General features: G+C 64.7%; 44 protein-coding genes (1 of these 44 running past the window's edge). 24 read left to right on the top strand and 20 right to left on the bottom strand.

Annotated elements, in window-relative coordinates; all coding sequences use genetic code 11:
- Window positions 1-1,767, top strand: partial view of an acyl-CoA dehydrogenase C-terminal domain-containing protein gene (locus J5M58_RS17565; protein WP_207878901.1) — the 3' portion only. 3 nt of this gene lie to the left of the window's left edge; only the last 1,767 of its 1,770 coding nucleotides appear in the window; its start codon lies beyond the left edge, outside the window; it ends in the stop codon at window positions 1,765-1,767.
- Between the two features lie 288 nt (window positions 1,768-2,055).
- The gene (locus tag J5M58_RS17560) at window positions 2,056-3,063 is read left to right on the top strand and encodes a FecR family protein (protein ID WP_207878899.1); all 1,008 of its coding nucleotides are present in this window, start codon (window positions 2,056-2,058) and stop codon (window positions 3,061-3,063) included.
- A 13-nt stretch (window positions 3,064-3,076) separates the two neighbouring features.
- Here J5M58_RS17560 and J5M58_RS17555 read toward each other — a convergent pair whose 3' ends face one another.
- Complete coding sequence (locus J5M58_RS17555) at window positions 3,077-4,396, bottom strand: Na+/H+ antiporter family protein (RefSeq protein WP_207878897.1); 1,320 nt, start codon at window positions 4,394-4,396, stop codon at window positions 3,077-3,079.
- 197 nt (window positions 4,397-4,593) lie between these two features.
- On the opposite strand from J5M58_RS17555, the gene J5M58_RS17550 reads away from it, so the two are divergent.
- Window positions 4,594-6,738: a methyl-accepting chemotaxis protein gene (locus J5M58_RS17550; RefSeq protein WP_207878896.1), complete on the top strand. Its 2,145-nt coding sequence runs from the start codon at window positions 4,594-4,596 to the stop codon at window positions 6,736-6,738.
- A 31-nt stretch (window positions 6,739-6,769) separates the two neighbouring features.
- On the opposite strand, the gene J5M58_RS17545 is transcribed toward J5M58_RS17550, so the two are convergent.
- Window positions 6,770-8,662, bottom strand: a complete 1,893-nt coding sequence (locus J5M58_RS17545) for a S8 family serine peptidase (RefSeq protein WP_243432391.1) — start codon at window positions 8,660-8,662, stop codon at window positions 6,770-6,772.
- Between the two features lie 176 nt (window positions 8,663-8,838).
- Here J5M58_RS17545 and J5M58_RS17540 point away from each other — a divergent pair, with 176 nt between their 5' ends.
- The 6 genes from J5M58_RS17540 (at window position 8,839) to J5M58_RS17515 (ending at window position 14,586) form a co-directional block, all read left to right on the top strand.
- Entirely contained in the window at window positions 8,839-9,855 is a 1,017-nt protein-coding gene (locus J5M58_RS17540) for an ABC transporter substrate-binding protein (RefSeq protein WP_207878893.1), read from the top strand.
- Entirely contained in the window at window positions 9,852-10,700 is an 849-nt protein-coding gene (locus J5M58_RS17535; RefSeq protein ID WP_112252558.1) for a proline/glycine betaine ABC transporter permease, read from the top strand. The genes J5M58_RS17540 and J5M58_RS17535 overlap by 4 nt, the downstream gene beginning before the upstream one ends.
- 133 nt (window positions 10,701-10,833) lie before the next feature.
- Window positions 10,834-11,697, top strand: coding sequence for a LysR family transcriptional regulator (locus J5M58_RS17530; RefSeq protein WP_112252559.1), 864 nt, complete (start codon window positions 10,834-10,836; stop codon window positions 11,695-11,697).
- A gap of 251 nt (window positions 11,698-11,948) precedes the next feature.
- Entirely contained in the window at window positions 11,949-12,866 is a 918-nt protein-coding gene (locus tag J5M58_RS17525) for an AEC family transporter (RefSeq protein ID WP_112252560.1), read from the top strand.
- A 36-nt stretch (window positions 12,867-12,902) separates the two neighbouring features.
- Window positions 12,903-13,514, top strand: a complete 612-nt coding sequence (locus J5M58_RS17520) for a cell wall hydrolase (RefSeq protein ID WP_133971978.1) — start codon at window positions 12,903-12,905, stop codon at window positions 13,512-13,514.
- 220 nt (window positions 13,515-13,734) lie between these two features.
- Window positions 13,735-14,586 carry a CAP domain-containing protein gene (locus J5M58_RS17515; protein ID WP_112252562.1) on the top strand — a complete coding sequence of 284 codons (852 nt, stop codon included), beginning with the start codon at window positions 13,735-13,737 and terminating at the stop codon, window positions 14,584-14,586.
- 150 nt (window positions 14,587-14,736) lie between these two features.
- Here the strand turns inward: J5M58_RS17515 and J5M58_RS17510 are convergent, their stop codons facing one another.
- Window positions 14,737-15,711 carry a GlxA family transcriptional regulator gene (locus J5M58_RS17510; RefSeq protein WP_207878891.1) on the bottom strand — a complete coding sequence of 325 codons (975 nt, stop codon included), beginning with the start codon at window positions 15,709-15,711 and terminating at the stop codon, window positions 14,737-14,739.
- A 105-nt stretch (window positions 15,712-15,816) separates the two neighbouring features.
- Here J5M58_RS17510 and J5M58_RS17505 point away from each other — a divergent pair, with 105 nt between their 5' ends.
- Window positions 15,817-16,428 carry a LysE family transporter gene (locus J5M58_RS17505; RefSeq protein WP_207878889.1) on the top strand — a complete coding sequence of 204 codons (612 nt, stop codon included), beginning with the start codon at window positions 15,817-15,819 and terminating at the stop codon, window positions 16,426-16,428.
- Window positions 16,429-16,598: 170 nt separating this feature from the next.
- Here J5M58_RS17505 and J5M58_RS17500 read toward each other — a convergent pair whose 3' ends face one another.
- Window positions 16,599-17,798: an MFS transporter gene (locus J5M58_RS17500; protein ID WP_112252565.1), complete on the bottom strand. Its 1,200-nt coding sequence runs from the start codon at window positions 17,796-17,798 to the stop codon at window positions 16,599-16,601.
- A gap of 105 nt (window positions 17,799-17,903) precedes the next feature.
- Window positions 17,904-18,809 (bottom strand): LysR family transcriptional regulator, encoded by a 906-nt coding sequence (locus tag J5M58_RS17495; protein ID WP_112252566.1) that lies wholly within the window; start codon window positions 18,807-18,809, stop codon window positions 17,904-17,906.
- Between the two features lie 117 nt (window positions 18,810-18,926).
- Here J5M58_RS17495 and J5M58_RS17490 point away from each other — a divergent pair, with 117 nt between their 5' ends.
- The 3 genes from J5M58_RS17490 (at window position 18,927) to J5M58_RS17480 (ending at window position 23,298) form a co-directional block, all read left to right on the top strand.
- Window positions 18,927-19,277, top strand: a complete 351-nt coding sequence (locus J5M58_RS17490) for a cupin (RefSeq protein ID WP_112252567.1) — start codon at window positions 18,927-18,929, stop codon at window positions 19,275-19,277.
- Window positions 19,278-19,483: 206 nt separating this feature from the next.
- On the top strand, window positions 19,484-21,901 hold the full coding sequence (locus tag J5M58_RS17485) for a glucose/quinate/shikimate family membrane-bound PQQ-dependent dehydrogenase (protein WP_207878887.1): 2,418 nt from the start codon (window positions 19,484-19,486) through the stop codon (window positions 21,899-21,901).
- 128 nt (window positions 21,902-22,029) lie between these two features.
- Window positions 22,030-23,298 (top strand): carbohydrate porin, encoded by a 1,269-nt coding sequence (locus J5M58_RS17480; protein WP_112252569.1) that lies wholly within the window; start codon window positions 22,030-22,032, stop codon window positions 23,296-23,298.
- Between the two features lie 119 nt (window positions 23,299-23,417).
- Here the strand turns inward: J5M58_RS17480 and argE are convergent, their stop codons facing one another.
- The gene (gene argE / locus J5M58_RS17475; protein WP_207878886.1) at window positions 23,418-24,578 is read right to left on the bottom strand and encodes an acetylornithine deacetylase; all 1,161 of its coding nucleotides are present in this window, start codon (window positions 24,576-24,578) and stop codon (window positions 23,418-23,420) included.
- The gene (locus J5M58_RS17470) at window positions 24,571-25,248 is read right to left on the bottom strand and encodes a DUF1028 domain-containing protein (protein ID WP_207878884.1); all 678 of its coding nucleotides are present in this window, start codon (window positions 25,246-25,248) and stop codon (window positions 24,571-24,573) included. The genes argE and J5M58_RS17470 overlap by 8 nt, the downstream gene beginning before the upstream one ends.
- 302 nt (window positions 25,249-25,550) lie before the next feature.
- On the opposite strand from J5M58_RS17470, the gene J5M58_RS17465 reads away from it, so the two are divergent.
- Complete coding sequence (locus tag J5M58_RS17465; protein ID WP_112252572.1) at window positions 25,551-26,870, top strand: NAD(P)/FAD-dependent oxidoreductase; 1,320 nt, start codon at window positions 25,551-25,553, stop codon at window positions 26,868-26,870.
- Window positions 26,870-27,286, top strand: coding sequence for a RidA family protein (locus J5M58_RS17460; RefSeq protein WP_025338851.1), 417 nt, complete (start codon window positions 26,870-26,872; stop codon window positions 27,284-27,286). Before J5M58_RS17465 ends, J5M58_RS17460 begins: the two co-directional genes overlap by 1 nt.
- 171 nt (window positions 27,287-27,457) lie before the next feature.
- On the opposite strand, the gene J5M58_RS17455 is transcribed toward J5M58_RS17460, so the two are convergent.
- From J5M58_RS17455 to pgm, 4 genes are all read right to left on the bottom strand, one after another.
- On the bottom strand, window positions 27,458-29,863 hold the full coding sequence (locus tag J5M58_RS17455) for a TonB-dependent receptor (RefSeq protein WP_207878882.1): 2,406 nt from the start codon (window positions 29,861-29,863) through the stop codon (window positions 27,458-27,460).
- A 66-nt stretch (window positions 29,864-29,929) separates the two neighbouring features.
- The gene (locus J5M58_RS17450) at window positions 29,930-30,874 is read right to left on the bottom strand and encodes a FecR domain-containing protein (RefSeq protein ID WP_112252575.1); all 945 of its coding nucleotides are present in this window, start codon (window positions 30,872-30,874) and stop codon (window positions 29,930-29,932) included.
- Window positions 30,874-31,383, bottom strand: a complete 510-nt coding sequence (locus tag J5M58_RS17445; protein WP_112252576.1) for a sigma-70 family RNA polymerase sigma factor — start codon at window positions 31,381-31,383, stop codon at window positions 30,874-30,876. Before J5M58_RS17445 ends, J5M58_RS17450 begins: the two co-directional genes overlap by 1 nt.
- Window positions 31,384-31,461: 78 nt before the next feature.
- Window positions 31,462-33,099, bottom strand: coding sequence for a phosphoglucomutase (alpha-D-glucose-1,6-bisphosphate-dependent) (pgm, locus tag J5M58_RS17440; RefSeq protein ID WP_013972972.1), 1,638 nt, complete (start codon window positions 33,097-33,099; stop codon window positions 31,462-31,464).
- Between the two features lie 322 nt (window positions 33,100-33,421).
- Between pgm and J5M58_RS17435 the strand changes: the two genes are divergently transcribed.
- From J5M58_RS17435 to J5M58_RS17425, 3 genes are all read left to right on the top strand, one after another.
- Window positions 33,422-34,069 (top strand): DUF1345 domain-containing protein, encoded by a 648-nt coding sequence (locus tag J5M58_RS17435; protein WP_013972973.1) that lies wholly within the window; start codon window positions 33,422-33,424, stop codon window positions 34,067-34,069.
- Window positions 34,070-34,190: 121 nt separating this feature from the next.
- Entirely contained in the window at window positions 34,191-35,048 is an 858-nt protein-coding gene (locus tag J5M58_RS17430) for an RHS repeat-associated core domain-containing protein (RefSeq protein ID WP_243432390.1), read from the top strand.
- A 307-nt stretch (window positions 35,049-35,355) separates the two neighbouring features.
- Window positions 35,356-35,616 carry a DUF1652 domain-containing protein gene (locus J5M58_RS17425; RefSeq protein ID WP_013972974.1) on the top strand — a complete coding sequence of 87 codons (261 nt, stop codon included), beginning with the start codon at window positions 35,356-35,358 and terminating at the stop codon, window positions 35,614-35,616.
- On the opposite strand, the gene J5M58_RS17420 is transcribed toward J5M58_RS17425, so the two are convergent.
- The 9 genes from J5M58_RS17420 to J5M58_RS17380 all read right to left on the bottom strand — a co-directional run bounded on the left by J5M58_RS17420 (window position 35,613) and on the right by J5M58_RS17380 (window position 52,077).
- On the bottom strand, window positions 35,613-37,703 hold the full coding sequence (locus J5M58_RS17420; RefSeq protein ID WP_207878880.1) for a bifunctional diguanylate cyclase/phosphodiesterase: 2,091 nt from the start codon (window positions 37,701-37,703) through the stop codon (window positions 35,613-35,615). The genes J5M58_RS17425 and J5M58_RS17420 overlap by 4 nt on opposite strands.
- A gap of 275 nt (window positions 37,704-37,978) precedes the next feature.
- Window positions 37,979-39,466 carry an efflux transporter outer membrane subunit gene (locus tag J5M58_RS17415; RefSeq protein ID WP_207878878.1) on the bottom strand — a complete coding sequence of 496 codons (1,488 nt, stop codon included), beginning with the start codon at window positions 39,464-39,466 and terminating at the stop codon, window positions 37,979-37,981.
- Window positions 39,463-42,570, bottom strand: a complete 3,108-nt coding sequence (locus J5M58_RS17410) for an efflux RND transporter permease subunit (protein ID WP_207878876.1) — start codon at window positions 42,568-42,570, stop codon at window positions 39,463-39,465. Before J5M58_RS17410 ends, J5M58_RS17415 begins: the two co-directional genes overlap by 4 nt.
- On the bottom strand, window positions 42,567-45,665 hold the full coding sequence (locus J5M58_RS17405) for an MdtB/MuxB family multidrug efflux RND transporter permease subunit (RefSeq protein ID WP_207878874.1): 3,099 nt from the start codon (window positions 45,663-45,665) through the stop codon (window positions 42,567-42,569). Before J5M58_RS17405 ends, J5M58_RS17410 begins: the two co-directional genes overlap by 4 nt.
- Window positions 45,662-46,984 carry an MdtA/MuxA family multidrug efflux RND transporter periplasmic adaptor subunit gene (locus J5M58_RS17400; RefSeq protein WP_207878872.1) on the bottom strand — a complete coding sequence of 441 codons (1,323 nt, stop codon included), beginning with the start codon at window positions 46,982-46,984 and terminating at the stop codon, window positions 45,662-45,664. Before J5M58_RS17400 ends, J5M58_RS17405 begins: the two co-directional genes overlap by 4 nt.
- A 342-nt stretch (window positions 46,985-47,326) precedes the next feature.
- On the bottom strand, window positions 47,327-47,827 hold the full coding sequence (gene tpx / locus J5M58_RS17395) for a thiol peroxidase (protein WP_133971931.1): 501 nt from the start codon (window positions 47,825-47,827) through the stop codon (window positions 47,327-47,329).
- Between the two features lie 165 nt (window positions 47,828-47,992).
- Window positions 47,993-49,273, bottom strand: coding sequence for a serine/threonine transporter (locus J5M58_RS17390; protein WP_112252585.1), 1,281 nt, complete (start codon window positions 49,271-49,273; stop codon window positions 47,993-47,995).
- A 348-nt stretch (window positions 49,274-49,621) separates the two neighbouring features.
- On the bottom strand, window positions 49,622-50,818 hold the full coding sequence (locus J5M58_RS17385) for an amino acid aminotransferase (protein ID WP_112252586.1): 1,197 nt from the start codon (window positions 50,816-50,818) through the stop codon (window positions 49,622-49,624).
- Window positions 50,819-51,051: 233 nt separating this feature from the next.
- On the bottom strand, window positions 51,052-52,077 hold the full coding sequence (locus J5M58_RS17380; protein WP_207878870.1) for an Ldh family oxidoreductase: 1,026 nt from the start codon (window positions 52,075-52,077) through the stop codon (window positions 51,052-51,054).
- 143 nt (window positions 52,078-52,220) lie between these two features.
- Here J5M58_RS17380 and J5M58_RS17375 point away from each other — a divergent pair, with 143 nt between their 5' ends.
- From J5M58_RS17375 to J5M58_RS17350, 6 genes are all read left to right on the top strand, one after another.
- Complete coding sequence (locus J5M58_RS17375) at window positions 52,221-53,093, top strand: MurR/RpiR family transcriptional regulator (protein ID WP_112252588.1); 873 nt, start codon at window positions 52,221-52,223, stop codon at window positions 53,091-53,093.
- Between the two features lie 22 nt (window positions 53,094-53,115).
- Entirely contained in the window at window positions 53,116-53,868 is a 753-nt protein-coding gene (locus tag J5M58_RS17370) for a transporter substrate-binding domain-containing protein (RefSeq protein ID WP_207878868.1), read from the top strand.
- A gap of 171 nt (window positions 53,869-54,039) precedes the next feature.
- Window positions 54,040-54,759 carry an ABC transporter permease gene (locus J5M58_RS17365; protein ID WP_004376260.1) on the top strand — a complete coding sequence of 240 codons (720 nt, stop codon included), beginning with the start codon at window positions 54,040-54,042 and terminating at the stop codon, window positions 54,757-54,759.
- Window positions 54,756-55,466 (top strand): ABC transporter permease, encoded by a 711-nt coding sequence (locus J5M58_RS17360; protein WP_025338833.1) that lies wholly within the window; start codon window positions 54,756-54,758, stop codon window positions 55,464-55,466. The genes J5M58_RS17365 and J5M58_RS17360 overlap by 4 nt, the downstream gene beginning before the upstream one ends.
- A 16-nt stretch (window positions 55,467-55,482) precedes the next feature.
- Window positions 55,483-56,727, top strand: a complete 1,245-nt coding sequence (locus J5M58_RS17355) for an FAD-binding oxidoreductase (protein ID WP_112252590.1) — start codon at window positions 55,483-55,485, stop codon at window positions 56,725-56,727.
- Window positions 56,728-56,749: 22 nt separating this feature from the next.
- On the top strand, window positions 56,750-57,532 hold the full coding sequence (locus tag J5M58_RS17350) for an amino acid ABC transporter ATP-binding protein (RefSeq protein ID WP_112252591.1): 783 nt from the start codon (window positions 56,750-56,752) through the stop codon (window positions 57,530-57,532).
- Window positions 57,533-57,671: the final 139 nt, after the last annotated feature.

The following is a 57,671-nucleotide window of genomic DNA, read 5'->3' as shown; positions in this document are numbered from 1 at the left end:
ACCACCTACACAGCCCCCCTGCGCGACATGCGCTTCGTCCTGCATGATGTGTTCGACGCCCCGGCCCTGTGGGCCCGCCTGCCTGCCCTGGCCGAGCGCATCGACGCCGATACCGCCGATGCCATCCTCGAAGAAGCAGCCAAGGTCACCAGCCAGCTGATTGCCCCGCTCAGCCGCAACGGCGACGAGCAAGGCGTGCGCTTTGCCGCAGGCGAAGTCACCACCCCTGACGGCTTCCGCGAGGCCTGGCACACCTACCGCGAAGGCGGTTGGGTCGGCCTGGGCGGCAACCCCGAACATGGCGGCATGGGCATGCCGAAGATGCTCGGTGTGCTGTTCGAAGAAATGCTCTACGCCGCCGACTGCAGCTTCAGCCTGTATTCGGCATTGAGCGCCGGCAGCTGCCTGGCCATCGATGCCCATGCCAGCGAAACGCTCAAGGCCACCTACCTGCCGCCCCTGTACGAAGGCCGCTGGGCCGGCACCATGTGCCTCACCGAACCCCATGCCGGCACCGACCTGGGGCTGATCCGCAGCCGCGCCGAGCCCCAGGCCGACGGCAGCTATCGCATCAGCGGCAGCAAGATCTTCATCACCGGCGGCGAACAGGACCTGACCGAAAACATCGTCCACCTGGTGCTGGCCAAGCTGCCGGATGCGCCAGCGGGCGCCAAGGGCATCTCGCTGTTTCTGGTGCCCAAGTACCTGGTCGAGGCAGATGGGCGCCTGGGAGCGCGCAATGCCGCCCATTGCGGCTCGATCGAACACAAGATGGGCATCAAGGCCTCGGCCACCTGCGTGATGAACTTCGATGGTGCCGTCGGCTACCTGGTAGGCGAGCCGAACAAGGGCCTGGCGGCGATGTTCACCATGATGAACTACGAGCGCCTGTCCATCGGCATCCAGGGCATCGGTTGTGCCGAGGCGTCCTACCAGAGCGCCGCCCGCTACGCCAACGAACGCCTGCAAAGCCGCGCCGCCAGCGGCCCACAGGCACAGGACAAGGCTGCCGACCCGATCATCCACCACGGCGATGTGCGGCGCATGCTGCTGACCATGCGTACCCTCACCGAAGGTGGCCGGGCGTTTGCCGCCTACGTCGGCCAGCAACTGGACCTTGCACGCTACGCCGAAGACGCCGCCGAGCGCGAGCATGCGCAGCGCCTGGTGGCGCTGCTGACGCCGGTGGCCAAGGCGTTCTTCACCGACAACGGCCTGGAAAGCTGCGTGCTTGGCCAGCAGGTGTATGGCGGCCATGGCTACATTCGCGAATGGGGCCAGGAGCAGCGGGTGCGCGACGTGCGCATCGCGCAGATCTACGAAGGCACCAACGGCATCCAGGCCCTCGACCTGCTCGGGCGCAAGGTACTGGCCGACGGTGGCCAGGCGCTGACCAGCTTTGCCGCCGAGGTGCGGGCCTTCAGCGTGGATGCGCCGCTGCACCGTGAAGCCCTGCAAGCGAGCCTGGCGCGGCTGGAGGCCACCAGCGCCTGGCTGCAGGCGCGAGCCGGCGAAGATGCCAACCTGGTCAGCGCGGTGGCGGTGGAATACCTGCAGCTGTTCGGGCTGACGGCGTATGCCTACATGTGGGCGCGGATGGCGGCGGTGGCGTTGGCCAAGCGTGACAAGGATGCGGCGTTTCATGGGGCCAAGCTTGCGTGTGCGGAGTTCTTCTTCCAGCGGGTGTTGCCGCGGGGGTTGGGGCTGGAGGCCAGTATCCGGGCGGGTAGTGGCAGCCTTTTTGGTTTGGAGGCGGCGCAGTTCTGATGAGCCGCTGGGGGCGCTATGCGCCCCTTTCGCGACACAAGGCCGCTCCCACAGGTATCGCACCGCCCCATCGGGCAGCGCTGTACCTGTGGGAGCGGCCTTGTGTCGCGATGGGCTGCAAGGCAGCCCCAACGATTTCAGCCTGAATTTACCTGCGCGAAGGGTTCTCAAACGCCAGGAAACCAGCATCAATCCGACGAAAACCGGCACAACTGATAGTCATTCGCCATTACCTCGGTTCTCGGGAGCCCTCCAGCAAGGGTAGAATGCGCAAAACCCGGAGCCGCAATGAACCACGACCGCCTCAATCCCAGCCCAGACGATGCCATCACCGACGCCGCCGCGAACTGGTGCATGCGCCTGCACGCCGAAGATTGCACGGTGGCCGAGCGCGAGGCGTTCGCCCGCTGGCTGGCGGCCGACCCGCGGCACGCCGAGGAATACCGGGCAATGCTGGAAATCTGGCAAACCGCCGACCTGCTGCCGCGCAATGCCACTGTCATCGACTTCAACCCGCCCGTGCAAAAGGCTGCGCGCCCGGGCAACTGGCGGCCGCTGGCATCCGCCGCCGCGATCGCCCTGGCGGTGCTGCCGCTGGCCGGTTGGGTGGGCTGGGAACAAGGCTGGCTGCCCAATCACTACCAGCACTTCGAAGCCAACGAGCACATGCAGACCGTGCAGCTGAGCGATGGCAGCACGGTGCAGCTCAACCTCAACACCGAGCTCACCTACCTCAACTACAAGGACCAGCGCCAGGTCTTGCTCAAGCGTGGCGAGGCGTTCTTCAAGGTACAGCACGACAGCAGCCACCCGTTCATCGTGCATGCCGGTCGTGGCCAGACCCGCGTCACCGGCACCCAGTTCAACGTGTGGAAGTACCAGGACCAGGTCAAGGTCACCCTGGTGGAAGGTTCGGTACTGGTATCCAGCGACGGCAGCGCCAGCGGCTACCGCCTGGGCCCGGGGATGCAGGCCAGCTACCACAAGGGCGACTTCGAGCCGCAACTGGAGCAGAGCGACGACTACGGCAACAGCCTGGCCTGGCGCGACGGCAAGCTGGTGCTCGACAACCTGAGCCTGGAAGAGGCCCTGCCGGTGATCAACCGCTACCTCGACGCACCGCTGCTGCTGGCCGACGCCAGCACCGGCCGCATCCGCATCAGCGGCATCTACAACACCCGCGAGGTGGGGCGCCTGGTCAACAACCTGCCCAAGGTGCTGCCGGTCTACCTGACCCGCAGCAAGGACGGCAGCACCGTCCTCAACCGCATCTCGCCGCCGCCCGACAAGGGCTGACGCCCTCCCCGTCTTACAGCGTCATCGCCGCCAACCAGCCGAACGCCAGCAGTGGCAGGTTGTAGTGGATGAAGGTAGGCACCACGGTGTCCCAGATATGGTGGTGCTGGCCATCCACGTTCAACCCCGAGGTTGGGCCCAGGGTCGAGTCCGAGGCAGGCGAGCCCGCATCACCCAGGGCACCGGCGGTACCGACGATGCACACCGTGGCCAGCGGGTCGAAGCCCAGCTGCACGCACAGCGGCACGAAGATCGCGGCCAGGATCGGCACGGTGGAGAACGACGAGCCGATGCCCATGGTCACCAGCAGGCCCACCAGCAACATCAGCAAGGCACCAATGCCCTTGCTGTGGTCGATCCACTGTGCCGAGGTTTCCACCAGGCTCTGCACTTCGCCGGTGGCCTTCATCACATCGGCGAAGCCTGAGGCGGCAATCATGATGAAGCCGATCATGGCCATCATCTTCATGCCTTCGGTGAACAGGTCGTCAGTGTCCTTCCAGCGCACGATGCCCGACAGCGAGAAGATCAGGAAGCCGACCATGGCGCCGATGATCATCGAGTCCAGCCACAACTGGACGATGAACGCCGAGGCAATCGCCAGCCCGGCCACCAGCAGGGTCAGCGGGTTGTACTGCACGCTCACCTGCTCCACCTGCTCGATGCGTGCCAGGTCGTAGTCACGCTTCTTGCGGTAGCTGATGAATACTGCCAGCAACAGGCCAGCCAGCATGCCGGCGGCTGGGATGGCCATGGCGTGGGTGACATTCACGCCACTTACGTCGACACCCGCGCGGGCAACGTTGGCCAGCAGGATTTCGTTGAGGAAGATGTTGCCAAAGCCCACCGGCAGGAACATGTACGGGGTGATCAGGCCGAAGGTGATCACACAGGCGATCAGCCGGCGGTCGATGCGCAGGCGGGTCAGCACGTACAGCAGCGGCGGCACCAGCAAGGGGATGAAGGCAATGTGGATAGGCAGGATGTTCTGCGACGACACCGCCACCACCAGCATCAGGCCCACCAGCAGCCATTTGACCTTGCCGCCATTGGCATGGCCCTGGCGGTCGATCATGGCCAGGGCGCGGTCGGCCAGGGCATGGGCCAGGCCGGACTTGGCGATGGCCACGGCAAAGGCGCCCAGCAGTGCATAGGACAGGGCTACCGTGGCCCCGCCGCCGAGGCCGCCGTTGAAGGCCTTGAGCGTACCCTCGATACCCAGGCCACCCACCAGCCCACCGGCCAGGGCCCCGATGATCAGGGCGATGACCACGTGCACGCGGGACAGGCTGAGTATCAGCATGATGCCGACCGCGGCGATCACTGCATTCATGGTTGGCTTACCTCATTGCGACAGAAAAAAAGCGCGCACTGTGCAGCAGTGGGCGGCGGATGTCAAAAACGCCATGTTGCGGCGCATTACCAATGCCTGGTGCGGCCCGGCGGTTAAATTGAACGTTTGAATAAAGAAAAGCCCGCGATGGCCGACACAATCGTCAGCCACACTCTTATTACAAGGGATCCGCCCCCATGCCTTTGCGCCAACTTTCCATCCAGTGGAAGATCACCCTGCTCGCCGGTCTCTGCCTGGCCGGCATCGTCACCCTGCTCGTCGGCCTGTCGCTGTACCGCATGGACCACAGCTCGGACCTGGTCAAGGCCAGCAGCATGCAGATGCTGACCGAGTCGGCGCAGTCGCGCATAGAGTCGCAGGGCGAGGTGCAGGCGCTGAACATCCGCCGCCAGTTCATGGACGCCTACCAGTACGGCGCCGGTTTCGCCCGCCAGGTGCTGTTCCTGCGCGAGCAGGCGGAAAAGCGCTTTCTCGATGCCTTCGACCTGCGCGAGGATATGACCCGCCAGGTGCGCGCCGCCCTGCAGGCCAACCCTGAGCTGCTCGGCCTGTCGCTGGTATTCGAGCCCAACGCACTGGACAACAAGGACAGCCTGTTCGCCGGCAAGGCGGAACTGGGCAGCAACGAAACCGGGCGCTTCGCCCTGTACTGGTCGCAACCGCGTGTCGGCCAGCTGACGGCCATGGCCCTGCCCGAGCATGACATGGCCAACACCGAGATCGGCCCAAGCGGCCAGCCAGCCAACACCTGGTGGGTGTGCCCACGCACGTCCGGCAAAGTGTGCGTGGTGGAACCCTACTTCTACGACATCGATGGCCAGCAGGTGCTGATGACCAGCATCGTCTTCCCGCTGGCGGTAGACGGCAAGGTGATCGCCACCCTGTCCATCGACATCAACCTCAACAGCCTGCAGGCCCTGAGCCAGGAGGCCAGCCGCGGCCTGTACGAAGGCCGCACCACGGTCGGCATCCTCAGCCCGGTCGGCCTGCTGGCCGGCTACAGCGCCGACGCCAGCAAGCTGGCCCAGCGCTTCGACCAGGTCGACACCGCCAAGGGCGCCGAACTGGTGCGCAAGCTGGCCGACGGCAAGATGACCATCGTCCATGACCAGCAGCGCCTGAAGGTGCTGGCCGCATTCCGGCCGATTCCGGATGCCCAGCCTTGGGGCGTGCTGCTGGATGTGCCGGAAAACGCCCTGACCGGCCCGGCCGAAGCGCTTAAACAGGAACTGGACGCGCTGAACACCAGCGGCACCCTTCTGGAACTTGGCCTGGGCCTGGCGGCGGCGATTGCCGGCCTGCTGATGGTGTGGCTGATGGCCCGCGGCGTTACCCGGCCGATCCTCGGCGTGGCAAGCATGCTCAAGGACATCGCCAGCGGCGAAGGTGACCTGACCCGCCGCCTGACTTACCAGAAGCAGGACGAACTGGGTGAACTGGCCGGCTGGTTCAACCGCTTCCTCGACAAGCTGCAGCCGACCATCGCCGAGGTCAAACGCTCGGTGCAAGCCGCCCGTGGCACCGCCGACCAGTCTTCGGCAATTGCCACCCAGACCAGCGCCGGCATGGAGCAGCAGTACCGCCAGGTCGACCAGGTGGCCACTGCCTCCCACGAGATGAGTGCCACCGCCCAGGACGTCGCCCGCAGCGCCGCCCAGGCCGCGCAGGCCGCCCGCGACGCCGACCAGGCCACCCGCGAAGGCCTGGCAGTGATCGACCGCACCACCCACAGCATCGATGCCCTGGCCGCCGACATGAGCAACGCCATGGCCGAAGTCGAGGGCCTGGCGCAGAACAGCGAGAAGATCGGTTCGGTACTGGAGGTGATCCGTTCGATCGCCGAACAGACCAACCTGCTGGCGCTCAACGCCGCCATCGAGGCGGCCCGCGCCGGTGAAGCCGGCCGGGGCTTTGCCGTGGTCGCGGACGAGGTGCGCAACCTGGCCCAGCGTACCCAGGAATCGGTGGAAGAAACCCGCCAGGTGATCGAGGCTTTGCAGAACGGTACTCGCGAAGTGGTCGGGGCCATGGACAACAGCCACCGCCAGGCCCAGGGCGGCGTGCAGCAGGTTGGCCAGGCCGTCACCGCGCTGCAGCGCATCGGCCAGGCCGTGACGGTGATCACCGACATGAACCTGCAGATCGCCTCGGCCGCCGAGGAGCAGAGCGCGGTGGCCGAGGAAATCAACAGCAACGTGGCGACCATCCGCGACGTCACCGAGTCGCTGTCCGGGCAGGCCAACGAGTCGGCACGGGTCAGCCAGTCACTGAACAGTCTGGCCAACCAGCAGCAGGCGCTGATGGACCAGTTCCGCGTGTGACTGGATCAGGGCCGGCCCTGCCGGCCCTGGCTCAGGCCTCGAACCTGCCCCCGCCGAGAATGCGGTCCAGCAGCACCAACGCGCCATGCACATTGGGCCTGGCGCCCATCGGCAACACGTCGGTGCCGGGCAACGTGGCATCGTGATACCCGGACGCCATGACCAACTGGTGCATCTGGTTGCCATTGAGGTAGATGTGGTGGTGCTCCATGGCATAGGACTGGATCAGGCTCAGTGTGCCGCACACCATCGGCGTCGCACTGGACGTGCCGCCGTAGTTGTCTGTGTAGTCCCGATCATCGCCGGACAGGTCCTGCAAGCTGCCATAGGAAAGCGTGACTACGCTGTCACCCCAGGCATTGAGCATGCGGTAAGGGTAATGGTGGTTGGAGTAGGCGTGGGGCTTGCCGTCATACGAGTGGCTGGCGCCCACCAGAATGGTACCTGAATCGCCATGGTCATCGAAGTAACGCCAATTGGCCAGGTCTACGCCTTGCCCCGCCTGGGTACCTCGTTCCGCAAGGGTCTTGCTGCTGCCATTGGCTGCGGCATTGACCACCACCGCACCGCGCTGACTCAGCTGAAGCATGACGGTCCACCAGGCCTTGTCGTGCAAGGACGGCAGCTTCGTGCTCAACACATCGATATTTGCAGTCTGGCGATTGATGCCGACAATATCCCCAGGCTCCACATTGCGCAGCAGATCCTTGAGCGCCTGGAAATTGCCCTGGGCGTCTTGCGCGCGGTTGTTGTACAGGTACAGCTCGCTGTCATGGCTGATTCCGGTAACCCCCATGCCGTTGCGCGCGGCCAGAATCACCCCTGCCGAAGCCGTGCCATGGCTGGGGTCATGGTTGGGCTCAAGCGAGATGACTTGCAGGGCGGGGTTGCCGCGCAGGTCTTCATGCTGCGGGTACAACCCACCATCGCTGAAGTGGATACGCGCCCCCTTGCCCGTCACCTTGTTGGCCCAGGCCTTGCGCACATTCAGGCCCTTCCACCGGGGGCCGGGTTCGTCGAGGTAGTTCTGGCGTGATTCGAAGTCGGGCGTGGGCTGAGCATTCTCATAAGCCCTGTTGCCTGCCACCACTGCAGTACCTGTCAGCAAGGTTGCCAGCACCCCCGCCAGCACGAACGCGACAGGGTGTGGTTCCGAAGGTGGCGGCGACATCTGCATGGATACGACATAGTCCAGCGCGGCCAACGACTTGAGCAATGCCAGATAGGTGTCATTGAGCATGCCGGCAGGCTGGTCGAGGTAATAGTGCTGACGTAGTGCCAGGAGCCTGTCATCGTCCACTTCATGCTCGTCCAGCACCGGCCTGAGCGCGATCACCGACTTCAGGTTCGGCCAATAGCGAACCAGCGTCGAGCCCGAGCCTGGCTCCAGGTCGTCAAGGAAGTGCTCATACCCACCGCTAGCGAACTCGATGACCAGTGTCGGGTACGAGGTACCTGGCGCCAACGTGGGAAGCGTTTGCTGAGCGTGATCAGCCACGTCCGCGGGGCCTGCCGCCCGCTTGCGACGCTTGGCGGCAGAAGGCAACGGGACCTTGTCGAGCACGCTGCGGTTGATCTCCTCGACCGCGATATCGAGTACCAGCGGCGGCATGTCGATGACACCGGCCGGCCCGACAGGCCGGTTCATCGCCCGGGCATGTTCATCTCGCAGCACCACCCTTGGCCGGATGGTGTAGATCCCCGCCTCCTCCTCGGCGAACAAAGTGGCTGGGCAGCCGTGGTCACTCGTTTTGCCGGTGTGTGCCTGGGAATAGGCCGAAACCCCTCGGAACGACACCGGGCCATCCGGGCCGGCCCGCTCCAGTTCGTAGCGAATGCGGTTGACCTTGTGCAGGTCTGTGCCAATGCAACGAACATGCAGCTTTCCATCGAATCGGAAGTTGCGGTAATAAATAAAATTCAAGTCCAGCGTCATCAGGAATGCCTCGCAGAATGTGCTTGCCAAACGGCACTGCGCACCTTTGCAAACCGCTGCTCCCACTCGCAGCAGGAGCCCGTTCCATGCTGCTGTCGGCAACGCCTGGGAGGGGTCGTCTACACTTGCCCGCACCTACCCCACGGCAATCGACGAAGGCCCCGATGAAGAAAATTCCAACGCTACTGGCCGGTCTGCTGCTGGCGGTGGGCATGGCCAGCACCGATAGCGCCGCTTCGGCGGAACGGACCACGCCCATTCACTTTGGCGCCATCGGCTGGGAAAGCGGCGCCCTCACCACCGAGATCCTGCGGCTGATCGTGGAGCGCGGGTATGGCTACCCCACCGACACCCTGCCCGGCAGCACCGTCAGCATGGAAGTGGCGCTGGCGCGCAACGACCTGCAAGTAATTGCCGAGGAATGGGCCGGGCGCAGCCCTGCCTGGGTCAAGGCAGAAGCCGCCGGGCAGGTGTTCGCGTTGGGCGATACGGTCAAGAATGCCGAAGAAGGCTGGTGGGTGCCGGCCTACGTGATCGAGGGCGATGCGGCACGCAAGCTGAAACCCGTGGCGCCGGAATTGCGCAACGTCGAGGACCTCAAGCGTTACCCGAAGGTGTTCCGCGACCCCGAGTCGCCCGACAAAGGGCGTTTTCTCAACAGCCCCAGCGGCTGGACATCCGAGACCGTCAACAGCCAGAAACTCAAGGCCTACGGGCTGAATGAGCTCTATACCAACTTCCGCAGCGGCTCCGGCGCTGCAATGGATGCCGAAATCGACTCGGCCATCCGCCGTGGCCAACCGGTGCTGTTCTACTACTGGAACCCTACCCCTTTGATGGGGCGTTACAAACTCATACGCCTGCAAGAGCCGCCGTTCGATGCCAACGCCTGGGCCACCCTCACCGATGCCGGTAATCCCGAGCCCAAGGGCAGCAGCTCGCTGCCGGCCAAATTGTCGATTGGCGTGTCCAAGGCCTTTCGCGAGGGCTATCCGGAGCTGGTGAGCGTGTTCGAGCGGGTCGACCTGCCCATCGACCGACTGAACAGCGCACTGGCCGAGATGAGCGAAAAGCGCACGCCGCCCCGTGACGCTGCCCTCACCTTCCTGCGCAATAACCGCGAAGTGTGGAAAGCCTGGTTGCCTGCGGACATTGCTACCAAGGTCGAGGGCAGCCTGTGAGCGGCGGCTTCCCTGAAACCCTGCAATTCTCCTTTGCCGACAGCGTCAACCGCTTGGTCGACTGGCTGGTGCTGCATTACGGCGATCACCTGCGCAGCGTCTCGGACCAGTTGCTGCAACTACTGGTCGGCCTGGAAACCCTGCTGCGCCTGCTGCCGTGGTGGCTGCTGCTGTTGCTGATCGGCCTGCTCGCCTGGCATGCCAGCCGCAGCGTGCTGCGCAGCGCGGTACTGGTGGCGCTGCTGGCCCTGATCGGTATGCTCGGGTTGTGGGACAAACTGCTGCAGACCATGGCGTTGGTGCTGGTCAGTACAGGCCTCTGCGTGTTGGTGGGTGTGCCGCTGGGCATCCTGCTGGCTGCCCGGCCGCTGGCGAAGCGGGTGCTGTTGCCGGTACTGGATGTGATGCAGACATTGCCGGCCTTCGTTTACCTGATCCCGGTGCTGATGCTGTTCGGCCTGGGCAAGGTGCCCGCCGTGTTCGCCACGCTGATCTATGCCCTGCCACCGCTGGTGCGGCTGACCGAACTGGGGCTGAGCCAGATCGACCCTTCGTTGCTGCAGGCCGCCCATGGCCTTGGGGCCAGCCGCTGGCAGCGATTGCGGCGCATCGCCCTGCCGCTGGCGCTGCCCAGCATCATGGCCGGGCTCAACCAATCGGTGATGATGGCCCTGTCGATGGTGGTGGTGGCTTCGATGATTGGCGCCCGCGGGCTGGGCGAGGATGTGCTGTCGGGGATCCAGACCTTGAATGTCGGCCAAGGCGTCGAGGCCGGGCTGGCGATCGTCGCCCTGGCCATGGTGATCGACCGGATCAGCCAGGCCTATGGGCGTAACCAGCGCTGAGCAGCACAAGGCTGCGCCTACAGGGTTAGCGCCATGGTTCAAGCATGCGCAATACCTGTAGGAGCAGCCTTGTGCTGCGAAAGGGCCGGGCCTGACAATGCAACCCTGTCAGCCTGAAACCGGACCCACCCGCATGTCCCTCAAAGCCCTGCGCACCCTGGTGACCATCGCCCGTCACGGCACCTTCGCCCGTGCCGCCGACCTGCTCAGCCTCACCCCTTCGGCGGTCAGCCTGCACATCAAGACCCTCGAAGACGAACTGCAGGTGACCTTGTTCGACCGCAGCCGCAGGCAAGTGTCGCTGACCGAAGCCGGCCAGTTGGCGGTGGCCCGGGCCGAAACCATCCTGGCTGCCTATGACGAACTGGCCGACGCCCTGGCCAGCGGCCCGAGCCAGCGCGGCCGCCTGCGCCTGGGGGCGATCCACACGGTGCTGGCGCGGCGCCTGCCCAAGGCGCTGGTGTGGATCAAGGCGCACCATCCGCAGTTGCATGTCAGCGTGGCCTCCGGCATGTCGGCGGAACTGGCACGGCGGGTGGAAGACGGCGAGCTCGATGCGGCGATCACCACCGAACCGGTCAGCCCGTACCCACAAAGCCTGGACTTCACGCCGTTGTTCGAAGACCGCTTCTGGGCAATCGCCAGCCCCGACCTCGCCGGGCAAAGCGTGCCCCAGTTGCTGGCCAGCCAGCCGTTCCTGCGCTTCGACAAGCGTGCCTGGGCCGGCCGACAGATCGAGCAGGAGCTGCGCCGCCAGCATTTGCAGGTGAGCGAACAGATGGAACTGGACAGCCAGGAAGCGCTGGCGCGCATGGCGGTGATGGGCCTGGGCGTGGCAATCATCCCCATGGCCGATGACGACCTGCAACGCTTGCCTCCGGCCACCTGCCTGCCATTTGGCGAACCGCAGCTGACCCGGCGGGTGGTGTTGCTGGAGCATGAGAAGAGCCAGCGGCGGCATTTGAGTGCGGTGCTGAAGACTGCGCTGGAGGCGTGAAGGTTCGCAGGGCCTTGTAGGAGCGGCCTTGTGTCGCGAAAGGGCCGCAAAGCGGCCCCGGCAATTTTGTGGCGATGCCGATATCCTGGGGGCGCTTCGCACCCCTTTCGCGACACAAGGCCGCTCCTACAAGAGCCAGTGTCGACTTCAACCATGCATTTTTCCTCAACAGTCAGTGCAGAAAACAACGTTTTTACAGATCGATCCGTACCAGTAGGCTGTGCCCCGTACCCGACCACGGAACGTCGCCCATGCTCCACTTGCTGCTGACTACCCTGCTGCCGATCATCCTGCTGATTGCCCTGGGCACTTTCCTGCGCCTGCGCGGCTTCCTCGCCGACAACTTCTGGCCCGGCGCAGAGCGCCTTAGCTATTACGTACTGCTGCCGTCACTGTTCCTCCATGGCCTGGCCACCGCCAACCTCGATGGCGTGCCGGTGCTGGGCATGGTCGGCGTGCTGATGCTCTCGACCCTGGCCGGGGCCGTGCTGCTGGTGCTGTACCAGGGCGCAATGAACCATGACGGTGCCGACTTCACTTCGGTGTTCCAGGGCGGCATCCGCTTCAACAACTACATCGGCGCCACCCTTGCAGCAGGTATCTATGGCAGCGCCGGCATCGCCCTGGCGGCGGTGGCCAACGCTGCAATCGTACCCCTGGTCAACCTGCTTTGCGTACTGGTGTTCGCCCGCTTCAGTGCCCGCCATAGCTCACCAGCGACGGTGCTGCGGGCCATCTTCGCCAACCCCTTGATCGTCGGTTGCGCCGGCGGGTTGCTGCTGCGCGCCAGCGGGCTGGGCTTGCCAGCGGGTATCGAACCCACGGTCAAGGCCCTGGGCCAGGCCGCCCTGCCGCTAGGCCTGCTGTGCGTCGGCGCAGCCCTGGGTGGCGCCCGCCTGGGCCAGCAGGTGCGCCCGCTGATGGCAGCGTCGGCATTCAAGTTCCTGGTCATGCCGCTGACCACATGGGGCTTGTGCCGCCTGCTTGGCCTGGGTGGCCAGGCAGCAGTGGTTGCGGTGCTGTTCCAGGCGCTGCCGACCGCCTCGTCTTCTTATGTGATGGCCCGGCAAATGGGCGGTAACGCACCGCTGATGGCGACCATCATCGCCCTGCAGACCGTGGTCGCCGCCGCCACCCTGCCTTTGGTACTGATGCTCGCGCTTGGCTAGACTGGGAACCAGCCCACAGTTCGGGGAGCTTGCATCATGCGCTTTTCGTGGATGGTGATCGGCCTGGCCTCGGCCCTGCTCGCAGGCCCCTTGCACGCCGCCGACCCGGCCAAGGCTGCCGTCGCCGAGGACAAGGCCGAGGTGCTCGAGGAAAAAGTGGTGAATGACACACCACCCCCGAAAAAGGCCGAGACTCTCACACCGGGCGAAGCGCAGGCAGTGGACCCGGCCGGCCAGGCGCCGCTGGATGACAGCATCACCTGCCTGGCCCGCACCATCTACTGGGAGGCCAAAGGTGCCGACGCCGAAGACATGGCCGCCGTGGCCAACGTCGTGCTCAACCGCCTGGGCCACGATGGCTTCCCGGATACAATCTGCGGCGTGGTCAAGCAGGGTGTGGAAAGCAAGGCCTGCCAGTTCTCCTGGTGGTGCGACGGGCGCCCGGACCAGGTCGAAGAAGCGCAACGCTACGGCATTGCCAAGGAAATCGCGCGCAAGGCGCTCAACCAGCAGTTGAAAGACCGCACCGGCGGTGCCTTGTACTTCCACGACCGCAATGTGCGCCCGGACTGGGCCAAAGCCTATCGCCGGACGGCGCAGACCAGGCATTTTCTGTTCTACAAACCGAACCAGGCGGTGGCGCGCTGATACCCGCCGGGCGCCGGCAAACGGGCTGACAGCGTTGGTTCGATAAGAATGATTACCAACTGTTCGCACTTTTCCGATGATCAGTGGTCTACTCCCTCTTTTGCCGCCAGCAACGAATGCCGGCGTTTTCATTGCTTTGCACGATCCCGGGCCAAAAGCCCCGGGCTTGTGTAGGATGAGCAGCGCAAACCACGACGCTGCCAGTCATAGGGAGATCCACATGCGCGTCCTGTCATCCGTTGCCGCCTTGTCGTTGGGTCTGGTCGTCTCGGCCGGGGCACTGGCTGCCACCGGCGAAGAGGCGCAACTGATCGATTCGATCAATGTCTACCGCAGCAAGGCCCAGCCCTGCGGTGGTGAAGCGTCGTTGGAGCTGCCACCGCTCAACAGCGATACCCGCCTGGCACTGTCGCCGGAGGGTACCCGCGACCTGCAGCAGGCCATGACCCGCGCCGCCTACCCGATGGTCAACGTGCAGGCCATCAGCCTGTCGGGGCCACGTGATGTGCGCGCGGCCATGCATGCCATCGAGGAGAGTTTCTGCCAGGTGGTGCTCGACCCGCAGTTCGTCGATATCGGCGTCAGCCAGGAAGGCCGCGACTGGCGCATCGTGCTGGCCCGGCCGCTGCTCAGTGGTCGCCTGGGCGACTGGCAGGCCGAGGGGCAGAAGGTGCTGCAGGAAATCAATGCCGCGCGCAAGGTACCGCGCCAATGCGGTGGCCAGCCCTTCGCCGCCGCCCCCGCGCTGAGCTGGAGCACGGTGCTGGCCGGGGTTGCCGCCAACCACACCCGGGCCATGGCCAACCAGAACTTCTTCGACCACATCGACAAGGACGGCCGCACCCCCGGTGACCGGGCAGAACTGGCCGGCTACCTGTATCAGCAGATTGGCGAAAACATCGCCGCCGGGCGTGACACCGCGCGCAAGGTGGTCGATGGCTGGCTGGATAGCCCGGGGCATTGCGCGACGCTGATGAACCCGGACTTTCGTGAGCTGGGCGCTGCGTATGCAGTGGACCCGAAGAGTGACGCAGGGATTTACTGGACGGGGTTGTTCGGGACGCCGCAGTAAGCCCGCTCTCACAGGGCTGCACATGACTCATTGAATCAGCAGGAACCCTGTGGGAGCGGCTTTAGCCGCGAACACCGGCGCAGCCGGTGCCATGCACCGCGGTGGATTCTTCGCGGCTGAAGCCGCTCCCACAGGGAACCGTGCGCGGCTTCAAAGCGGGTTGGTGCCTGCGCGCAGTTCCAGGGCCGTGCAACCAAACCGTCGCCGCACGCACTTGCCCAGGTAACTGGCATCGCCCAGGCCCACTTCATCGGCAATCTGCGCCAGGCTGTGGCTGGAATTGAGCAAGCGCCAGCGCGCCTGTTGCAGGCGCATCTCCAGCCACCAGGCCTTGGCGCTCATGCCATGGCTGGCGTGAAACTGCCGGTCCAGCTGGCGCCGGCTGATGCCCAGCTCTGCCGCCAACTGCTCCGCGGTCAGCGGCGTACCCAGGTGATGGCGCATCAACGCCTGCGCGCGCTGCACCTGCCTACCCTGCCCGGTCGGCAGCTCCAGCGAGCGCAAGGCATGGCGGCTATCGCGGGTTTCATCCACCAGCATGTCGGCCAGGCCCTTGAGCGCCCGGGCCCGCCCGCAGGCACGTGACAACAGCGCGACGGCCAGGTCGATGGCGGCGGTGCCGCCGGCGCAGGTGATGCGGCTACCGTCGATGCAATACAGCTGCTCGGTCAGCACCTGCAAATGCGGGAAGGCCGCACGGAATTCGGCTTCGTGGCGCCAGTGCACCACTACCTTGTGCCCCTGCAACAACCCGCAGGCGGCCAACAGGAAAGCGCCGTTATCGACCCCCACCAGCTTGACGCCAGCCTTGCCGGCCTGCCTTAGCAAGGCCCGGTAGCGAGGCGCCAGCGCGGCAGTGGCCATGGCGTTGCGCCCGCCGAACACCACAAGGTAGTCGAAACCGGCCAGCTCGAGCTGGCCTGCGACGGCCTCGACCTGCACCACCGCGCCACTGCTCGACGGCACCGGGTCCAGGGTCAGCCCCGCCACGGTCCAGCTGCAGTAGCGCTGCTGGCTGTAGTCCTCGTCGTCGGCACTGAAACGCAACTTGTCGAGAAAGGCCCCGAACGGCAGCAGGGCAAAATCCGGTAATGGCAAGATCAGCAAGCGGATATCGGGGAGCATTGGCATCGCGTCCAGAAACGACCATTCAATGTCCGGATCATACCCTTGCCGGCCAAGGCCGGCGCCATAGACTGGCGCCCTCCACACCAACAAGGCATTTCCCCCATGGCACTCGACACTTGGCTCATCTACCTGCTGGCGAGCATCGGCCTGTCGCTGACCCCGGGCCCCAACAGCCTGTTGGCCCTGACCCACGGTGCCTTGTATGGCGCACGCCGGACATTGTTCACCATCGTTGGCGGGGTGTTTGGCTTCAGTGCCCTGATCGCCCTGGCCATGTTCGGCCTCAGCGCTTTGCTACAGGCTTCGGCGTCGGTGCTGAGCGTGCTCAAGTGGGTGGGTGGTGCCTATCTGATCTGGCTGGGTATCCAGCTGTGGCGCAGCCCGGGCCTGCACCTGGAACTGACCGCGCAAAGCGCGCGGCTGGGCAATGCCGGCCTGTTCCGCCAAGGCCTGCTGTCGGCCATGGCCAACCCCAAGGTGTTGCTGTTCTATGGTGCTTTCCTGCCGCAATTCATCGACCCGCAGCGTGGGTTGCTGCTGCAGTTCGTGGTGATGGCGGCTACCTTTGCCAGTGTCGAGTTCCTGGTCGAATACCTGCTGGCACGCCTGGCATTTCGCATCCGGCCATGGCTGGCCAAGGGCGGCAAGGGCTTCAACCGCTGCTGCGGCAGCCTGTTTGCCGTGATAGGTGTGGCGTTGCCGCTTGGGCGGTAGCACTACGAAAAGGCTGTCGCGATCCCTGTAGGAGCGGCCTTGTGTCGCGATGGGGCGCGCAGCGGTCCCGGGATATCGGCTTCGTTGCTGATATTGCCGGGGCTGCTTTGCAGCCCTTTCGCGACACAAGGCCGCTCCTACAGGGATCGCGACAACCTGTGGGCTCGCATTCAACCCCGGCGCGCTTTGGCCAGGAAGATGAGCAAGGCCACACCCGGCAACCCCGCCCCCACCAGCGCCACACCCTGCCAGCCAAACTGGCCGAACACCGCACTGGCAACCGCCGAACCGAGCGCCCCACCCAGGAAGATGCTGGTCATGTACACCGCGTTCAGCCGCCCGCGGCTGGCCGGGTCCAGCGCGTACACTTCACGCTGGCCGATGACCATGTTCATCTGCACCGCAAAATCCAGCAGCACGCCGGTCACGCCCAGGCCGATCACGCTGTAGCCCGGTGCCGTCAGCCCCAGCAACAGTGCCGCCGGTGCCAGCAACAACGCCAGCAGCGAACCGGCCCGGGCATGCCCGGCATCGGCCAGGCGGCCGGCCATGGGTGCGGCAACGGCGCCCACCGCGCCCACCAGGGCGAATACCGCGATCTGGCTCTGCGACAGGCCATGCTGGGTTGCCAGGGCCATCGGCACCGCCGTCCAGTAGAGGCTGAACGCCGCGAACATCAATGCCTGGTACAGCGAGCGCTGGCGCAGCAAAGGATAACGGCGCAGCAGCGTGAGCAGCGACAGCATCAGCCCCGCATAGCTGGCCTTGTGCTCAGGCACTCGCCGCGGCAAGGTCAGGGCCAGCAACAGGATGATCGCCAGCATCACCCCGGCAGCGCCAATGAACACCGCACGCCAGCCGAAGTAGTCGGCCACCAGGCTGGACAACGGCCGCGCCAGCAGGATACCCAGCAGCAGGCCGCCCATGATGTTGCCGACCACCCGCCCACGCTGCTGCTCCGGCGCCAGGTGCGCCGCCAGCGGAATGAGCATCTGTACCGCCACGGAACTGAAACCGATCAGCAGTGCATAGCCAAGGAACAGCTGGCCCTGGCCACTGCTGCTGGTCCCCGCCAGCAGCAGGCTGACACAGGCCAGCACGGCAGTAGCCACCATCAAGCGGCGGTTTTCCAACAGGTCGGCCAGCGGTACCAGCAACAGCAGGCCCAAGGCATAGCCCAGCTGCGTGAGCGAAACGATGAGGCTGGCATGCTCGGTGGACAGCCCCAGGTCCGGGGCGATCAGCCCGACGATGGGCTGGGCATAGTAGATATTGGCGACGATCGCGCCGCAGCAGAACGCCAGCAGGGCGACCAGGGCCCGGCTGAGGCCGGTGGCTGCAGGCTGCGCGGCGGCAAGGGAGGGATTCATGCGAGTGTCCTCGGCAATGGCTGGAATATGCCGGCCACCTTACCCAGACGCACTCTTGGCGAGAATCCAGCGCTGGCGCAACAGGGCTTTGCGCACTGCGCAACACTAGGTGCTACGCTGCAGCAAATTTTCGCAAAAGTCGATAAAGGCATTCACCCGCCGCGAACCACGATGGTTGGGCAGGTACAGGGCGTTGATGCTGTCATTGGCCGCGCCAGGGCTGGCCTGCCAATCGGGGAACAGCCGCTGCAGGCGCCCGGCCGCCACATCCTCTTGCACCAGCCAGTCGGCCAACAGCGCGATACCGCTGCCCGCCAGTGCGGTTTCGCGCAACATGTCGGCATTGGCACTGCGCAACGGCCCGCTCACGTCCAGTTCCAGACTGTCCTGCCCACGGGCCAGGCGCCAGGGGCGCCCTTTCTGCCCGTAGCGAAAGCGCAGGCAGGCGTGCTCGATCAGCTGCCGCGGATGCTCCAGCGGTTCACGCCCGGCCAGGTAGCCCGGGCTGGCCACCAGCCAACGCTGGAAGCGACCCAGCTGGCGGCATACCAGCTCGTCATTGGGCGAGGGGTCGCCCAGGCGGATCGACAGGTCATAGCGCCCGTCAAGCAGGTCATCCAGGCGGTCGCTGAGGTCGATGTCCAGCTCCAGAGCCGGATGTATCGCCAAAAACGGCCCCAGGTGCGGGGCGATGACCCGCCTGCCGAACTCCACCGGCAAGCACAGGCGCAGCACACCAACAGGCTCCTCGCCCCGATCGGCGACACTGGCATCGGCTTCGTCCAGGGCCTCGAAAATACCCCGCGCGCGCTCGTAATAACGGGCGCCGGCCTCGGTCAGGCTGACCTGGCGGGTGGAGCGGTTGAGCAAGGTGGCACCCAACGCCGCTTCCAGGGCATCGACCAGGCGCGTCACCGACGATGTCGCCAGCCCGAGCCGGCGTGCGGCGGCAGAAAAGCCCTGGGCATCGACGGTGGCCACGAACATCTTCATCGCCAGGAGTTTGTCCATTTGTTGCCCGTCTTCCAAATCCCGGAAAGTTCTTACAAACAGCCGGGCCGGTCAAGAAGCGCGGCGCACGGCAATTGCGTCCATAGTGGAACCAACCCCTTCCAAACGAGGTTTTCCATGATCCCGACCAACCTGCTGACTGCCCTGCCCCCTTGCGACCCCGCCAGCACCGAACGGGTCGACCAACTGCTCAGCCGCCCGGGCGTGCGTGTTGAACGTATCGTCTCCAGTGGCCAGGCCAGCCCGCCCGGTTTCTGGTACGACCAGGCCGAAGGTGAATGGATCGTGCTGCTCAGTGGCGCCGCCGGCCTGCGCTTCGAACACGAGAGCCACACCCGCCTGCTGGCACCGGGCGATTGCCTGGACATCCCACCGCATCATCGCCACCGCGTGGAATGGACCGCACCCGGCACTGCCACCGTCTGGCTCGCGGTGTTCTACAGCAGCGGCACTCCCTGGCCGGCGTGATTCCGGCAATCGAAAATCGAACGTGGGTTACCCAGCCGACATGAACATCCTGTTTAGTGTAATTTTAACTGCATTTTCTAGACTTTTAGCCACATCTTGCAGAGTTCAACCCTGCGACAATCCGCCCCACAAAATTATGTACCAACTTGTTAATTAGCAAGCTAAGCGATTACACTGCGCGCATTCCACCTGCTGAGATCCCTGGCATGAAAGAAACACCGCGCGCCTCTGGCGCCACAAACATCATCCTGGTCGGCCTGGGCGTGATCATCGCCCTGCTCGGCCTCCTCCTGGCTGCGGGCGGCGTCAAGCTGGCCGGCCTGGGCGGTTCCTGGTACTTCCTGGTCGGCGGCCTGGCCATGGCCATTGCCGGCGTCCTCATCGCTCGCCGCAAACCGGCTGGCGCCTGGCTGTACGCGGCGTTCCTGGTCGGCACTGCCATCTGGGCGCTGGTCGACGCTGGCCTGGTGTTCTGGCCGCTGTTCTCGCGCCTGTTCATGTTCGGCGCAATCGGCTTGGTGGTGGCGCTGGTCTACCCGCTGCTGGCCCGTGCCAATGGTGCCAGCGTCGGCCGCGGTGCCTATGGCATTGCCGGGGTGATGGCCGTGCTGCTGGCGATCGCCGCCGGCAACATGTTCGTCGCCCACCCAAGCGTCGCCCCCACCGGCAAAGGCCCGGGCATGACCCCGGTAGAGGCCGACAAGGCGCAGAAGGACTGGGCCCATTATGGCAACACCGAAGGTGGCAGCCGCTTCGCTGCGCTGGACCAGATCAACCGCGACAACGTCAACAAGCTGAAGGTAGCCTGGACCTACCACACCGGTGACGTGGCGCTCAGCGACGGCAACGGTGCCGAAGACCAGCTGACCCCGCTGCAGGTCGGCAACAAGGTGTTCATCTGCACCCCGCACAACAACCTGATCGCCCTCGATGCCGACACCGGCAAGGAGCTGTGGAAGAACGCGATCAACGCTCAGTCCAAGGTCTGGCAGCGTTGCCGTGGCATGGCCTACTTCGACGCCACTGCCGCCATCGCCCAGCCCACCCAGCCGAACAGCTCGCCAATCACTGTCGCCAGCGTACCGGCCGGTGCCAACTGCCAGCGTCGCCTGCTGACCAATACCATCGATGGCCGCCTGATTGCCGTCGACGCCGACACCGGCGAGTTCTGCCAGGGCTTCGGCAACAATGGCCAGGTTGACCTCAAGGCCGGCCTGGGCGATGTGCCGGACTCCTACTACCAGCTTTCCTCGGCCCCACTGATGGCCGGTACCACCGTGGTGGTCGGCGGCCGCGTCGCCGACAACGTTCAGACCGACATGCCAGGCGGCGTGATCCGTGGTTTCGACGTGATCTCGGGTGAAATGCGCTGGGCCTTCGACCCCGGCAACCCGGAAGATCGCCAGGCGCCGCAGGGCGACAGCACCTACGTGCGCAGCACCCCCAACAGCTGGGCCCCGATGTCCTACGACCCGGCGATGAATACCGTGTTCCTGCCGATGGGCTCGTCGTCCACCGACATCTACGGTGTCGAACGCAGCAAGCTGGACCATACCTATGGCGCTTCGGTACTGGCCCTGGACGCCACCACCGGCAACCAGAAGTGGGTGTTCCAGACCGTGCACAACGACCTTTGGGACTTCGACCTGCCGATGCAGCCGAGCCTGATCGATTTCACCAAGGACGACGGCCAGTCGGTACCTGCAGTGGTAATCGGCACCAAGGCCGGGCAGATCTACGTGCTCGACCGCGCCACCGGCAAGCCGCTGACCCAGGTCGACGAAGTACCTGTCAAGCCAAGCAACATCCCCAACGAGCCGTACTCGCCCACCCAGCCGAAGTCGGTGGGCATGCCGCAGATCGGCGCGCAGACCCTGACCGAATCGGACATGTGGGGCGCAACCCCGTACGACCAGCTGCTGTGCCGCATCGACTTCAAGAAAATGCGCTACGACGGCCTGTACACCGCGCCGGGCACCGACCTGTCGCTGAGCTTCCCGGGTTCGTTGGGTGGCATGAACTGGGGCAGCATTTCCACCGACCCGGTACATGGTTTCATCTTCGTCAACGACATGCGCCTGGGCCTGTGGATCCAGATGATCCCGTCGCAAAACAAGGGCGGTGCCGCTTCCGGTGGCGAAGCATTGAACACCGGCATGGGCGCAGTACCGCTCAAGGGCACCCCGTATGCGGTGAACAAGAACCGCTTCCTGTCGGTGGCCGGCATTCCGTGCCAGGCGCCCCCCTTCGGCACCCTGACCGCCATCGACATGAAGACTCGCCAGGTGGCGTGGCAGGTACCGGTGGGTACCGTCGAGGACACAGGCCCGCTCGGCATCCGCATGCACCTGCCGATCAAGATCGGCCTGCCGACCCTCGGCGGCACCCTGTCGACCCAGGGTGGCCTGGTGTTCATCGCCGGCACCCAGGACTTCTACCTGCGCGCCTACGACAGCAGCAACGGCAAGGAAATCTGGAAAGCTCGCCTGCCAGTGGGCAGCCAGGGCGGCCCGATGACCTACGTCTCGCCGAAAACCGGCAAGCAGTACGTGGTGGTCACGGCTGGCGGCGCGCGCCAGTCGACTGACCGTGGCGACTACGTGATTTCTTACGCCTTGCCGTAACACCGCGTCGCCCCCTTCGCGGGTAAACCCGCTCCCACAGGAACTGCACGGTTTGCAAGGGCAGTGAAAATCCTGTGGGAGCGGGTTCACCCGCGAAGAGGCCTTAGAAGACAACCCGAGATTCAGCAATGCCATCCGCAATTCGCATCACCCCCACCCTGTTGCTGGCCCTCGCCAGCAGCACCGCCCTGGCCGACGGCGACCTGATGACCCGCAGCACCCTGACCGGTGACTGGGGCGGCCTGCGTCACCAGCTGGAAGAAGACGGCGTCAGGTTCACCGGCGACTACAGCGGCGAAACCGCCTACAACGCCCACGGTGGCCTGCACCGCTCGGCGCGCTACTCGCAAAACCTGAAACTGGGCGTGCAGTTCGACCTGTCGAAACTGTATGGCCTGGACAACGGCGGCAAGGTCCAGCTGACCATCAACGACCGCCGCGGCAACAGCGCCTCGGAAGACCTGGTGGGCAACCGCCTGCCGATCCAGGAAAACTTTGGCGGCCTGTACACCCGCCTGACGGAGCTGAGCTACGAGCGCACCCTGTTCACCCCGGCACTCAACGTCAAGCTCGGCTACATGGCCATGGGCAACGACCTCGGTGGCCTGGACAGTGGCATCCTGTGCAACTTCATGAACGCCGGCTTCTGCGGTCACCCGCTGAACATGTCTGGTGGCAGTGGCTGGACCAATTACCCCAATGCCCACCTGGGCGTGCGGGTGAAGTATGACCTGTCACCGTCCTGGCAACTGCGTGTGGCGGCGTTCAACGTCGACCCGGAAAGCAACGGCAACTCCAGCCGCGCCTGGCACCTGGGCCCCAAGCACACCACCGGCACCGTGGTACCGGTAGAGCTGGTCTACAAGCTGCAGGGCGAGCTGCCTGGCGAGTACAAACTGGGCTACTACTACGACAGCTCCGACGTGAAGCGCATCGGCAGCGACGAGGAAGTGTCCGGCCGTGGCGGCCACTACCTGCTGGTCGACCAGGCGGTGTGGAACGACCAGGGCTTGCCGGGCCGCAGCCTGCATGCCTTCGGCCAGTACTCGGCGTCGAGCAAGGCCGCATCGCCATTCACCAAGTGGTATGGCGCCGGCGTGGTGCTGTACAAGCCGTTCGCAGGCCGCCCGAAGGATACTGTGGCCCTGGGCTATGGCCGTGCCGTACCCAACCCGCGTAGCCGCGACGTGCTGGAAGATGCCGCGTTCGATGCCGGGCAGCAGTTCCCCGATATCGACAGCGCCGAGCAGCTGGTCGAGCTGAGCTATGGCTACCAGGCCACACCGTGGCTGAACCTGCGCCCGGATGTGCAGTACATCATCGAGCCGGGCGCGTTCTCCGGGAAGGACATCGACAACGCGCTGGTGGTTGGCCTGCAGGTCAAGGCTACCTTCTGAATACCCGGGGCCGCGCTGCGGCCCATTCGCGGGTGAACCCGCTCCCACAGGTACTGCACAGCCCTTGAGACTGACGAGATCCTGTGGGAGCGGGTTTACCCGCGAAGAGGCCAGCGCAATCAACCCTGCCTGAGGTAATCCACCAGCCTCAGCAACATGGCATCACACCCCCGCAACTGCTCGACACTGACGAACTCATCCGGCTTGTGCCCCTGGTCCATGCTCCCAGGCCCGCACACCACAGTCGGGATGCCCGCCTGGTCGAACAGCCCTCCTTCGGTACCAAACGCCACCGTACCGAACTCATCCGAACCACTGAGCAACGCCACCAGGCGAGCCGCCTCGCTATCCGCTGGCGTGGCCAGCCCCGGATACGCACTCAACGGCTGCAGGCGAATGGCGCTGGCCGCATTGACCTTGCGCATGCGCGGCAGCAATTCGGCCTCGGCATAGGTCTGCAACTGATCGGCCACTGCCTGCGCCTCGAACCCCGGCAAGGCCCGCACTTCGAAATCGAATTCGCATTCCGCCGGCACGATGTTCAGCGCACTGCCCCCCTTGATCACACCGGTCTGCACAGTGGAGAACGGTGGGTCGAAGCGCGCGTCGTGATGCTCCGGCAACGCCAGGGCATCACCGATATCACCCAGCTTGCCGATCAGCTTCGCCGCATACTCGATGGCATTCACCCCATACGGCGCGTACGCCGAGTGGCAGGCCGCGCCATGCACCTGGCAACGCATCGCCAGCTTGCCCTTGTGCCCCAGCACCGGCTTGAGTTCGGTAGGTTCCCCAATCAGGCACAGCCGTGGCTTGTGTGCACGCTGCTCCAGCGCGGCCAGCATCGAGCGCACCCCCAGGCAGCCGACTTCCTCGTCATAGGAGAACGCCAGGTGCACCGGCATGCGCAACGGCTGGGCGAGGAACGCGGGCACAGTCGCCAGCACCGATGCGATGAAGCCCTTCATGTCAGCCGTGCCACGGCCATACAGGCGCCCGTCGCGTTCACTCAGGGCAAACGGCTCGACTGTCCAGGCCTGGCCGTCCACCGGCACCACATCGGTATGCCCGGACAGCACCACGCCGCCAACGCCCTGCGGGCCGATGGTGGCGAACAGGTTGGCCTTGGTGCCTTCCGGGTTATGGAACAGTTCGCTTTCCACCCCCAGCTCGGCCAGGTAGTCGCGGATGAAGCTGATCAGTTCGAGGTTGGAATCCCGGCTGACCGTGGCAAAGCCGATCAGCCTGGCCAGCAGCGCGCGACTGGCAGATTCACTCATCGCCCGGCACCCCGTAGCTTGGCGCGGCAGTCGGGTTGAGGGCGCGGGTAACGTAATCCTGCATCTGCGGCCGATACGCCTGCCACAGGCCGTCGAGTACAGCGATCGGGTCAGCCTCGGCCCAGTCCACACGCAGGTCCACTAGCGGCCAGGTCAGCTCGCCGGCGATCTTCAACGCCGCCGAATGCACCGGCCCGGCCTCGCCGCCTGCGGCCATCGCCGCGTGCATGGCGGCCAGCAGGCGGTCGGCCAGATGCCCGCCGGCTTGCTCAAAGGCCTGCACCATCGCCTCGATCACCTGGGTCGAAGCCAACAGGTTGCCTGCCGCCGCGCATTGCTCACCGGCGAGGGCGCAGTGCGTGCCCAAGGCTTCCTTGCCGGTGAACAGCGCCACCTGGCCACGGCTGTCGATCACCGTGACCTGGCGGTACTCGTTCCAGCCATTGGCGCTCAGCACCCGGTCCAGCGCAGCGGCAGGCGGCAACTGGCCCTGTTCCAGGGCATCGAGAATCTGCGGGCCCAGTGCAGGCAGAGTGATGTTCTGGGTGGCGACCGCGCCCACACCGGCCCGCACCCACGGGCAGCGGGCGCCCACGGCGATGCTCGAAGAGCTGATGGCGATACCGACCTGGCCGGTTTCCTGGCAACGACCGATGATGGAAAAAGTCATGTCATGGTTCCTGTTGTGCTGTGCGATACACGGCATTCTGGGATGACCTTGCGGCAGGCGAAACGACCTTTTTCCGAGGGTTTGCAGAGGAAAAAACTATGACCACGAAACGTTCGGAAAAAACCCGGAAAAGCTGCTGCGGGAACCGCTGCAGGCGGCAGGAATCAAGGCCTTCGCCGTTTTATCGGCAAGCCCCAGCTAAATACTATTTTCGCCATTTCCACGGCATCCCTAGTCTGGCCCCAGGCAACGGCGGTCCTCCAAACCGACCTGACAAAAACCGCCTGAACAAGGGCTCGGACATGACACTGAACAACCTCGAAATCGACACCCTCGTCGTCGGCGCCGGCCAGGCCGGCGTGGCCATGAGCGAACACCTGAGCAAGCTTGGCGTGCCGCACCTGGTGCTGGAGCGCAAGCGTATCGCCGAGGCCTGGCGCACCGGCCGCTGGGACTCGCTGGTGGCCAACGGCCCGGCCTGGCACGACCGCTTCCCGGGGCTGGAATTCGACCTCGACGCCGACGCCTTCGCCGGCAAGGACCAGGTGGCCGACTACTTCGAGCAGTACGTACGCAAGTACAACCTGCCCGTACGCACCGGCATCGAAGTGAAGAAAGTGCTGCGCAACAGCGACCGCCCCGGTTTCACCATCGAAACCAATGAAGGCGTGATTCGCGCCAACCGCGTGGTCGCCGCCACCGGCCCGTTCCAGAAGCCGGTGATCCCGGCCATCGCGCCGAAAGACAGCAACCTGCACCAGATCCACTCTGCCGCCTATTACAACCCCGAGCAGTTGCCAGAAGGCGCTGTACTGGTGGTCGGTGCCGGCTCCTCCGGGGTGCAGATCGCCGAAGAACTGATGCGTGCCGGGCGTCAGGTGTACCTCTCGGTCGGCGCCCACGATCGCCCGCCTCGCGCTTACCGCAACCGCGACTTCTGCTGGTGGCTGGGCGTGCTGGGTGAGTGGGATGCGGAAATCGCCAAGCCTGGCCGCGAGCACGTGACCATTGCCGTCAGTGGCGCCCGTGGCGGCCACACCGTGGACTTCCGCGCCCTCGCCCACCAGGGCATGACCCTGGTCGGCCTGACCCAGTCGTTCGAGAACGGCGTGGCGCGCTTCCAGGACAACCTGGTCGAGAACATCAACCGCGGCGATGACAACTACCTGGCCCTGCTGGATGCCGCCGATGCCTACATCGAACGCAACGGCCTGGACCTGCCGGAAGAGCCCGAAGCCCGCAAGCGCCTGGCCGACCCTGAGTGCATGCGCAACCCGCTACAGCAACTGGACCTGGCCAAGGCCGGCGTCACCAGCATCATCTGGGCTACCGGTTACGGTGTCGACTTCAGCTGGCTGCAGGTAGACACCTTCGACGCCAACGGCAAGCCCCAGCACCAACGCGGTGTAGCCCGCGAGCCGGGTGTGTACTTCCTTGGCCTGCCGTGGCTGTCGCGCCGTGGCTCGTCGTTCATCTGGGGCGTGTGGCACGACGCCAAGCACGTCGCCGGCCATATCGCCACGCAACGCACCTATACCGCCTACCGCGACCGCGAACAACGCGCAGCGGATGAGCAGCAGCAACCCAAGATCAGCAACGTCAGCACCCTCGGAGCCCACTGATGCCTACCCATACTCGCATCCGCATGTTCAACACCAAGGTCACCTACCCTAACCAGACCCTGGACAACGACCTGTGCCAGGCGGTGCGCGCCGGCAACACCATCTACGTGCGCGGCCAGGTCGGTACTGACTTCGAAGGCAACCTGGTGGGCCTGGGTGACCCACGGGCGCAGGCCGAGCAGGCGATGAAGAACGTCAAGCAACTGCTCGAAGAGGCCGGCTCGGACCTGTCGCACATCGTCAAGACCACCACCTACATCACCGACCCGCGTTTCCGCGAGCCGGTGTACAAGGAGGTAGGCAAGTGGCTCAAGGGGGTGTTCCCGATTTCCACCGGGCTGGTGGTGGCCGGGTTGGCCCAGGCCGAGTGGCTGATGGAAATCGACGTGATCGCCGTGGTGCCTGATTCGGTCTGACCCGGTAAGTTGCATGAACAGGGCACCCTGTAGCAGCGGCCTTGTGTCGCGAAAGGGCCGCAACGCGGCCCCAGGATTGATGCGCAGCAGTTGAAATTGCTGGGGCTGCTTTGCAGCCCTTTCGCGACACAAGGCGGCTCCTACAGGGAACGCGCCAACTTTTAAAATGGGCTAGAAACCCACTGTGGCCGACAGCAGGTAGGTACGCGGCGTAGACAGCGTCAGCCCCGGCTCGCTGTCATCCGAGGCCCCGGCCGAACTCCAGTAGCGGTCGTCCAGCACGTTCTCGACACTGGCACGCAAGGTAACCTGGGTGGCATCCACTTTGAACGCATAACGCGCCCCCACATCGTAACGCTCCCAACCGTCGATCTGCTTGCTGTTGTTCTGGTCCAGGTACTGCGAGCTCGAGTGGATGCCTCGCGCCGTCAGGGTCAGGCCGTTCACTCCAGGCACGTCCCATTCCGCGCCGAGGTTGACGTTGTACTCGGGCGTGGCCGGCGCGCGGTTGCCATCGTAGGCACCACCGATGGTGTCGGTCAGTTCACTGTCGATGTACATCACCCCGCCCAGCACGCGCACGCCTTGCACGGGTTCGCCGAACACGCTCAGTTCGATACCGCGGTTGTCGCGCTTGCCATTGAGGCCGAACACCCGCGATGTGGGGTTGGTTTCGTAGGCGGGCTGGCGGATGCGGAAGGCACTGGCAGTGAAGGCAACCTGACCCAGGTCGTACTTGGCCCCCACCTCGACCTGGCGGCTGGTGAACGGCGGGAAGATCTGGTCTTCGTTGACCGATGTCGACGGCGCGATCTTGCCCTGGCTCAGGCCCTCCATGTAGTTGGCATACAACGACAGCTGGTCGCTGACCTTGAGCAGCACGCCGCCCGAAGGCGACACCTTCTCTTCATCGTAGGCGGTATCGCCCTTGATACCGTCGCTCCAGTCATCCACCTGCACCCGCTGCCAGCGCGCCCCCAGGGTCAGCAACAGGCGGTCGTCGAAGAAACCCAGGGTGTCGGCCACGGCCACGCCGGAAAAGCGGTTTTCCGTGTACACCTCGGGGTCCATGCGGGTTGGCGTGCCAGGTATCGGCGTGGCTATCGGATGGTAGAGGTTGCTGGGCGCCGAGGCATAGCGGGCGCCGCCGTTGGTGAAGTCCATGTAGAAGTAGCTGGCGGCCAGGTTAAGCTCGTGGCTGACCGGCCCGGTATGGAACCAGTTGCGCACGCCGGCCATGGCGGTACGCACGGTTTCATCCCGGGTGAAGTCGCGCGGCTGCACGGTGAAGTCGCCGGCATCGTTGCTGATGGACACGTTGTGGCGCAGGAAGTCATGGTTGCTCTTGCGCGCACCGACCGCGCCATATGCCAGCAGCGACTCGCTGATATCGTACTCGGCATGCAGCGCGCCGAAGGTGTCGTTGGTACGCGCCTTGCTCCAGGCCTGGGCGTAGTTGTGGCGCACGTCGCTGGCATCCGGCACCTTGGCATTGGCACCAACCAGCACCCGCTCCTGCGGTGCATCGGTGTCGCGCTCGGTATGGCCCAGGTCTGCCGAAAGCCGCAGGCGCTCGCCACGAAAATCCAGGCCCAGCACCGCCATTTCGCGCTCGACACGCTGGTGATCCCATTCGGTGTCGCCCGCCTGTTTCACGCCGTTGAAGCGCACGCCGAACTGCTGGCCTTCGCCAAAGCGCCGGCCAACGTCCACCGCGCCGCCTGCCTGGCCAGCAGAGGCATAGCTACCGGTAAACTCGGTTAGCGGCTGGTCACCGGCCCGCTTGGGCTGCACATTGATGCCGCCGCCGACACTGCCTCGCGGCGAGATGCCGTTGATCAACTGGCTGGGGCCTTTGATGATGTCGACCCGGTCGGCCATTTCCATGTCGATCGAGTAGGTCGGCAGGATGCCGTACAGGCCGTTGTAGGCCACATCGCTGTTGAACAGGCTGAAGCCGCGAATGGTGAACTGCTCGAAGCGCCCACCCGCCGGGTTGGTGGCGCGCACCGAGGGGTCGCTGGCGATCAGTTCGCCCAAGGTCCGCGCCTGCTGGTTCTTCACCAGTTCGCTGGTGTAGCTGGTGATGCTGAACGGGGTTTCCATGAAGTCACGCGTGCCCAGCAGGCCCTGTGAACCCTGACGTGCCACCTGGCCACCGGCATAAGGTTGCGTTTCGTTGCCTGCGGCCAGGCCACCGACAATGCTGGTCGGGGCGATTTCCAGCGCACCACTCGCCTGGGGGGCCGGCATCAACGTGAAAGCGCCCTCGCCCACCGGCAACAACTGCAAGCCGCTGCCGCGCAGCAACTGGGTGAAGCCTTCGCCGACACTGTAGCTGCCGGACAGGCCATTGCTCTGCCGGCCGTTGACCAGCGCCGGGTCCAGCGACAGGCTGACCCCGGCCTGGTCGGCAAACTGGGTGAGTGCCGCACCCAGGCTTGTGGCGGGCACCTGATAGCTGCGCCGGGCGGGTTCGTCGGCCCAGGCCGGTGCACACAACAGCAGGCTCATGGCGAACAACGGATGTGCCGCACGCACCAGTGGGCGCAGGCGGCAGGACATGACAACTGGCATTGAACAGGGCTCCCCTTTGTTTGCTCCTACCGGTAATGACCGGTGAGTGGAGAAAAGGGGACAGCCTCATGCACGATTTTCTCGCGCGGCCAGGCTCACCCAGTAACGCGTGCGTGTGTGCACCTGCAACGGCAGGCTGGCGGCGAGCAAGGCCAGCACCCGGTCGGTGTCATCGAGGCGGAACGTACCGGTCACGCGCAGGGCCTCCAGTTCGGGCGCCCAGCGCAGCACGCCGGGGCGGTACCTGCGCAGCTCGTGCAGCAGCTCGCCCAAGGGGCGATCCTCCAGCCGCAGTACCCCTTCGCGCCAGCCCAGCAGCCATGCGTCCAGGCCGGTGACAGGGCCAACCCCAGCCACTTGCAGGCTGGCCTGCTGCCCGGCCTGCAGCAGCAGCGCCGGGCCTTGCCGCGGCTGCAGGTTGGCCGTGCCCTTGAGCACCGATACCCGGCAAGCCTGATCGACCAGGCGCAGGCACACCTCACCGGCATCCAGCGCGACCTGGCCATACGGCACCTGCAACGTCAGGCTCAGGTTGCCGGGCAACCTGACCGCCACTTCGCCACGCAGCAATGTCAGGCGACGGGCACCCAGGTCGATATCCACCGCACTGTCGCTGTTCAACTGCACGAATGTGCCATCGCTCAGCGGCACTTGTCGGCGCTCCCCGACCGCCGTATGCATGTCGGCAGTCCAGGCTTCCAACGGCAGCTCGCGGCTTGCCAGCCAGGCCGCCGGCAACAATGCCGCCACGCCCAGGGCCTGCTTGAGCAGCGCCCGGCGGCCGGCATCCGGGCGGTCCAGGGTGGCCATGGCCACTGCGCCGGGTAGTGCGGAAAAGCGCTGGCGCAACAGCAGTGCCTTTTGCCAGGCGTGTTCGTGCAAGGTGCTGCTGGTACGCCATTGTTCCAGGCGCTGCAGGTCACTCGCGCTGGCAGCGCCAGAGTCCACCAGCGCCAGCCAGCGGGCGGCGGCCCGCAGTGCCTCGCGGATTTCGGGGGAATGGGTGGTCATTACAGTTCGGCCAGCAGGCAATGCTCGTAGGCCTGCGCCATGTAGCGTTTGACCGAGCGCTCGCAAACGCCCAGGCGCTTGCCGATCTCGGCATAGCCCAGGCCCTCCAGCTGGCTCCAGAGAAAGGCCTTGCGTACCGGTGCCTTGAGGCCGTCGAGCAACTCGTCGAGGGCTTGCAGGGTTTCCAGCAGCAGCCAACGCTGCTCTGGCGAGGGCACATGCTGCTCGGGCAACTGCGCCAGTGCATCGAGGTAGGCTTGTTCCAGGCTGCGCCGCTGGTGAAAGTTGCTCAGCAGGCGCTTGCCCACGGTCAGCAGGTAGGCACGCGGTTCGCGAATTTCTGCCAGCGGCTGCGCGCTGGCCAGGATACGCAGGAAGGTATCCTGGCTGAGGTCGGCGGCATCCCAGGCATTGCCCATGCGCCGCCGCAGCCAGGTTTCCAGCCAGCCGCGATGGGCCCGGTACAGGGCAGGCAGGCTATGCTCCGGTGGCGGCGCGGCGTCGATCATGGGAAAGGCCCTGCGGTGGTGTAAATAAGATTAATTCTAATTTACACCACGCCGCAGAACCAAGCGGTTTGTTACCTGTCAGGCAATCGCCGCATCCACCAGCACCTGCGCTTCCTGCACCAGGCGCTGCAGGTGCGCCTCGTCGATGAAGCTTTCGGCGTAGATCTTGTAGATATCCTCGGTGCCCGAAGGGCGCGCGGCGAACCAGCCATTGGCGGTCATCACCTTCAGCCCGCCGATCGCCTGGCCGTTGCCCGGTGCATGGCTGAGGATCTGCACGATCGGCTCACCCGCCAGCTCGGTCGACTTCACCTGCTCCGGCGCCAGCTTGCTCAGCAAAGCCTTCTGCCGGGCATCGGCCTTGGCTTCGACACGGGTGGCGAACGGCTTGCCCAGCGCCTCGGTCAGGTCGGCGTAGGCCTGGCTCGGGTTGCGCCCGGTGCGGGCGGTCATCTCGGCAGCCAGCAAGGCCGGGATCAGCCCGTCCTTGTCGGTGGCCCAGACCGAGCCATCGCGGCGCAGGAACGAAGCCCCCGCACTTTCCTCGCCACCAAAGCCCAGCGTGCCGTCGAACAGGCCCTGGGCGAAGAACTTGAAGCCCACCGGTACTTCGTACAGTTCACGGCCCAGGCGCTGGGTGACGCGGTCGATCAGGCCGCTGGACACCACGGTCTTGCCGACGGCGGCATCGCTGCGCCATTGCGGGCGGTGGCGGTACAGGTAGTCGATGGCCACGGCCAGGTAGTTGTTCGGCTGCAGCAGGCCATCGGGGGTGACGATGCCATGGCGATCGTGGTCCGGGTCGCAGGCGAAGGCCACGTCAAAGCGTTCGCGCAGGCCGATCAGGCCCTGCATGGCATAGGGCGAGGAAGGGTCCATGCGGATCTGGCCGTCCCAGTCGACGGTCATGAAGCGGAAGGTCGGGTCGACCTCGGTGTTCACCACTTCCAGGTCCAGCTGGTAATGCTCGGCAATCGCCGACCAGTAGCGCACCCCTGCCCCGCCCAGCGGGTCGACGCCCAGGCGCAGCTTGGCAGCGCGGATGACGTCGAAGTCGATGACGTTTTCCAGGTCGGCCACGTAGTTGCTCACGTAGTCGTGACGCTGGGTGGTGGATGCCTGCAGCGCCTGGGCATGGTCCATGCGCTTGACGCCCGCCAGGTCAGCAGCCAGCAGTTCGTTGGCCTTGGCCTCGATCCACTTGGTCACGTCGCTGTCGGCCGGGCCGCCATTGGGCGGGTTGTACTTGAAGCCACCGCTTTGCGGCGGGTTGTGCGACGGGGTGATGACGATGCCGTCGGCCAGGCCCTGCTCGCGGCCACGGTTATGGCAGAGGATGGCATGGGAAACCGCTGGTGTTGGCGTGTATTCGTCGTCCTTGGACAGCATTACCTGCACGCCATTGGCAGCCAGCACTTCCAGGGCGCTGGCGGTAGCCGGTGCCGACAGTGCGTGGGTGTCGGCGCCGATGAACAGCGGGCCATCGATGCCCTTCTCCTGGCGATACAGGCAGATGGCCTGGGTAATGGCCAGGACGTGGTACTCGTTGAAGCTCAATTCAAGCGAAGTGCCACGGTGCCCCGAGGTGCCGAAGGCCACCCGCTGGGCCGCCACGGCAGCGTCGGGGCGGCCGGTGTAGTAGGCGGTGAGCAGTCGGGGAATATCGACCAGCACGCTGGCCGGAGCCGGCTTGCCTGCCAAAGGACTGAGCGTCATGCAGTAACCTCGAGTTCAACGGATGTTGGTGTTGGAGCGTGCAGTGTACTGAGAGTTGCAATGCCGCGCGATGGGCGGCGGCAAAGAATCAGTGAGCACACCGCATACCCTGTGGGAGCGGCTTTAGCCGCGAAGAATCCAACGCGGTGCATGGCACCGGCTGCGCCGGTGTTCGCGGCTAAAGCCGCTCCCACAGGGTACTTGCCAGCCACCGCGGTGGCTGCTTCGCGGGCTCGCCCGCTCCCACAATGGACCCGAGCATGTCCATCATCTCTGTAATGACCGGCTAGAGTGGTAGCCATACCCCCGAAAACGAGGCCCCATGGCTTTCCACCGCCTGACCCACACCCACCCGCGCCTGAGCATCGCCACTGTGGTCGGCCTGCTCGGCGCCTGGCTGATCCCCGCCAGCGACAGCGTGCAGCACATCCTCGCCGGCTGGAATCTTGGCGTATGGCTGTACCTGCTGCTGGTGCTCTACCTGACCTTGAGCGCCAATGCGGAAAAGGTACGCAAGGTCGCCCGCGTCGAAGACGAAAACGCCGGCCTGGTCCTGCTCACCGTGTGCATCGCCGCCATCGCCAGCCTCGCCGCCGTCACCCTGCAACTGGTGTCCAGCCGTGGCCTGCAAGGCACGGCGCTGGTCGTGCACTACCTCTACACCGGCCTGACCGTGGCCGGCTCCTGGCTATTAATCGGCTGCATTTTCAGCCTGCACTACGCGCGGCTGTTCTATACCGGACAAAACCACGAACCGCCGCTGCGCTTCGCCGATGGCGAACGCAACCCCGATTACTGGGACTTCCACTATTTCTCGTTCACCATCAGCGTGGCGGTACAAACCTCCGACGTGGGCGTCGCTGGGCGGGGCCTACGGCGGGTGGTGCTGGCGCATTCGCTGGTGGGGTTCGTATTCAATACGGCGATCCTGGGGTTCACTATCAATATTGCAGCAGGACTTCTCGGCTGAGACCGGAGCGTTTACCTACCCGCCCCGAACACTGATATTTCTACCAGTAGACCCTAAGAGATAACCGAACTACATTCTTGCGAGTTACAAAATCCAAGTACTCGCATAGGGCCGTCCTACCATGCGTACCCATAATTTTTTCTATATGAAAGACACGCTTTGCAACGAAACAGGTACCACATCGAAACATTACCTGCGTGCACATGGGTTGGTCTTAGGTGAAAGTGGCTCCAACCTTGCCGCATTTCAACTGCTGCAATGTGATTTAGCGACGACTGTGTTGGGCCTCTCGACGACGCCCGCGAAATATAGATATACACCTTATGGTTTTCGAGAAACGAATGCCCAAATATCCGAACTTGGCCTTGCTGGTCAGCACCTGGACAAGCTCAGCGGATGCTACCCCTTGGGCAATGGGCATCGGTTCTATTCACCTGTGCTCAAGCGTTTCATTCGAGCGGATACACTGTCGCCATTTTCTGACGGCGGAATAAACGCCTATACCTATTGCCAGAACGACCCAATCAATCACCACGATCCCAGTGGACGACTGCGTCAGTGGCTAAGACGAAACGTATCAAGGTTGAATCGCTGGCTTTCCCCCGAAACACCGCCACCCTCCAGAAGAGGCTCTTTGAACACAGATACCATGCTGGAAATAGAGCCGAATGAACTTAGGGAAGTCACCGTCGGCTTGACACAGTGGCTAGCTAGTGATGTGGCAAATCATTTGAGACCTGTGAATAACGCTCTGAGAGTAATAAAAGACCAATGGAACAGGCTACCAGAACCGGTCCAGGAAGTGGTGACAGCCGCCGCGCTGATTGCCCTTGCTCCTCCAGTAGCTACAACTGCTCTGGCCGCAATAAGAACAAGCACGTTTTTACCTGTAACACCGGTTGGTTTCGTTAGAATTCTGGTTAACGGCCCGACCGATGTTGAAAGAGCCGCTCTGGGCTTGCGTCGAGATTCACTTTAAGCCCCGTTGACTGGTAAGGCAGCGTGAACCGCTTCGACCGCTCGTCCGAAAAGAGAGGGGATCGAATGTCGAGTACAGCGGTTCATTTCATCGGGCTGCATGCAGCTATCGACCGAGGAAAACGTTTGCCAGGTAGCCAGTCCCCAAAATACCAACCTGCAAAGGATGTGACCGCTGTCATGCATTAGCACATTTGTCGTATTTGCAGCCGAGAATACTCCGTGACAGGTGCTATGGTTACCTTCCCGGCGGCCGCATCGATGTGGCCACCCGCTCACCACGTCCAGGTACGGACAAGGAGGCTGGCATGAACAAGATGACGTTCCCCAACGCCTGCCAGGTGATGCGCTGGCATTTCCACCCGCTGGGCTTCGAAGCCAGCATGGATGCGCCACGCAGCATGGTCGCGCGGCTGTTCGACCGCGCCACCGGCGAAACCCTGCTGGCGATTGCCGGCATCCCCTGCTCGGCAATCATGGCCGCCGCCGACGTAGAGCGCATCATCGAGGCCGTCGAGGCGGAGATGGATACTTTCATGCCCGCCTTCACCCTGCGCGACGCGGTCTAGCCCGCTGCGGTACTTTCCTGGCGCATGGCCTGCAACTTGCCCATGAACTGCTCGGCCGGCACCGGCTGGCCCAGCAGGTAGCCTTGCAGCGAATCGCAGCCCAGGCGGGTCAGGAAGTCCTGCTGCCGGTCGGTCTCCACCCCTTCGGCGACGATGCGCAGGCCCAGCGCCTGACCCAGCGCCACGATTGCCGAAACGATCGCCGCATCGTCGCTATCCTGCTCCAGGTCGCGGACGAAACCGCGGTCGATCTTCAGTTCGTTGGCCGGCAGGCGCTTGAGGTACATCAGGCTGGAATAACCGGTGCCAAAGTCATCGATGGACAGGTCCACCCCCATGTCGGACAACCGCTGCAGCACCGTCAGGCTGGCATCGGCGTCGTGCATGGCGGTGGTTTCGGTAATTTCCAGGGTCAGGCAGTTGGCCGGCAGGCTGTTCTGCTGCAGGGCCCGGGCCACGCTCTCGACCAACCCGGCATGGCAGAACTGGATGGCCGACAGGTTCACCGCCATGCGCCAGCCGTGATGCCCTTGATCCAGCCACTGGCGCATCTGCCGGCAGGCCTCGATGAGCACCCATTCGCCAATGGGAATGATCAGGCCGGTCTTTTCTGCCAGGCCGATGAAACGGTCGGGCAGCAACAGGCCCTGCTGCGGGTGCTCCCAGCGCAACAACGCCTCGGCACCGATCGGTTGGCAATTCTGGGCGTCGAACTTGGGCTGGTAGTGCAGGCGGAACTGGCGCTGCTCCAGGGCCTGGCGCAGGTCCTGCAGTAACTGCAATTGCTGGCGGGCGTTGCTGTTCATCGACGCGTCGAAGAAGCTGTAGCCATTCTTGCCGGCGCTCTTGGCGTGGTACATGGCAGCGTCGGCATTGCGCAGCAGCTCGTGCTGGTCCAGGCCATTGCCCGGATACAGGACGATGCCCAGGCTCGCCGTCAGTTGCAGATCATGCTCGGCCACGCGGAACGGCCGTGACACCAGGTTGACCTGCTTGACCGCCACATCCATGGCATCGTTCGGCTCGCGCAACTGCACCAGCAGCACGAACTCGTCGCCGCCGATGCGCGCCAGGGTGTCCTGGCTGTGCAGGTGCCCGCGCAAACGCGCCGCCACGGCCTTGAGCAGCAAGTCGCCGACGTGGTGGCCAAAGGCATCGTTGACTGGCTTGAAGCCGTCCAGGTCGATGAACATCAGGGCAAAGCAGCCGCCCTGCTCCGCTACCTTGGCGATGGCCTGCTCGATGCGGTCGGCCAGCAGGGTACGGTTGGGCAGGTCGGTGAGGGTATCGTGCAGGGCCAGTTGGGTCAGTTCCTGGTTGGCCAGGGTCAGCGAGCGGGCCAGCTCGGCGGTGCGCGCCTCCAGGCGGGCGTCCAGCACCGAGGTGAGCAGAGCCACCGCCAATACCGCCAGGGTGGTGATCAACACCAGGTAGACCAGGCCGTCGCCTTGCAGGCCGCCCCCTGCCAGGGCACCACAGAAGCTGCCTTCGGGGAAGTTCGCCGCGGCCATGCCGGTGTAGTGCATGCCGACGATCGCAAAACCCATCACCACCGCCGCCAGGCCGCGAATCTGCCGCACATAGGGGGTATGCGCGCGCAGACGGAAGGCGATCCACAAGGCCGCTGCCGAGGCGCCCACGGCAATCAGCAGCGAAGCACCGAACAGCGTCGGGTCATAGTCGATGCCCGGCAGCATGCGCAGCGCGGCCATGCCGGTGTAGTGCATGCAGGCGATGCCGGCGCCCATGATCAGCGCGCCAAATGCCAGCTGCTGCCACGGCAGGCTCGGCTGGCTGACCAGCCACAAGGCAAAGCCCGAGGACAACACGGCAATCAGCAACGAGAACGCGGTCAGGGCAAGGTCATAGCCCAGTTCGATGGGCAGGCTGAAGGCGAGCATGCCGATGAAGTGCATCGACCACACGCCGATGCCCATGGCCAGCGCGCCACCCCCCATCCACAGGCAGGCAGCCCGGCCTTTGGCCGTGGCGATGCGGCCGGTCAGGTCAAGGGCGGTATAGGACGCCAGGATTGCCACGCACAGCGAAATCAACACCAGCGAAGAGGAGTAGCTACCGGTCAGCATTGGGAGTTCCAGCGACGGGACGGGAGGCCCGGAAAAAGCTGACGATTGTACTCAAGCTTAGGCGAAACGCACGGGGTTTTTGCGAATGGGAATGGATCCAAAGGGAAGACGCTATACGGCCTCGCAGAAATGCACTCTCTTTTGTGGGAGCGGCCTTGTGTCGCGAAAGGGCTGCGAAGCAGCCCCAGCAATATCAGCCATTGTGCCGAGAACCTGGGGCCGCTTTGCGGCCCTTTCGCGACACAAGGCCGCTCCCACAAAGCACTGCCAATATTTCAGTCCTGCTCGGCAAACGCCTGTTCCGAATCCCAACCACCACCCAGCGCGGCAACCAGCTGCACGCTTGCCACCAGGCGCCCTTGCAGCAGGTTCAACACACTGCGCTCGTTGCTCAGCGCCGTGGTCTGCACGTTGACCACATCCAGGTAGCCGATCAGCCCGGCGCGGTACTGGTTCTCGGTCAGGCGCAGCGACTCGCGAGCGGCATCCAGTGCCTCCTGGCGCACTACCGCTTCATCGCCATACACCTTCAACTGTACCAGCAGGTTTTCCACTTCCTTGAAGCCGTCAAGCACGGTCTGGCGGTACTGCGCCACGGTCTGGTCATACACCGCCACCGTGCGGTCTACCTCGGCGCTGCGCTTGCCGGCGTCGAACAAAGTCAGCGCCAGTTGCGGGCCCACCGACCAGTAACGGTTGGGCAGCTCGATCCAGTTGCTGAAGCTGCTGCTGGAGTAACCGCCACTCATGCTCAGGCTCAGGTCCGGGAAGTACGCCGCCCGCGACACGCCGATGTTGGCGTTGGCAGCCATCACGTTGCGTTCGGCCGCAGCGATGTCCGGGCGCCGCTCCAGCAACTGCGAGGGCAAGGCCACGGGAATTTGCGGCAGCGCCGGAATGGCCTTGCTGTCGGCCAGGGCGAAGTCGGCCGGGGCCTTGCCCAGCAACACGGCAATGGCGTTCTCGAACTGTGCGCGCTGCCAGACCAGGTCGATCAGATCAGCCTCGGTGCTTTTCAGCTGGGTACGCGCCTGGGCCACCGCGTCCGGGCCGGCGACACCGGCGCGGTACTGGTTTTCGTTCATCCGCAGGGAACGTTCATAAGCTGCCACGGTGGCTTCCAACAGGCGCTTCTGCTCGTCGATCACCCGCAACTGCAGGTAGTTCTGCACCAGTTCGGACTGCTGGCTGAGGCGGATCGAGGCCAGGTCGGCCAGGCTGGCTTCGGCACTGGCTTCGTTGGCGTTGAGGGCCTCGCGCAGCTTGCCCCACAGGTCGATTTCCCAGCTGACACCGAGCTGGGCGTTGTAGGTGTTGCGAATGCCGCTGCTGTTGTTGGACAGGCTCGAACTGGAGCTGCCGGTGCCCTGGGCCGAGCGGTTCTTGCCGACGCTCAGGTCCAGGCTGGGGAACAGTGCCGCCCGGCTGCTGCGCACCAGCGCCTGGGCCTGACGGTACTGGGCCTCCGATTGCGCCACGGTCTGGTTGCTGCGGTTGAGCTCTTCGACCAGCGCATTGAGCCCGGCATCACCGTAGATTTCCCACCAGGCGCCGCGGGCGATGGCATCGGACGGCGCGGCCTGAGTCCAGCCTTCGGCATGCTTGAACTGCGCCGTGCTGCTCAGCTCCGGGCGGTGGTGGTCCGGGCTCAGGGTGCAGGCACTGAGCAAGGCGACACACAACCCGGCGCCGAGCAGGCGCGAGCCACGCCCACGGGTCAGCGTCTGCAGGGCACGGTGAAGTGGGGTCTGGGCAAAAGTCATAGCGGGGTTTCCAGGGCGGCGTCGGTGCGCACGCCACGCCAACGGTTGAAACGGTGACGCAGGCGGTCCAGGTACAGGTAGACCACCGGTGTCGTGTAAAGGGTGAGGATCTGGCTGAACACCAGGCCGCCGATGATGGTCAGGCCCAGTGGCTGGCGCATTTCCGCGCCTTCGGCGTGGCTCAGCAGCAACGGCAAGGCACCGAGAATGGCCGCCAGGGTCGTCATCAGGATCGGCCGCAGGCGCAGCAGGCAGGCCCGGCGGATCGACTCTTCCGGTGTCAGCCCCTGGTGGCGCTCCAGCTGCAGGGCCAGGTCGATCATCAGGATGGCGTTTTTCTTCACCACGCCGATCAGCAGGAACAGCCCCAGCAGCGAGATCAGGCTGAACTCGCCACCGGTGACGTACAGCGCCAGCAAGGCACCGACGCCGGCCGAGGGCAGTGTCGAGAGGATGGTCAGCGGGTGAATGTAGCTTTCGTAGAGGATGCCCAGCACCAGGTAGACCAGCACCAGCGCGCCAAGGATCATCAGCGGCTGGCCTTCCTGGGTCTTGGCGAAGGCATCGGCACTGCCGCCGAGCCTGGCGATCACTTCCTCAGGCAAGCCCAGCTTGGCCACCGCGCGCTCCAGCGCCGCCATGGCCTGGTCGGGGCTGTAGCCTTCGGCGACATCGAAGGCGATGCTTTCAGCGGCGAACTGGCCTTCATGGCTGACCCGGTCGTTGGCCAGGCTGTTCTCGTAATGGGCGATGGTCGACAGCGGCACGCGTGCCCCGTCGGCGGTAATCACCTGCACCTGCCCGAGGGTGCTCGGGTCCCAGGCGTACTTCGGGTTGATCTCCAGCACCACCTGGTACTGGTTGAGGCTGTCGTAGATGGTGGAGATCTGCCGCTGGCTGTAGGCGTTGTTCAGTACCGTGGTGACCATGTCCATGTCGATGCCCAGGCGCTTGGCCTGGTCGCGGTCGACCACCAGGGTCACCTGCTGGGTGCCGGCGCCATCGCGAGCGTCGATGGCTGTCAGCTGCGGCAGTGCACGCAGCGCCGCCACCACTTTCGGGAACCATTCGCGCAGCGCCGCCAGGTCGCCGCTTTGCAGGGTATAGAGGTACTGCGACGAGGTCTGGTCACGGCCGCCGCCGCCCAGTTGCAGGTCCTGGTCGGCCATCAGGAACAGGCGCCCGCCTGGTACCTTGGGCATTTCCTTGCGCAGCCGCTCGATCACCTTCTGCGCGTCGATCTTGCGCTCGCTGATCGGCTTCAGGCGCACCAGCACGAAGGCGTTGTTGGTGCCGCTGTTGCCGCCGATGAAACCGGCAACGCTCTGCACCGCCGGGTCGGCCAGCAAGGCCCGGCGATACACTTCCATTTTCGGCTGCATCACGCTGAACGACAGGCCGTCGTCGCCGCGGATGAAGCCCATCAACTGGCCGGTATCCTGCTGCGGCATCAGCGTCTTGGGTACCACCACGTACAAGGCGATGTTGATGCCGATGGTAGCCAGCAGGCTGAACAGGGTCAGGCGCTTGTGGCGCAAGGCCCAGCCCAGGCTGCGGTCATAGGCACCGACCATGCGCTGGTGCAACCGGTCGCTCCAGCGCTGCAGGCGGGTCTGCTCGGCCTGGTGCGGCTTGAGCCAGCGGGCACACAACATCGGCGTGAGGGTCAGCGATACCACCAGCGACACGATGATCGCCGCCGCCAGGGTGATGGAGAACTCCTGGAACAGGTTGCGCACGATGCCGCCCATGAACAGGATGGAGACGAACACTGCCACCAGCGACACATTCATCGACAGCAAGGTGAAACCCACTTCCCTGGCACCCAGGAAGGCCGCTTTCACCGGCGGCTGGCCGTCCTCGATGTGCCGGGAGATGTTCTCCAGCACCACGATGGCGTCGTCCACCACCAGCCCGGTGGCAAGGATCAGCGCCATCAGCGACAGGTTGTTGAGCGAGAAACCGCACAGGTACATGACCGCGAAGGTGCCCACCAGTGACACCGGCACCGCCAGGCTGGGGATCAGCGAGGCACGCAGGCTGCCAAGGAACAGATAGACCACAAGGATCACCAGCACCACGGCGATCAGCAGGGTGTGCTCGGCTTCCTTGAGGGTTGCCTTGATCACTGGCGAACGGTCCATGGCCACGTTCAGTTGCACGCTGGCCGGCAGCAGCGACTGCAGGGCCGGCAGCTGCGCCTTGATCTGGTCGACCGTTTCGATGATGTTGGCGCCGGTCTGGCGGTTGACCACCAGCAGCACCGCGCTCTGGTCATTGAAGAAGCCGCTGTTGTAGCGGTTCTCCACGCCGTCGGTGATGGTTGCCACATCGGACAGGCGCAGGATGGTGCCGTTCTGCTGGCGGATCACCACGGGCTCGTAGTCCTTGGCGCTTTCCAGCTGGTCGTTGGCGCGCACCTGCCAGTTGCGCTCGGCGTCCTCGACAAAGCCCATCGGCCGGCGCTGGTTGGCGTTGGACACCGCAGTGCGCACTTCATCCAGCGACAGGCCGTACTGGTTGAGCAACTGCGGCTCCACGGCAATGCGCACCGCCGGCAGCGAACTGCCGCCGATCTGCACCTCCCCTACCCCGGGCACCTGGGCCAGGCTCTGCGACAGGATGGTGTCGGCCAGGTCGTACAGCTGGCCTTTCTGCAGCACATCCGAGGTCAGCGACAGCACCATGATCGGTGCCTGCGACGGGTTGATCTTCTTGTAGGTGGGCATGCTGCGCATACCGCTGGGCAGCAGGTTGCGGGTGGCGTTGATCGCCGCCTGCACCTCGCGCGCCGCACCGTCGATGTCGCGACCCATCTCGAAGCCGATGATCACCCGCGTGGAGCCCTGGTTGGAGCTGCTGGTCAGGGTGGTCACGCCGGCAATGCTGCCCAGCTTGCGCTCCAGCGGCGTGGCCACGGTGGACGCCATCACTTCCGGGCTGGCGCCGGACAGGTTGGCCGACACCACGATCACCGGGAAGTCCATCTGAGGCAGCGGTGCCACCGGCAGCAGGCCGAAGCTGACCCCGCCCAGCAGCATGATCGCCAGGCTCAACAGCATGGTCGCCACCGGGCGACGGATGAAAGGACCAGACAGGTTCATGCCTCGGCCTGCTTCACGTCAGTGGCCGGGCGCCAGCGGCGGGCCAGGCGGTCGAAGTACAGGTAGATGACCGGGGTGGTGAACAGCGTCAGCACTTGGCTGACCAGCAACCCGCCGACCATCACCAGGCCCAGCGGCTGGCGCAGCTCGGCGCCGGAACCGGTGGCGAGCATCAGCGGCACGGCGCCGAACAGGGCGGCCAGGGTGGTCATCAGGATCGGCCGGAAGCGCAAAAGTGCCGCCTGGTAGATGGCATCGCGCGGGCTCATGCCCTGCTGGCGCTCGGCCTCGAGGGCGAAGTCGATCATCATGATCGCGTTCTTCTTGACGATGCCGATCAGCAGGATGATGCCGATGATGGCGATCATGCCCAGGTCGTTGCCACTGATGAGCAAGGCCAGCAAGGCGCCGACCGCCGCCGACGGCAGGGTCGAAAGAATGGTCACTGGGTGGATGTAGCTCTCGTACAGCACACCCAACACGATGTACATGGTCACCACCGCCGCCAGAATCAGCAGCAAGGTGCTCGACAGCGATGCCTGGAACGCCTCCGCCGCGCCCTGGAAGCGGGTCTGCACGCCTAGCGGCATGCCGATGTCCTTTTGCACCTGCTCGATCACCTGCACCGCCTCGCCCAGCGATGCGCCGTGGGCCAGGTTGAACGACAGGGTCACCGCCGGGAACTGGCCGATGTGGGAAATGGCCAGCTGGGCCTGGCGCTGCTCGATGCGCGCCAGCGCCGACAGGCGCACCTGGCCGCCATCGGTGGCCTTGACGTGGATCGACTCCAGCGCCTGCGGGCCGATCACAGCCGCGTCCTGCGACTGCAGCACCACACGGTACTGGCTGGCCTGGGTGTAGATGGTGGAGATCTGGCGCTGGCCGAAGGCGTCATACAGGGCGTTGGTGATCTGCGACACGCTGATGCCCAGGCGGCTGGCCATGTCGCGATCGATCACCAGGTACACCTGCAGGCCCTTGTCCTGCAGGTCGCTGGCCACATCGGCCAGCTCCGGGCGCTGCTGCAGCGCCTGCACCAGCTTGCCGCTCCACTGCGCCAGCAGGTCGGCGTCCGGCGACGACAGGCTGAACTGGTACTGGGTACGGCTGACCCGGTCTTCGATGCTCAGGTCCTGCACCGGTTGCATGAACAGGCGGATGCCCACCAGCCGGTCGACTTGCGGCTGCAGGCGGTTGATCACTTCACTTGCCGTGACATCACGCTCGCCATGGGGCTTGAGGTTGATCAGCAGGCGGCCGCTGTTGAGCGTGGCGTTGTCGCCATCGACACCGATGTAGGACGACAGGCTCTGCACCGCCGGGTCCTGCAGGATCACCTTGCTCAAGGCCTGCTGGCGTTCACTCATGGCAGCGAACGAGGTGGACTGCGGTGCTTCGGAAATGCCCTGGATCACCCCGGTGTCCTGCACCGGGAAGAAGCCCTTGGGCACTACCATGTACAGGAATACGGTGAGCGCCAGGCTAGCCACGGCCACCAGCAACGTCAGCGGCTGGCGCTTGAGTACCCACTGCAGGGCGCTGCCGTAGTGCCTGATCAGCCAGTCGATCCAGGCGCCACTGGCGCGGTAGAAGCGCCCCTGTTCGTCTTCCTTGGGCTCGCGCTTGAGCAGGCGCGCGCACATCATCGGCGTCAGGGTCAGCGATACCACCAGGGAAATCAGGATGGCCACCGCCAGGGTAATGGCAAACTCGCGGAACAGGCGGCCGACCACATCGGCCATGAACAGCAGCGGGATCAGTACCGCGATCAGCGAGAAGGTCAGCGAGATCAGGGTGAAGCCGATTTGCCGGGCGCCCTTGAGCGCTGCTTGCAGGGGCGTCTCGCCCTCCTCGATGTGCCGGGAAATGTTCTCCAGCATGACGATGGCATCGTCGACCACGAAACCGGTGGCGATGGTCAGGGCCATCAGCGTCAGGTTGTTGACCGAGAAGCCGGCCAGGTACATCACGCCAAAGGTGCCGATCAGCGACAGTGGCACGGCGATCGACGGAATGAGGGTGGCGCTGAAACGACGCAGGAAGACGAACGTGACCATCACTACCAGGGCAATGGCGATCAGCAGTTCGTGCTGCACGTCCTTGACCGCGGCGCGGATGGTCTGGGTGCGGTCGGTGAGCACCGAAACATCCAGGCCAGCCGGCAGGTTGTCGGTGATCGACGGCAGCAGGGCCTTGATGCGGTCGACCACTTCGATGACGTTGGCGCCCGGCTGGCGCTGGATGTTCAGCAGCACCGCGTGGTTTTCATTGGCCCAGGCAGCCAGGCGCTCGTTTTCCGCGCCGTCGACGATTTCGGCCACGTCCTTCAGGCGCAGCGGTGCACCGTTGTTGTAGGCCAGGATCAGGTTGGCGTATTCCTCAGGGGAACGCAGCTGGTCGTTGGCGTCGAGCATCGACACCCGGGTCGGGCCGTCGAAGTTGCCCTTGGGCTGGTTGACGTTGGAAGCGCCGATCAGGGTGCGTACGTCCTCCAGGTTCAGGCCGTTGGCGGCCAGGGCATCGACGTTGACCTTGATCCGCACCGCCTGGCGCTGGCCACCGGCGATGCTGACCATGCCCACACCGCTGATCTGTGCGAGCTTCTGTGCCACACGGGTATCGACCAGGTCGTTGAGCTTGGGCAGCGACATGGTCTTGCTGGAGATGGCCAGGGTCAGCACCGGGGTGTCGGCCGGGTTGACCTTGTTGTACACCGGCGGCGCCGGAAGGTCGCTGGGCAGCAGGTTGCTGGCGGCGTTGATCGCGGCCTGCACCTGTTGCTCGGCAACGTCCATGTTCATGTCGAGGTTGAAGCGCAAGGTCAGCACCGAGGCGCCGCCGGAGCTGGTCGAGGCCATCTGCTCCAGGCCTGGCATCTGGCCGAACTGACGTTCGAGCGGCGCGGTAACCGCGCTGGTCATGACCTGCGGGCTGGCGCCTGGGTACAGGGTCATGACCCGGATGGTCGGGTAATCCACCTGCGGCAATGCGGAAACCGGCAGCAGCTTGTAGGCGATCAGGCCGGCCAGGACGATGGCCAGCATGCTCAGCGTGGTGGCAACCGGCCGCAGGATGAACAGACGCGAGAGGTTCATGCGCCCGCCTTGCCTGCTGCGCTACCAGGCTGTGCTTGACCGGGCTGCACATCGCCAGTGCTTGCCGAACCCTTGGCTTCCTGGCCTTGCAGGTGCTGGCCCGGGGTGGTCGGCACTTGCGAGCTGTCTTCGACAACTTCCACCTTGGTGCCTTCGCGCAGGCGGTCGGTGCCTTCCAGCACCAGGCGGTCGCCGGCCTTGAGGCCCTCGAGAATGACGCTGTTCTCGCCGTCGCTGGCGCCAACCTTGAGCTTGCGGATGTTGACCGTGTTCTGGTCATTGACCACGTAGGCGAAGGAGCCGTCATTGCCGAACTGGATGGCCGCCGCCGGGGCCATGGTCACCTGCTTGAGGGTGTCGGCCAGCAGGCGCACGTTGACGAACTGGTTGGGGAACAGGGCCAGGTCCTTGTTCTCGAAGCGGCCCTTGAACTTGAGGGTGCCGGTGGTGGTGTCGATCTGGTTGTCGATGCTGCCCAGCACGCCGGTGGACTGCAGCTTGCTGTCACTGCGGTCCCAGGCCTCGACCGGCAGGCTGGCGCCGCTGCGGTAGCGCTCCAGCACGGTGCTCAGCTCGGTTTCCGGCAGGGTGAAGGCAACGCTGATCGGCTCGGTCTGGGTAATCACCACCAGCGCGGTGGTGTCGTTGGCCGCCACCAGGTTGCCCAGGTCGAGTTGGCGCAGGCCCACACGGCCGTTGATCGGCGAGCGAATCTGGGTGAAATCGAGGTTGAGGCGGGCGTCGTTGACCTGCGCCTGGTTGGTCTTTACCAGCCCCTGGAACTGCGCCACCTGTGCTTCGGCGGTGTCGAGGGTTTGCTTGGCGATGCTGTCTTCGGCGTACAGGCCTTTATAGCGGGCCAGGTCGACCTGGGCGTTCTTCAGCTGCGCCTGGTTCTGCGCCAGGGTGCCTTCGGCCTGTTGCAGGGCGATGCGGTACGGGCGCGGGTCGATCTCGGCGAGCAGGTCGCCGGCCTTGACCTGCTGGCCTTCCTTGAAGTGGATCTTCACCAGCTCGCCAGCCACGCGGCTGCGCACGTTGACGGTGTTGGTCGCGGTGACTGTGCCCAGGGCCTTGTAGTAAAGCGGGAAGTCGCCCACCCGCACCGGCTCGACGCGCACCGGCACCGGGTCGCTGGAGCCACCAAAGCCCGGGCGGCCGCCCATCATGCCCATGCCCTTGCCACCGCGCCCGCCACCGGCTTCCTTGGGCGCAGGCGCTGCTGCGGGCCACAGCCACCAGGCCAGTGCAGCCACCAGCAGCAGGATCAACAGGCCAACGAGCCAGCGACGAGGGGAACGGGAATTGGACGCTTGCATGGGTTGAACGAACCTTGTTCGGAATGACGACTTGGGGAGGATGAACGATAAGCACTGGCTTCGTTTTAGCAAAGCGCCTTTACCAGAGGTTTACCTTTGCCTTACGTTGCCAAGGGGTTGAACTTTAAATGAAAACGGCCCGGAAATGGTTCCGGGCCGTTTACAGGGTGTTGCCTGGAGCGGTGGCGGGCTGAAAGGTTTCGGTTGCCTGTGCCGGCCCCTTCGCGGGTAAACCCGCTCCCACAGGGATATCACAGCTTTTGAAACCTGTGCCGTACCTGTGGGAGCGGGTTTACCCGCGAAGAGGCCGGTACAGGACTCAGCCGACCTACCCCACAACCCTTACTTCAGCACAGCCAGAGCTGCGTCGTAGTTCGGCTCATCAGCGATTTCGCCAACCAGCTCGCTGTGCAGCACCTTGTCGTTTTCGTCCAGCACCACCACGGCACGGGCGGCCAGGCCGGCCAGCGGGCCATCGGCGATGGCCACGCCGTAGTTTTCGAGGAACTCGCGGCCACGCAGAGTCGACAGGTTCTTCACGTTGTCCAGGCCTTCGGCGCCGCAGAAGCGTGCCTGAGCGAACGGCAGGTCGGCGGAGATGCACAGCACCACGGTGTTGGCCACATCGTTGGCCTGGGCATTGAACTTGCGCACGGAGGTAGCGCAGGTCGGGGTGTCGACGCTCGGGAAGATGTTCAGCACCTTGCGCTTGCCGGCGTAGTCTTGCAGCGACTTGTCAGCCAGGCCTTCACCTACCAGGGAGAAAGCCGGAGCCTGGGCGCCGGTTTTCGGCAGCTCGCCGTTGACCTGAACCGGGTTGCCTTTGAGAGTCACTTGAGCCATGACGAAATCCTTATGCGGGGTTTGAAAAGGACACTGAGTTAAGCATGAAGGCGGCCGGGTGCCTATGGGGGCAGTGAAATTGTTCTATTACCGGACAATTCTTGTGGACAAAAAAATGCCCGGGTGGCTACAAGCGCCCCGGGCATTACTTTTGCGGATGGCGTATCAGCCCAGCAGGCCGTATACCACCGAGGTCAGCGCAACCAGGCCGACTACCACCACAAACACGTTGGAGGCAGCACCGCTGTATTTGCGCATGGATGGCACGCGGCGAATGGCGTACATCGGCATCAGGAACAGCAGCACCGCGAGGATCGGGCCACCGAGCGACTCGATCATGCCGAGGATGCTTGGGTTGAGGGTGGCGACGATCCAGCATACCACCAGCATCAGCGCGGCAACCACGCGGTCCAGGGCCTTGGCTCCCGGGCGTGCGCCGGCCTTGGTAATGATGCCCTTCAGGCCTTCGCTGGCGCCGATGTAGTGGCCGAGGAACGACTTGGCAATGGCCACGAAGGCGATCAGCGGCGCAGCGAACGCGATGGTCGGGTTGCTGAAGTGGTTGGCCAGGTACGACAGGATCGACAGGTTCTGCGCCTTGGCCTCGGCCAGCTGGGCGCTGCTCAGGGTGAGCACGCAGCTGAACACGAAGAACAGCACCATCACCACCATCAGCAGGTGGGCACGGCGCAGGATCTGGCCGCTACGCTCATCGGCATGCTCACCGTAGCGGCGCTTCTGGTCGACGGCGAAGGCGGAGATGATCGGCGAGTGGTTGAACGAGAACACCATCACCGGAATCGCAAGCCACAGGGTATGCAGGAAGGCCGAGGCCGGCGGCACCTGGGTGGCGCTGTCGAGAATGCCACCGGTCCAGTGCGGCACCAGGTACAGGCCCAGCAATGCCAGGGCAACGATGAACGGGTAGACCAGCAGGCTCATGACCTTGACCGTGGCCTGCTCCCCGCAGCGCACGATGGCCAGCAAGCCGAGGATCAGCACGAACGACAGGATGGCCCGTGGCGGCGGCGCCAGGTGCAGCTGGTGCTCGATGAAGCTGGACACGGTGTTGGTCAGTGCCACGCTATAGATAAGCAGGATCGGGAAGATTGCAAAGAAGTACAGCACGGTGATCGAGGCGCCGGCGGTACTGCCGAAGTGTTCCCTGACCACTTCGGTGATGTCGCCGTCATTGCGCCCGGAAAGGACGAAGCGGGTCAGCCCGCGGTGAGCGAAATAGGTCATCGGAAAGGCCAGGATGGCCAGGATCAGCAGCGGCCAGAAGCCGCCAAGGCCGGCGTTGATCGGCAGGAACAGGGTTCCGGCGCCGATCGCTGTGCCGAACAGGCCCAGCATCCAGGTGGTGTCATGACGCGACCAGCTGCCAAGGGTGGCGGGGGTCGATTCTGCAAAGCGTTGTTCAACGCTTGGGGCCTGCTCATTCATTCCGGGTGAAGCTCCACTCGCAAGACTGCAACAGGCTGAGAATGGCGAAATAGACGTTTCGCCCAACTCAACCGAAAAAGGGAGCGCGATTGTGCACGGAAAGGTTGCACTTGCGAAGTCCTTTTCCGAGGAGCGGTTGCACTTGTCTTTACAAGCGGGTTGTGCCGCTGGACTGCAGGAGGGATTTGACAGATGTAGGAGCGGCCTGGTGTCGCGAAAGGGGTGCGCAGCGCTCCCAACGTTTGCAGCTTCGCCGCGAATATTGCCGGGGCCGCTTTGCGGCCCTTTCGCGACACAAGGCCGCTCCTATAGAAGGCCGCGGCCCCATGGACGCGGCCCCGTGCGGTGTTACTTCTGGACGGCGGCGAAGGCTTCGGCAACCCGTTGCAGGTTGGCCGGGCGCAGGCCGGACATGCATACGCGGCCGCTGTCGATCAGGTACACGCCGAACTCGTCACGTAGGCGGCGCACCTGCTCGACGCTGAAGCCGGTGTAGCTGAACATGCCGCGCTGGCGCAGGAAGAACTGGAAGTCCTGGCCTGGCAGCAGCACGGCCAGGGCATCGACCAGCGCCTGGCGCATGTCGAGGATACGCTTGCGCATCACTTCGACTTCTTCGGCCCACTGTGCATTCAGGCCGGCATCGCCGAGCACGCCAGCGACCAGCTGGGCGCCGAAGTTGGGCGGGCTGGAGTAGTTGCGGCGTACGGTAGCCTTGAGCTGGCCGAGCACGCTCTGCGCGGTGGCGTCATCGTCGCAGACCACCGACAGGCCGCCGACCCGCTCGCCGTACAGCGAGAAGATCTTCGAGAACGAGTTGCTGACCAGGCACGGCACGCCGGCGCGGGCCATTTCGCGGATGGCGTAGGCATCTTCCACCAGGCCCTCGGCGAAGCCCTGGTAGGCGATGTCGAGGAACGGGATCAGCTGGCGTGCCTTGACCACTTCAACCACCTGTTGCCACTGGTGCTGTTCCAGGTCGGCGCCGGTGGGGTTGTGGCAGCACGGGTGCAGCAGCACCACGCTGTTGGCCGGCAGGGTCTGCAGGGTGGCCAGCATGCCGTCGAAGTCCACGCCACGGGTGGCCTGGTCGAAATACGGGTAGGTATGCACCTTGAAGCCGGCGCCTTCGAAGATGGCGCGGTGGTTGTCCCAGGTCGGGTTGCTGACCCAGACTTCGGACTGCGGGAAGTAGCGCTTGAGGAAGTCGGCACCGACCTTGAGAGCGCCGGAACCGCCCACGGTCTGCACGGTGGCCACGCGCCCGCCGGTCACGGCCGGGTGATCGGCACCGAACAGCAGCGCCTGGATCGCCTGGCGGTAGCTGGCCAGGCCTTCCATCGGCAGGTACAGCGAGGCTTCGTGGTCCTGGCCGGCGATGCGTTTTTCCACCGCATCCACAGCCGCCAGTTGCGGCACCACGCCGGCCTCATCGTAGTAAAGGCCGATACTCAGGTTGACCTTGTCGGCGCGCGGGTCGGCCTTGAAGGTTTCCATCAACGAGAGGATCGGGTCGCCGGCATAGGCATCGACATGTTTGAACACAGCGTGCAGCTCCTTGGATCAGGACAGTTCGAAAAGGCAGCCCTGAGCATACCCGGAGTGCGGGCTCAGGAACATCAACTATTGTGCAAGGTTGTCTATGCAACATTGCATGGCTGAAGATGAAGTTGCCAATGCGGGCCTCTTCGCGGGTGAACCCGCTCCCACAGGGATATCACTGCCCTTGAAACCTGCGCAGTACCTGTGGGAGCGGGTTCACCCGCGAAAGGGCCGGGTCAGCCAAGCAACTCCTTCAGACCTTGCAACTCCTGCTCGGTCAACGCCACCCCCTCCTCCTCGGCCACCTCGCGCTCGCGGTAACGCCGCTCGCCCGGCATGCGCGTCAGCCCCACCGCCTGCATCTGCTCGACCAGCTCGCGGCTGCGCTGGGCAAACCGCTCGCCCTCGGCCTTGCTCGGGTCGATGACGATGATCAGCTGCCCGGTCCATGGCGTCTTCGCCCCCGGGTGCCCCGACCAGTCGAACTCCCAGGAGAAATGCCCGCCGGTCAATGCCGCCGCCAGCAACTCCACCATCATCGACAAGGCCGAGCCCTTGTGCCCGCCAAATGGCAGCAAGGCGCCACCTTCCAGAATCGCCTTGGGGTCGGTGGTCGGCTCACCATTGGCATCCACCCCCATGCCCTCTGGCAACTGCTGGCCAGCGCGCGCGGCAATCTGCACGTCGCCATGGGCCATGGCGCTGGTGGCCATGTCGAAGACGATCGGGTCATGTTCGGCGCAGGGCGCGGCAAAGGCGATGGGGTTGGTGCCGAACAACGGCTTGCGGGCGCCATGCGGCACCACGCAGGTCATGCTGTTGACCACGCTCAGGGCTACCAGGCCTTCGTCGGCGAATGGTTCCACATCCGGCCACAGCGCGGCGAAATGGTGCGAGTTGTGGATCGCCAGTACGGCGATACCGGCGTTGCGCGCCTTCGCCACCAGAAGTTCATGGGCCGCTGCCAGCGCCGGCTGGGCGAAGCCGCCTGCGGCATCGACGCGAACATAACCGGGCGCCACGTCGCTGACCTTCGGCGTGGCCTGGCCATCGACCCAACCGCTGGCCAATGTCGAAACATAGCCGGGCATGCGGAACACCCCATGGCTATGGGCACCATCGCGCTGGGCGCTGGCGCAGTTGTGGGCCAGTACCCGGGCCACGCTTTCGCTGCAGCCATGGCGCTGGAAGATGGTCTGCAACAGGCCCTGCAGCTCGGTAAAAGGCACGCGCACGACGGTGCTGGTGGAAGGTGCGGACATCTGAAGCTCCTTGTTGGAATTGGAATGGCTACAGCGTTGCAACGACAAAAACTTTCCGGCATGTGACAGCTATCTGTCAAATGTTGACTTGATGACAGAAAAAAGCCATTTTCTTTCGCAAGCCTTACCCCTGGAGCAGCAGCATGAGCCAACCGATCAAGCAACGCCTGGAAAACAGCCTCGAAGGGGCCGCTGCTTCGGGCCGCAAGATCGCCAGCTACATGCTCGCCAACCTGCACGAACTGCCGTTCCAGACCTCGGCCAGCATTGCCGTCAAGCTGGGCGTCAGCGAATCCAGCGTCGGCCGTTTCTGCCGCTCATTGGGTTATGCCCATCTCAAGGCGTTGAAGCAAGACCTGCAGAACGACCTGGGCGATGGCCCGTGGCTGGTGGGCGACCGCTTGCAAGATTACCGCCAGAACCAGGACGCCAGCGACAACGCCGGCAGCCTGGAGCTGGAAATAGCCGCCCTGGTGCGCGTGCACGAGTATCGCCAGGGCAGCGCCTGGCACAGTGTCGCCCAGCGCCTGGCGAGCAAACGGCGGGTGTTCATTGCCGGCTTCCAGACCGAGCGCGGCATCGCCATGTGCATGAGCCACCTGCTGCAGTATCTGCGCGATGGCGTGCAGCTGGTCGATATCAGCGCCGGGCACTTTGGCGAAGTATTGCTGGGCCGCGCCGAAGACAGCGCCCTGGTGGTGTTCGAGGCCCGCCGTTATTCCCGCCATGCCCTGCTGTTGTGCCAGAAGGCGCGCGAGGCTGGCATTGCGGTCACCCTGGTGACCGACCCCTTCTGTGACTGGGCCGATGCCAACGCCGACGAGGTGTTCCGCATCCCCACCGAGTTCAACCTGTTCTGGGAATCCACCTCGACCATGCTGTCGTGGGTGCACCTGATGGTCAACGAGGTCTGCAAGAAGCTCGGACCGGATGTTGAAAAACGCTTGGAAGCAACTGCCGCTCTACATAACGAATTCGTCGGCTACACCTCGTGGTCGACGGGAAAACAACAATAGCAAGAGTGCAATGAGGTGCGAGATGAACAAGACCATGGCCTTGGTGGGTGCGTGTGCCCTGCTGCTGTCGGGTGCCGCCAGTGCCGAAACCCTGCGCTTCGCCACCGAGGGCGCCTACCCGCCCTTCAACTATGTCGATGCCAATAACCAGTTACACGGCTTCGACGTGGACATCACCCATGCCCTGTGCGAGCAGATGAAAGTCGAGTGCACGCTGGTGGCCCAGGACTGGGAGGGCATCATCCCGGCGCTGATGGCACGCAAGTACGATGCAGTGGTCGCGTCGATGATCAACACCGAAGAACGGCGCAAGAAGATCGCCTTCACCGACCACTACTACCGCACCCCGCTGACCGTCGCCGTGGCCAAGGACAGCAAGATCAACGACGCCCAGACCAACTTCGACGGCTACACCGTTGGCGCCCAGTCGTCCTCCACCCAGGCCATCTACGCCGAAGACGTCTATGCCAAGGCCGGTGCCGATGTGAAGCTGTACCCGACCATGGACGAAGCCAACGCCGACCTGGCTGCGGGCCGCCTGGACGGTGTTATTGCCGACAAGTTCCCCCTGAACGAATGGATGACCAAGAACGGCGGGGACTGCTGCAAGATCCTCGGCGACGTGGCCAACACCAAGGCCGATGCCGCCATTGCCGTGCGCAAGGACGACGAAGCCCTGCGCCAGCGCCTGAACACCGCGCTGCAGCAGATCGTGGCCAACGGCACCTACCAGAAGATCGCCAGCAAGTACTTCGCTTTCGATATCTACAACTGATCTTCAGGAAACTGCGCAATTTCTGTAGGAGCGGCCTTGTGTCGCGACAGGGCCGCAAGGCGGCCCCGGCAATCCCTGCTGCGGCATAGATCCTGGGGCTGCTCCGCAGCCCTTTCGCGACACAAGGCCGCTCCTACAAAAAGTCCGCGTTGCCCATCCTAGGGGTTTGTCATGCTCGATCAATTGTCCTTGCTGTCCTTCGCCAGTGGAGGTTGGGGCCAGGCGCTGCTGGCCGGCGCGCTGGTAACCGTTTCCCTGGCCCTGGCCTGCCTGCCCATCGGCCTGCCGCTGGGCCTGGTGGTCGCCCTTGCAGCACGCTCGCGCAAGCGCTTGCCGCGGGCCTGGGCCACCACCTTCTCTACCGTGTTCCGTGGCCTGCCCGAACTGCTGACACTGCTGATCATCTATTACGGCTGCCAGATCGCTGCGCAGAAGATTCTCGCGGCCATGGGCTACCAGGGTGAGTTCCTGATCAATACCTTCCTCGCCGCGATGATCGCCTTCAGCCTGGTGTTCGCCGCATTCTCCAGCGAGATCTGGCTGGCAGCCTTCAAGACCCTGCCCAAGGGCCAGCTGGAAGCCTGCTCGGCGCTGGGCCTGAGCAAGCGCACCGGCTTCTTCAAGGTGTTGCTGCCGCAACTGACCCGCATCGCCTTGCCCGGCCTGTCCAACAACTGGCTGTCGCTGCTCAAGGACACCTCGCTGGTATCCACCATCTCGCTGGTCGACCTGATGCGCCAGACCAACCTGGCCGTCAGCGTGACCAAGGAGCCGATGTTCTTCTATGGCGTGGCCTGCCTGGGCTACCTGCTGTTTGCCGCCATTTCCGGGCGTGTGTTCGCCTTCATCGAACGGCGCAGCAACCGCCACCTGCAAGGAGCACGCGCATGAGCTTCGAACAACTGCTGGCGCTGGTCCTCGACCCCGACCTGCTGGACCGCTACGGCCCGCGCTTCCTGGATGGCCTGCTGGTAACCGCCAAGCTGGTGGCGATTTCCTTCAGCCTGGGTGCCGTGCTCGGCCTGTTGCTGGCCCTGGCGCGCATGTCGCGCAGCCTGCTGCTGCAGCGCATGGCCGCCGGCTACGTGTACTTCTTCCGCGGCTCGCCGCTGCTGGCCCAGCTGTTCCTGCTGTATTACGGCCTGGGCTCGCTCAAGGGCTTCTGGCAGGACGTCGGCCTGTGGTGGTTCTTCCGCGAGGCGTGGTTCTGCACCTTGCTGGCGTTCACCCTGAACACCGCCGCCTACCAGGCCGAGATCTTCCGCGGCAGCCTGATGGCTGTCGCCCCCGGGCAACATGAGGCGGCACGGGCGCTGAACCTGAAGCGCTCGACCACTTTCTTCAAGGTGATCCTGCCGCAGTCGCTGCTGGTGGCCATCGGCCCGCTGGGCAACGAACTGATCCTGATGATCAAGGCCAGCGCGATCGCCTCGCTGGTGACCATCTACGACCTGATGGGCGTAACCAAACTGGCCTTCTCGCGCAGTTTCGACTTCCAGATCTACCTGTGGGCCGCCGTGCTCTACCTGCTGATCGTCGAACTGGTGCGGCGCCTGCTGAAACACCTGGAAGCCCGCCTGGGCCGCCACCTGAACTGACCGAAGGATACGTTCCATGCATTGCCAGACCCTTGTCCTCGGCGCCGGCATCGTCGGCGTCAGCACCGCGCTGCACCTGCAGGCCCGCGGGCGGCAGGTGATCCTGATCGACCGCGACGAGCCGGGCTGCGGCACCAGCCACGGCAACGCCGGGCTGATCGAGCGCTCCAGCGTCATCCCCTATGCCTTCCCCCGGCAACTGGGCGCACTGCTGCGCTACGGCCTGAACCGCCAACCCGATGTGCGCTACAGCCTGCTGCACTTGCCCAAGGCCGCACCCTGGCTGTGGCGCTACTGGCGCCAGTCGGCCCCCGGGCGCCTGGCCGGGGCCGCCGCCGACATGCTGCCGCTGGTGCAGCGCTGCGTAGAGGAGCACGACGCATTCATCGCTGCTGCCGGCCTGGAAGGGCTGGTGCAGGCCAAAGGCTGGATCGAAGTGTTCCGTGACCCGGTGCTGTTCGAGCAGGCCAAGGCCGACGCCAAGGGCCTGAGCCGTTATGGCCTGCAGTTCGAAATCCTCGAATGCGGGCAGTTGCAGGCCCGCGAGCACCAGCTGGACGCCAGCGTGGTCGGCGGCATCCACTGGCTCGACCCCAAGACCGTGAACAACCCCGGCGCCCTCACCCGCGGCTACGCCACCCTGTTCACGCAGCGCGGCGGGCAGTTCCTGCATGGCGATGCGCGCAGCCTGCGCCAGGTCGACGGCCAATGGCGGGTGGACAGCCGCCGCGGCCCGATTACCGCCAACGAGGTGGTGGCCTGCCTCGGCCCGCAATCGGCCGACCTGTTCAGCGGCCTGGGCTACCAGATCCCGCTGGCGATCAAGCGTGGTTACCACATGCACTACAGCACCCGTGACGGCGCGCAACTGGAGCATTCCATCTGTGACACCCAGGGCGGCTACGTGCTGGCGCCAATGGCCCGCGGCGTGCGCCTGACCACCGGCATCGAGTTCGACGCCAGCAGCGCGCCTGGCAACCAGATCCAGCTGGGCCGCTGCGAAGCCCTGGCGCGCAAGCTGTTCCCGGCCCTGGGCGAGCGCCTGGACGACACCCCCTGGCTGGGCCGCCGCCCGTGCCTGCCCGACATGCGCCCGGTGATTGGCCCGGCGCCGCGCCACCCGGGGCTGTGGTTCAACTTCGGCCACGCCCACCACGGCCTTACCCTGGGCCCGGTCAGCGGCCGGCTGGTGGCCGAGCTGGTCACCGGCGAACGCCCCTTCACCGACCCCGCGCCTTACAGCGCGACCCGTTTCGACTGAACCCCTGCGGGAGAACAACAAGATGACCGCACCACTGAGCCTTGCCACCCTTGCCCCCGAACCCGACCCGCGCCCGGTGCTGATCCGCATTGAGGGCCTGAACAAGCACTACGGCGCGTTCCACGTGCTGCGCAACATCGACCTGCAAGTGCGTGAAGGCGAACGCATCGTACTGTGCGGGCCGTCCGGCTCCGGCAAGTCGACCCTGATCCGTTGCATCAACCGCCTGGAAGTTGCCCAGCAGGGCAGCATCAAGGTGGATGGCATCGACCTGGCGGCCACCAGCCGCGAAGCAGCGCAGGTGCGCAGCGACATCGGCATGGTGTTCCAGCACTTCAACCTGTTCCCGCACATGAGCGTGCTCGACAACTGCCTGCTGGCCCCCACCAGCGTGCGCGGGCTGTCGCGCAAGGACGCCGAGGAGCGGGCGCGCATGTACCTGAGCAAGGTCGGCATCGAAAGCCAGGCGCACAAGTACCCCAGCCAGCTGTCCGGCGGTCAGCAGCAGCGCGTGGCGATTGCCCGGGCGCTGTGCATGAAGCCGCGCATCATGCTGTTCGACGAGCCCACCTCGGCGCTTGACCCGGAGATGGTTGCCGAAGTGCTGGATGTGCTGGTGCAACTGGCCGGCACCGGCATGACCATGCTTTGCGTCACCCATGAAATGGGCTTTGCCCGCCAGGTGGCCGAGCGGGTGTTGTTCCTCGAGGGCGGGCAGATCATCGAAGACAGCCCGCCACAGGTATTCTTCAACCAGCCGCGTACCGAGCGGGCCAAGGGGTTCCTGGCGCAGATACTGCACTGAGACCTGTTCCGACCTCTTCGCGGGTAAACCCGCTCCCACAGGATTACCTTGGCCTTCAGGACCAATGATGAACCTGTGGGAGCGGGTTTACCCGCGAAGAGGTCGGAACAGGTCTCAGTGCAGTATCTGCGCCAGGAAC

The organism is Pseudomonas sp. 32_A (assembly GCF_017490905.1).
Lineage (GTDB): Bacteria > Pseudomonadota > Gammaproteobacteria > Pseudomonadales > Pseudomonadaceae > Aquipseudomonas > Aquipseudomonas inefficax.
The sequence above is the reverse complement of the archived record's forward strand: the minus strand, read 5'-3'. Positions and strand labels throughout refer to the sequence as shown.

What these genes read in the sequence shown, in the direction of transcription:
- J5M58_RS17560 (WP_207878899.1), top strand. Translation starts at nt 2,056, where the DNA reads ATGAACCACGACCGCCTCAATCCCAGCCCAGACGATGCCATCACCGAC.
- J5M58_RS17555 (WP_207878897.1), bottom strand. Translation starts at nt 4,396, where the DNA reads ATGAATGCAGTGATCGCCGCGGTCGGCATCATGCTGATACTCAGCCTG.
- J5M58_RS17550 (WP_207878896.1), top strand. Translation starts at nt 4,594, where the DNA reads ATGCCTTTGCGCCAACTTTCCATCCAGTGGAAGATCACCCTGCTCGCC.
- J5M58_RS17540 (WP_207878893.1), top strand. Translation starts at nt 8,839, where the DNA reads ATGAAGAAAATTCCAACGCTACTGGCCGGTCTGCTGCTGGCGGTGGGC.
- J5M58_RS17530 (WP_112252559.1), top strand. Translation starts at nt 10,834, where the DNA reads ATGTCCCTCAAAGCCCTGCGCACCCTGGTGACCATCGCCCGTCACGGC.
- J5M58_RS17525 (WP_112252560.1), top strand. Translation starts at nt 11,949, where the DNA reads ATGCTCCACTTGCTGCTGACTACCCTGCTGCCGATCATCCTGCTGATT.
- J5M58_RS17520 (WP_133971978.1), top strand. Translation starts at nt 12,903, where the DNA reads ATGCGCTTTTCGTGGATGGTGATCGGCCTGGCCTCGGCCCTGCTCGCA.
- J5M58_RS17515 (WP_112252562.1), top strand. Translation starts at nt 13,735, where the DNA reads ATGCGCGTCCTGTCATCCGTTGCCGCCTTGTCGTTGGGTCTGGTCGTC.
- J5M58_RS17510 (WP_207878891.1), bottom strand. Translation starts at nt 15,711, where the DNA reads ATGCTCCCCGATATCCGCTTGCTGATCTTGCCATTACCGGATTTTGCC.
- J5M58_RS17505 (WP_207878889.1), top strand. Translation starts at nt 15,817, where the DNA reads ATGGCACTCGACACTTGGCTCATCTACCTGCTGGCGAGCATCGGCCTG.
- J5M58_RS17500 (WP_112252565.1), bottom strand. Translation starts at nt 17,798, where the DNA reads ATGAATCCCTCCCTTGCCGCCGCGCAGCCTGCAGCCACCGGCCTCAGC.
- J5M58_RS17495 (WP_112252566.1), bottom strand. Translation starts at nt 18,809, where the DNA reads ATGGACAAACTCCTGGCGATGAAGATGTTCGTGGCCACCGTCGATGCC.
- J5M58_RS17490 (WP_112252567.1), top strand. Translation starts at nt 18,927, where the DNA reads ATGATCCCGACCAACCTGCTGACTGCCCTGCCCCCTTGCGACCCCGCC.
- J5M58_RS17485 (WP_207878887.1), top strand. Translation starts at nt 19,484, where the DNA reads ATGAAAGAAACACCGCGCGCCTCTGGCGCCACAAACATCATCCTGGTC.
- J5M58_RS17480 (WP_112252569.1), top strand. Translation starts at nt 22,030, where the DNA reads ATGCCATCCGCAATTCGCATCACCCCCACCCTGTTGCTGGCCCTCGCC.
- argE (WP_207878886.1), bottom strand. Translation starts at nt 24,578, where the DNA reads ATGAGTGAATCTGCCAGTCGCGCGCTGCTGGCCAGGCTGATCGGCTTT.
- J5M58_RS17470 (WP_207878884.1), bottom strand. Translation starts at nt 25,248, where the DNA reads ATGACTTTTTCCATCATCGGTCGTTGCCAGGAAACCGGCCAGGTCGGT.
- J5M58_RS17465 (WP_112252572.1), top strand. Translation starts at nt 25,551, where the DNA reads ATGACACTGAACAACCTCGAAATCGACACCCTCGTCGTCGGCGCCGGC.
- J5M58_RS17460 (WP_025338851.1), top strand. Translation starts at nt 26,870, where the DNA reads ATGCCTACCCATACTCGCATCCGCATGTTCAACACCAAGGTCACCTAC.
- J5M58_RS17455 (WP_207878882.1), bottom strand. Translation starts at nt 29,863, where the DNA reads ATGCCAGTTGTCATGTCCTGCCGCCTGCGCCCACTGGTGCGTGCGGCA.
- J5M58_RS17450 (WP_112252575.1), bottom strand. Translation starts at nt 30,874, where the DNA reads ATGACCACCCATTCCCCCGAAATCCGCGAGGCACTGCGGGCCGCCGCC.
- J5M58_RS17445 (WP_112252576.1), bottom strand. Translation starts at nt 31,383, where the DNA reads ATGATCGACGCCGCGCCGCCACCGGAGCATAGCCTGCCTGCCCTGTAC.
- pgm (WP_013972972.1), bottom strand. Translation starts at nt 33,099, where the DNA reads ATGACGCTCAGTCCTTTGGCAGGCAAGCCGGCTCCGGCCAGCGTGCTG.
- J5M58_RS17435 (WP_013972973.1), top strand. Translation starts at nt 33,422, where the DNA reads ATGGCTTTCCACCGCCTGACCCACACCCACCCGCGCCTGAGCATCGCC.
- J5M58_RS17430 (WP_243432390.1), top strand. Translation starts at nt 34,191, where the DNA reads ATGCGTACCCATAATTTTTTCTATATGAAAGACACGCTTTGCAACGAA.
- J5M58_RS17425 (WP_013972974.1), top strand. Translation starts at nt 35,356, where the DNA reads ATGAACAAGATGACGTTCCCCAACGCCTGCCAGGTGATGCGCTGGCAT.
- J5M58_RS17420 (WP_207878880.1), bottom strand. Translation starts at nt 37,703, where the DNA reads ATGCTGACCGGTAGCTACTCCTCTTCGCTGGTGTTGATTTCGCTGTGC.
- J5M58_RS17415 (WP_207878878.1), bottom strand. Translation starts at nt 39,466, where the DNA reads ATGACTTTTGCCCAGACCCCACTTCACCGTGCCCTGCAGACGCTGACC.
- J5M58_RS17410 (WP_207878876.1), bottom strand. Translation starts at nt 42,570, where the DNA reads ATGAACCTGTCTGGTCCTTTCATCCGTCGCCCGGTGGCGACCATGCTG.
- J5M58_RS17405 (WP_207878874.1), bottom strand. Translation starts at nt 45,665, where the DNA reads ATGAACCTCTCGCGTCTGTTCATCCTGCGGCCGGTTGCCACCACGCTG.
- J5M58_RS17400 (WP_207878872.1), bottom strand. Translation starts at nt 46,984, where the DNA reads ATGCAAGCGTCCAATTCCCGTTCCCCTCGTCGCTGGCTCGTTGGCCTG.
- tpx (WP_133971931.1), bottom strand. Translation starts at nt 47,827, where the DNA reads ATGGCTCAAGTGACTCTCAAAGGCAACCCGGTTCAGGTCAACGGCGAG.
- J5M58_RS17390 (WP_112252585.1), bottom strand. Translation starts at nt 49,273, where the DNA reads ATGAATGAGCAGGCCCCAAGCGTTGAACAACGCTTTGCAGAATCGACC.
- J5M58_RS17380 (WP_207878870.1), bottom strand. Translation starts at nt 52,077, where the DNA reads ATGTCCGCACCTTCCACCAGCACCGTCGTGCGCGTGCCTTTTACCGAG.
- J5M58_RS17375 (WP_112252588.1), top strand. Translation starts at nt 52,221, where the DNA reads ATGAGCCAACCGATCAAGCAACGCCTGGAAAACAGCCTCGAAGGGGCC.
- J5M58_RS17370 (WP_207878868.1), top strand. Translation starts at nt 53,116, where the DNA reads ATGAACAAGACCATGGCCTTGGTGGGTGCGTGTGCCCTGCTGCTGTCG.
- J5M58_RS17365 (WP_004376260.1), top strand. Translation starts at nt 54,040, where the DNA reads ATGCTCGATCAATTGTCCTTGCTGTCCTTCGCCAGTGGAGGTTGGGGC.
- J5M58_RS17360 (WP_025338833.1), top strand. Translation starts at nt 54,756, where the DNA reads ATGAGCTTCGAACAACTGCTGGCGCTGGTCCTCGACCCCGACCTGCTG.
- J5M58_RS17355 (WP_112252590.1), top strand. Translation starts at nt 55,483, where the DNA reads ATGCATTGCCAGACCCTTGTCCTCGGCGCCGGCATCGTCGGCGTCAGC.
- J5M58_RS17350 (WP_112252591.1), top strand. Translation starts at nt 56,750, where the DNA reads ATGACCGCACCACTGAGCCTTGCCACCCTTGCCCCCGAACCCGACCCG.